This window comes from Streptococcus parasanguinis (assembly GCF_019929185.1).
Taxonomy (GTDB): Bacteria; Bacillota; Bacilli; order Lactobacillales; family Streptococcaceae; genus Streptococcus; species Streptococcus parasanguinis_O.
Map to the genome: position 1 here is coordinate 1 of NZ_JAHZPC010000004.1, position 57,671 is coordinate 57,671.

The 57,671-nt window shown below is 41.4% G+C and carries 54 protein-coding genes and 2 pseudogenes (1 of these 56 running past the window's edge); 47 read left to right on the forward strand and 9 right to left on the reverse strand.

The window, feature by feature from the left end:
• Positions 1-94: 94 nt before the first annotated feature.
• Complete coding sequence (locus K1I56_RS03605) at positions 95-2,353, reverse strand: ATP-dependent Clp protease ATP-binding subunit (RefSeq protein ID WP_049498371.1); 2,259 nt, start codon at positions 2,351-2,353, stop codon at positions 95-97.
• A 248-nt stretch (positions 2,354-2,601) separates the two neighbouring features.
• Here K1I56_RS03605 and K1I56_RS03610 point away from each other — a divergent pair, with 248 nt between their 5' ends.
• From K1I56_RS03610 to K1I56_RS03630, 5 genes are all read left to right on the forward strand, one after another.
• Positions 2,602-2,832, forward strand: coding sequence for a DUF1797 family protein (locus K1I56_RS03610; RefSeq protein ID WP_003005989.1), 231 nt, complete (start codon positions 2,602-2,604; stop codon positions 2,830-2,832).
• A gap of 165 nt (positions 2,833-2,997) precedes the next feature.
• Complete coding sequence (locus K1I56_RS03615; RefSeq protein ID WP_049522594.1) at positions 2,998-3,852, forward strand: bifunctional methylenetetrahydrofolate dehydrogenase/methenyltetrahydrofolate cyclohydrolase; 855 nt, start codon at positions 2,998-3,000, stop codon at positions 3,850-3,852.
• A 13-nt stretch (positions 3,853-3,865) separates the two neighbouring features.
• Positions 3,866-4,639, forward strand: coding sequence for an HAD-IIB family hydrolase (locus K1I56_RS03620; protein WP_223325282.1), 774 nt, complete (start codon positions 3,866-3,868; stop codon positions 4,637-4,639).
• Between the two features lie 52 nt (positions 4,640-4,691).
• The gene (locus tag K1I56_RS03625) at positions 4,692-5,567 is read left to right on the forward strand and encodes an NAD(P)H-hydrate dehydratase (protein ID WP_223325283.1); all 876 of its coding nucleotides are present in this window, start codon (positions 4,692-4,694) and stop codon (positions 5,565-5,567) included.
• Positions 5,568-5,576: 9 nt separating this feature from the next.
• Complete coding sequence (locus K1I56_RS03630; protein ID WP_223325284.1) at positions 5,577-7,031, forward strand: glycoside hydrolase family 32 protein; 1,455 nt, start codon at positions 5,577-5,579, stop codon at positions 7,029-7,031.
• A 57-nt stretch (positions 7,032-7,088) separates the two neighbouring features.
• On the opposite strand, the gene K1I56_RS03635 is transcribed toward K1I56_RS03630, so the two are convergent.
• Positions 7,089-8,363 carry a 2-hydroxycarboxylate transporter family protein gene (locus K1I56_RS03635; RefSeq protein WP_223325285.1) on the reverse strand — a complete coding sequence of 425 codons (1,275 nt, stop codon included), beginning with the start codon at positions 8,361-8,363 and terminating at the stop codon, positions 7,089-7,091.
• Between the two features lie 21 nt (positions 8,364-8,384).
• Positions 8,385-10,007, reverse strand: coding sequence for a malolactic enzyme (locus tag K1I56_RS03640; protein ID WP_223325286.1), 1,623 nt, complete (start codon positions 10,005-10,007; stop codon positions 8,385-8,387).
• A 172-nt stretch (positions 10,008-10,179) separates the two neighbouring features.
• On the opposite strand from K1I56_RS03640, the gene K1I56_RS03645 reads away from it, so the two are divergent.
• From K1I56_RS03645 to metG, 21 genes are all read left to right on the forward strand, one after another.
• Entirely contained in the window at positions 10,180-11,064 is an 885-nt protein-coding gene (locus K1I56_RS03645; protein ID WP_223325287.1) for a LysR family transcriptional regulator, read from the forward strand.
• Positions 11,065-11,216: 152 nt separating this feature from the next.
• Complete coding sequence (gene xseA / locus K1I56_RS03650) at positions 11,217-12,557, forward strand: exodeoxyribonuclease VII large subunit (protein ID WP_223325288.1); 1,341 nt, start codon at positions 11,217-11,219, stop codon at positions 12,555-12,557.
• Positions 12,535-12,747, forward strand: a complete 213-nt coding sequence (locus tag K1I56_RS03655) for an exodeoxyribonuclease VII small subunit (RefSeq protein WP_003006013.1) — start codon at positions 12,535-12,537, stop codon at positions 12,745-12,747. The genes xseA and K1I56_RS03655 overlap by 23 nt, the downstream gene beginning before the upstream one ends.
• Positions 12,744-13,619, forward strand: coding sequence for a polyprenyl synthetase family protein (locus tag K1I56_RS03660; protein WP_223325289.1), 876 nt, complete (start codon positions 12,744-12,746; stop codon positions 13,617-13,619). Before K1I56_RS03655 ends, K1I56_RS03660 begins: the two co-directional genes overlap by 4 nt.
• Positions 13,612-14,430 (forward strand): TlyA family RNA methyltransferase, encoded by an 819-nt coding sequence (locus K1I56_RS03665; RefSeq protein ID WP_223325290.1) that lies wholly within the window; start codon positions 13,612-13,614, stop codon positions 14,428-14,430. The genes K1I56_RS03660 and K1I56_RS03665 overlap by 8 nt, the downstream gene beginning before the upstream one ends.
• The gene (locus tag K1I56_RS03670) at positions 14,420-14,854 is read left to right on the forward strand and encodes an arginine repressor (RefSeq protein WP_003006022.1); all 435 of its coding nucleotides are present in this window, start codon (positions 14,420-14,422) and stop codon (positions 14,852-14,854) included. Before K1I56_RS03665 ends, K1I56_RS03670 begins: the two co-directional genes overlap by 11 nt.
• A gap of 6 nt (positions 14,855-14,860) precedes the next feature.
• Positions 14,861-16,519: a DNA repair protein RecN gene (gene recN / locus K1I56_RS03675; RefSeq protein WP_201089307.1), complete on the forward strand. Its 1,659-nt coding sequence runs from the start codon at positions 14,861-14,863 to the stop codon at positions 16,517-16,519.
• Between the two features lie 20 nt (positions 16,520-16,539).
• Positions 16,540-17,268 (forward strand): metallophosphoesterase, encoded by a 729-nt coding sequence (locus K1I56_RS03680; protein ID WP_223325291.1) that lies wholly within the window; start codon positions 16,540-16,542, stop codon positions 17,266-17,268.
• An 89-nt stretch (positions 17,269-17,357) separates the two neighbouring features.
• Positions 17,358-18,191, forward strand: coding sequence for a DegV family protein (locus K1I56_RS03685; RefSeq protein WP_223325292.1), 834 nt, complete (start codon positions 17,358-17,360; stop codon positions 18,189-18,191).
• Between the two features lie 110 nt (positions 18,192-18,301).
• Positions 18,302-18,577 carry an HU family DNA-binding protein gene (locus K1I56_RS03690; RefSeq protein ID WP_003006038.1) on the forward strand — a complete coding sequence of 92 codons (276 nt, stop codon included), beginning with the start codon at positions 18,302-18,304 and terminating at the stop codon, positions 18,575-18,577.
• Positions 18,578-18,680: 103 nt separating this feature from the next.
• Positions 18,681-18,836: a hypothetical protein gene (locus tag K1I56_RS03695; RefSeq protein WP_004219735.1), complete on the forward strand. Its 156-nt coding sequence runs from the start codon at positions 18,681-18,683 to the stop codon at positions 18,834-18,836.
• Positions 18,837-19,176: 340 nt separating this feature from the next.
• Positions 19,177-19,530: a hypothetical protein gene (locus K1I56_RS03700; RefSeq protein WP_049487504.1), complete on the forward strand. Its 354-nt coding sequence runs from the start codon at positions 19,177-19,179 to the stop codon at positions 19,528-19,530.
• Positions 19,531-19,741: 211 nt separating this feature from the next.
• Positions 19,742-20,188, forward strand: coding sequence for a Fur family transcriptional regulator (locus tag K1I56_RS03705; RefSeq protein WP_201089309.1), 447 nt, complete (start codon positions 19,742-19,744; stop codon positions 20,186-20,188).
• A gap of 128 nt (positions 20,189-20,316) precedes the next feature.
• On the forward strand, positions 20,317-21,321 hold the full coding sequence (locus K1I56_RS03710; RefSeq protein ID WP_049474235.1) for a hypothetical protein: 1,005 nt from the start codon (positions 20,317-20,319) through the stop codon (positions 21,319-21,321).
• Positions 21,311-22,105, forward strand: coding sequence for a hypothetical protein (locus K1I56_RS03715; RefSeq protein WP_152903619.1), 795 nt, complete (start codon positions 21,311-21,313; stop codon positions 22,103-22,105). The genes K1I56_RS03710 and K1I56_RS03715 overlap by 11 nt, the downstream gene beginning before the upstream one ends.
• 2 nt (positions 22,106-22,107) lie before the next feature.
• Positions 22,108-22,632 carry a hypothetical protein gene (locus K1I56_RS03720; protein WP_049474237.1) on the forward strand — a complete coding sequence of 175 codons (525 nt, stop codon included), beginning with the start codon at positions 22,108-22,110 and terminating at the stop codon, positions 22,630-22,632.
• Positions 22,633-22,796: 164 nt separating this feature from the next.
• Positions 22,797-23,837, forward strand: a complete 1,041-nt coding sequence (locus K1I56_RS03725) for a hypothetical protein (protein ID WP_223325293.1) — start codon at positions 22,797-22,799, stop codon at positions 23,835-23,837.
• Complete coding sequence (locus K1I56_RS03730; protein WP_223325294.1) at positions 23,794-24,609, forward strand: hypothetical protein; 816 nt, start codon at positions 23,794-23,796, stop codon at positions 24,607-24,609. The genes K1I56_RS03725 and K1I56_RS03730 overlap by 44 nt, the downstream gene beginning before the upstream one ends.
• Positions 24,610-24,617: 8 nt before the next feature.
• Positions 24,618-25,145, forward strand: a complete 528-nt coding sequence (locus K1I56_RS03735; protein ID WP_223325295.1) for a hypothetical protein — start codon at positions 24,618-24,620, stop codon at positions 25,143-25,145.
• A gap of 186 nt (positions 25,146-25,331) precedes the next feature.
• The gene (locus K1I56_RS03740) at positions 25,332-26,024 is read left to right on the forward strand and encodes a phosphoglycerate mutase (protein ID WP_003012031.1); all 693 of its coding nucleotides are present in this window, start codon (positions 25,332-25,334) and stop codon (positions 26,022-26,024) included.
• Positions 26,025-26,180: 156 nt separating this feature from the next.
• Complete coding sequence (gene metG / locus K1I56_RS03745) at positions 26,181-28,172, forward strand: methionine--tRNA ligase (RefSeq protein WP_223325296.1); 1,992 nt, start codon at positions 26,181-26,183, stop codon at positions 28,170-28,172.
• 61 nt (positions 28,173-28,233) lie between these two features.
• Here the strand turns inward: metG and K1I56_RS03750 are convergent, their stop codons facing one another.
• Positions 28,234-28,440, reverse strand: coding sequence for a helix-turn-helix domain-containing protein (locus tag K1I56_RS03750; protein ID WP_003006064.1), 207 nt, complete (start codon positions 28,438-28,440; stop codon positions 28,234-28,236).
• 10 nt (positions 28,441-28,450) lie between these two features.
• Positions 28,451-28,972, reverse strand: coding sequence for a DUF2975 domain-containing protein (locus tag K1I56_RS03755; RefSeq protein WP_223325297.1), 522 nt, complete (start codon positions 28,970-28,972; stop codon positions 28,451-28,453).
• A 248-nt stretch (positions 28,973-29,220) separates the two neighbouring features.
• On the opposite strand from K1I56_RS03755, the gene K1I56_RS03760 reads away from it, so the two are divergent.
• From K1I56_RS03760 to K1I56_RS03770, 3 genes are all read left to right on the forward strand, one after another.
• On the forward strand, positions 29,221-30,483 hold the full coding sequence (locus tag K1I56_RS03760) for a DUF6287 domain-containing protein (RefSeq protein WP_223325298.1): 1,263 nt from the start codon (positions 29,221-29,223) through the stop codon (positions 30,481-30,483).
• 345 nt (positions 30,484-30,828) lie between these two features.
• Positions 30,829-31,764, forward strand: coding sequence for a metal ABC transporter solute-binding protein, Zn/Mn family (locus K1I56_RS03765; RefSeq protein WP_223325299.1), 936 nt, complete (start codon positions 30,829-30,831; stop codon positions 31,762-31,764).
• Positions 31,765-31,771: 7 nt separating this feature from the next.
• A complete protein-coding gene (locus K1I56_RS03770; RefSeq protein WP_223325300.1) occupies positions 31,772-35,002 on the forward strand; it encodes a pneumococcal-type histidine triad protein in 3,231 nt (1,076 codons plus the stop codon).
• Between the two features lie 88 nt (positions 35,003-35,090).
• Here the strand turns inward: K1I56_RS03770 and K1I56_RS03775 are convergent, their stop codons facing one another.
• The gene (locus K1I56_RS03775) at positions 35,091-36,275 is read right to left on the reverse strand and encodes a DUF2974 domain-containing protein (protein ID WP_223325301.1); all 1,185 of its coding nucleotides are present in this window, start codon (positions 36,273-36,275) and stop codon (positions 35,091-35,093) included.
• 169 nt (positions 36,276-36,444) lie between these two features.
• On the opposite strand from K1I56_RS03775, the gene K1I56_RS03780 reads away from it, so the two are divergent.
• The 5 genes from K1I56_RS03780 to K1I56_RS03795 all read left to right on the forward strand — a co-directional run bounded on the left by K1I56_RS03780 (position 36,445) and on the right by K1I56_RS03795 (position 41,093).
• Positions 36,445-37,122, forward strand: a complete 678-nt coding sequence (locus K1I56_RS03780) for a response regulator transcription factor (RefSeq protein ID WP_024056182.1) — start codon at positions 36,445-36,447, stop codon at positions 37,120-37,122.
• On the forward strand, positions 37,115-38,089 hold the full coding sequence (locus tag K1I56_RS03785; RefSeq protein ID WP_223325302.1) for a sensor histidine kinase: 975 nt from the start codon (positions 37,115-37,117) through the stop codon (positions 38,087-38,089). Before K1I56_RS03780 ends, K1I56_RS03785 begins: the two co-directional genes overlap by 8 nt.
• A 115-nt stretch (positions 38,090-38,204) precedes the next feature.
• Complete coding sequence (locus tag K1I56_RS09955; protein WP_004219855.1) at positions 38,205-38,333, forward strand: hypothetical protein; 129 nt, start codon at positions 38,205-38,207, stop codon at positions 38,331-38,333.
• Between the two features lie 15 nt (positions 38,334-38,348).
• Entirely contained in the window at positions 38,349-39,107 is a 759-nt protein-coding gene (locus tag K1I56_RS03790) for an ABC transporter ATP-binding protein (protein WP_223325303.1), read from the forward strand.
• Positions 39,108-41,093 (forward strand): ABC transporter permease, encoded by a 1,986-nt coding sequence (locus K1I56_RS03795; protein ID WP_223325304.1) that lies wholly within the window; start codon positions 39,108-39,110, stop codon positions 41,091-41,093.
• Positions 41,094-41,460: 367 nt separating this feature from the next.
• Here the strand turns inward: K1I56_RS03795 and K1I56_RS03800 are convergent, their stop codons facing one another.
• The gene (locus K1I56_RS03800) at positions 41,461-41,724 is read right to left on the reverse strand and encodes a SemiSWEET family transporter (RefSeq protein ID WP_006596747.1); all 264 of its coding nucleotides are present in this window, start codon (positions 41,722-41,724) and stop codon (positions 41,461-41,463) included.
• A 288-nt stretch (positions 41,725-42,012) separates the two neighbouring features.
• On the opposite strand from K1I56_RS03800, the gene K1I56_RS03805 reads away from it, so the two are divergent.
• From K1I56_RS03805 to K1I56_RS03865, 13 genes and pseudogenes are all read left to right on the forward strand, one after another.
• Positions 42,013-42,270: a SemiSWEET family transporter gene (locus tag K1I56_RS03805; protein ID WP_223325305.1), complete on the forward strand. Its 258-nt coding sequence runs from the start codon at positions 42,013-42,015 to the stop codon at positions 42,268-42,270.
• A gap of 107 nt (positions 42,271-42,377) precedes the next feature.
• A complete protein-coding gene (locus K1I56_RS03810) occupies positions 42,378-42,755 on the forward strand; it encodes a YbgA family protein (RefSeq protein ID WP_223325306.1) in 378 nt (125 codons plus the stop codon).
• Positions 42,756-43,121, forward strand: coding sequence for a TIGR02328 family protein (locus tag K1I56_RS03815; RefSeq protein ID WP_223325307.1), 366 nt, complete (start codon positions 42,756-42,758; stop codon positions 43,119-43,121).
• A gap of 117 nt (positions 43,122-43,238) precedes the next feature.
• Positions 43,239-43,913, forward strand: a complete 675-nt coding sequence (locus K1I56_RS03820) for a DNA methyltransferase family protein (protein ID WP_223325308.1) — start codon at positions 43,239-43,241, stop codon at positions 43,911-43,913.
• 6 nt (positions 43,914-43,919) lie between these two features.
• Positions 43,920-48,290 carry an Eco57I restriction-modification methylase domain-containing protein gene (locus K1I56_RS03825; RefSeq protein ID WP_223325309.1) on the forward strand — a complete coding sequence of 1,457 codons (4,371 nt, stop codon included), beginning with the start codon at positions 43,920-43,922 and terminating at the stop codon, positions 48,288-48,290.
• Between the two features lie 16 nt (positions 48,291-48,306).
• A complete protein-coding gene (locus tag K1I56_RS03830) occupies positions 48,307-50,088 on the forward strand; it encodes an NACHT domain-containing protein (RefSeq protein WP_223325310.1) in 1,782 nt (593 codons plus the stop codon).
• Positions 50,089-50,184: 96 nt separating this feature from the next.
• On the forward strand, positions 50,185-51,606 hold the full coding sequence (locus K1I56_RS03835; protein ID WP_223325311.1) for a hypothetical protein: 1,422 nt from the start codon (positions 50,185-50,187) through the stop codon (positions 51,604-51,606).
• 131 nt (positions 51,607-51,737) lie between these two features.
• On the forward strand, positions 51,738-52,799 hold the full coding sequence (locus K1I56_RS03840; protein WP_223325312.1) for a hypothetical protein: 1,062 nt from the start codon (positions 51,738-51,740) through the stop codon (positions 52,797-52,799).
• Positions 52,780-53,040: pseudogene (locus K1I56_RS03845) on the forward strand (HigA family addiction module antitoxin); the annotation flags it as partial. The gene K1I56_RS03840 and the pseudogene K1I56_RS03845, both read left to right, overlap by 20 nt.
• A gap of 138 nt (positions 53,041-53,178) precedes the next feature.
• A complete protein-coding gene (locus K1I56_RS03850; protein ID WP_223325314.1) occupies positions 53,179-54,090 on the forward strand; it encodes an Rpn family recombination-promoting nuclease/putative transposase in 912 nt (303 codons plus the stop codon).
• 2 nt (positions 54,091-54,092) lie between these two features.
• A pseudogene (locus K1I56_RS03855) lies at positions 54,093-54,317 on the forward strand (hypothetical protein); the annotation flags it as partial.
• A 153-nt stretch (positions 54,318-54,470) separates the two neighbouring features.
• Complete coding sequence (locus K1I56_RS03860; protein WP_223325315.1) at positions 54,471-55,394, forward strand: L-lactate dehydrogenase; 924 nt, start codon at positions 54,471-54,473, stop codon at positions 55,392-55,394.
• A 168-nt stretch (positions 55,395-55,562) separates the two neighbouring features.
• The gene (locus K1I56_RS03865; protein ID WP_049514846.1) at positions 55,563-56,102 is read left to right on the forward strand and encodes an NADPH-dependent FMN reductase; all 540 of its coding nucleotides are present in this window, start codon (positions 55,563-55,565) and stop codon (positions 56,100-56,102) included.
• A 41-nt stretch (positions 56,103-56,143) separates the two neighbouring features.
• Here K1I56_RS03865 and K1I56_RS03870 read toward each other — a convergent pair whose 3' ends face one another.
• On the reverse strand, positions 56,144-56,839 hold the full coding sequence (locus K1I56_RS03870) for a VIT1/CCC1 transporter family protein (RefSeq protein WP_223325316.1): 696 nt from the start codon (positions 56,837-56,839) through the stop codon (positions 56,144-56,146).
• Between the two features lie 275 nt (positions 56,840-57,114).
• Positions 57,115-57,671: the 3' portion of an MFS transporter gene (locus tag K1I56_RS03875; RefSeq protein ID WP_223325317.1), read on the reverse strand. The gene runs 838 nt beyond the window's last position; the window shows 557 of its 1,395 coding nt (coding positions 839-1,395); its start codon lies off the right edge, out of view; the stop codon is at positions 57,115-57,117.

The following is a 57,671-nucleotide window of genomic DNA, read 5'->3' on the forward strand; positions in this document are numbered from 1 at the left end:
ACAGCCCTACTCAACTGTGCGGAGGTGGGACGACGAAATCGAATTCTAACGAATTACCGATTTCTGTCCCACTCTCTGAATGTACATTTACTGATTATGCTTCTGACTTCTTTTCAGCCGTCTTGTGAACAGCTTTGATACTAATATTCCCATTACTGGTCATGACTGCTTTGAGTTGTTTCTCACTTGGATGTTCCAGGTAATAATCGGTAATAGCATCTTCGATATGGTCTTGGATGGTACGACGGAGTGGGCGGGCCCCCATTTTTGGATCGTAACCCAGATCGACCAATTTTTCTTTGACCTTCTCTGTCACATCCAGATGAATCTCATTTTGTGCGAGACGTTGATTGACCTCATCGAGCATGAGGGTAACGATTTGAAGAAGGTTTTCTTTTGATAGAGGTTGGAATTCAATGATGCCATCAAAACGGTTCATGAATTCAGGGCTAAAGAAGTTACCGAGTTCTCCAAGTACAGAGTTGGTTCGACCTTCGCGAGCAGCTCCAAAACCAACATTGGCCTCAGCTTTGCCGGTTCCAGCATTAGAGGTCATGATGATAATAGTATCTTTAAAGCTGACGGTACGACCTTGACCATCTGTCAAACGGCCATCATCCAAGACTTGCAAGAACATGTGCATGACATCTGGATGGGCTTTTTCCACTTCATCCAATAACACGAGGGAGTAAGGATTGCGACGTACCTTTTCTGTTAGTTGTCCGGCTTCATCGTAGCCAACATAGCCCGGAGGAGCTCCGACTAGTTTCGCTACGCTATGTTTTTCCATGTATTCGCTCATATCAAAGCGGATCATATTGTCTGCAGAGCCAAAGAGCTCGATCGCCAATTGTTTAGACAATTCGGTCTTTCCGACACCGGTTGGTCCGACAAAGAGGAAGCTTCCGATTGGTCGATTTGGAGATCCTAGGCCGACACGATTGCGTCGAATGGCTTTCGCGATTTTATCTACTGCATCATCTTGACCGATCACATGAGCTTTCAAATCAGAAGCCAGATTGATCAATTGAGACTGTTCTTTTTCTTTCAAATCACCAACAGGAATATTGGTCTTTTGTTCAACGATGTGTTCAATAGTTTTTTCACTGATGACAGGGGTTTCCTGATCGGTGACATGTTGACCTTGCATTTCCTTGTATTTCGCGATTTGGTCGCGGAAGTAGGCTGCTTTTTCAAAGTCTTCTTCGCGCGTCGCTTGAGCTTTGAGGTTTTCCGCTTCAATCAAGCGCTGGTCGATCACTTTGGGATCCACGAAGTTTAGGGTCAGGTTCATCTTAGATCCCGCTTCATCCAACAAATCAATGGCCTTGTCTGGCAGGAAGCGATCTTGGATATAGCGGTTTGAAAGAATAGCTGCCGCTTCGATGGCCCCGTCTGTATAGTGGACGTGGTGGTAGTCTTCGTATTTTTTCTGGATACCCTTGAGGATGGTGATGGTTTCTTCAACCGTTGGTTCATCGACCTTAACGGGCTGCATCCGACGTTCCAAGGCCGCATCTTTTTCAATGATACGGTATTCATTGAGGGTAGTAGCCCCAACTAATTGGAGTTCTCCACGCGCCAAGGCTGGTTTGAGGATATTTCCAGCGTCCATATTGCCCTCACCAGCAGATCCTGCGCCAACAATTTCATGGATTTCGTCGATGAACAGAATAACATCTTCACGTTGACGAATTTCATCCATTAATTTTTGCATGCGTTCTTCGAATTGACCACGGATGCCTGTGCCCTGAACGAGGCTGACGACGTCTAGTCGGATGACTTCTTTTCCTTGCAATTTATGTGGAACGTCGCCATCGACGATTTTTTGAGCCAGGCCTTCCACTACGGCAGTTTTTCCGACCCCAGGCTCTCCAATCAGAACCGGATTGTTCTTGGTTCGACGGTTGAGGATTTCGATGACACGGATAATCTCCTCATCACGGCCAATGACAGGGTCAATATCCCCTTTGCGGGCAATCTCTGTGACATTGATGCCGAACTCTTCTAAAAGACCTTTTGGCTTTTGAGGGCGTGCTTGACGAGGGTCTTGACCACCACCACGGTTATTGTTTTGGCCGTAGCCGCCACCTCCATAACTGCCTCCGGATTGAGTTGGAGGGGTTTGAGGTTCTTGCGGACTTTGGAAGTTTCCAAGGTTATTGAAGAAATCTTCAAAAGGATCTCCAGTCAGTTGGCTCCGTTGGGTCATGCCTTTCAAGAAGCTGTTATTTGGGTCTGTTTTCATAATTTTATAGCAATTTTGACAGAGGTCTACTTGCTGCTGACGTCCATTTACATTTGTATATAAATGGATGGTTGATTCATTTATTTTACAATTTTGACAAAGCATATACATACCTCACAGTAGGTTTTTGATGGTTTCCCATCAAGAGACGAGCCTATTTTTAAAAGGTCAAAAATAGTCAAAGATTTATAGTTTCATTATATCAGTATTCTAGAAGTTTGCAAGAATTTACTACGGAATGTCGCTAAGGATTAAAGAAGAGAGCAAATCAATGGAAAAATGTGAATTTTTATTGGAAGAGCTTTCTCTTTTATGATAAAATAGGAGAGTAGAAAGTAAAGAGGAGAAATAAAATGGAATCACATTTAGTACGGATTATCAACCGTTTGGAGACGATGACAAAAGACGGTGGAAACTTGAAACGTAATTTTGAACGTGACGGTGTTGTTGTCGCTGAAGTAGCATACAACCACAATGAAGAAGAAGGTTCAACCTTTACACTTCGTGATGTTGAAGCGCGTGAAACCTATACATTTGATAGCATTGATTTAATTGCAATGGAAATTTATGAATTGCTTTACTAAGCAGCTGTGTGGATGAGTTTGGGGTGGTCTCAAGCTCATTTTTTGTCCATCTGGCTATAGTTTTCGTCTATAAGAAATTCTAATTAGGAACAGTTAGGTTTGAGAGTGGAAATCTGCTATAATAGAGAGGACTATTTTCATTACTTGACTAGAAAGAGAATTGATATGACGACACTCATTGATGGGAAGGCGCTCGCTACAAAATTACAGGGTGAGATTGCGAAGAAAACAGCACGATTAAAAGAAGAGACAGGGGTTGTGCCTGGTCTCGTTGTCATCGTGGTAGGAGATAATCCAGCCAGCAAAATCTATGTAAGAAATAAAGAGCGTTCTGCTATTGCGGCAGGCTTTCGGAGTGAAGTGAGACGACTTCCTGAAAGCATCAGCCAAGCTGAATTATTAGAAGTGATCGAACACTACAATCAAGATCCCCTTTGGCATGGGATTTTAGTGCAGTTGCCACTGCCTAAGCATATCGATGCGGATGCAGTCCTTTTAGCCATTGATCCGACAAAAGATGTGGATGGCTTTCATCCATTGAATATGGGACGCTTGTGGGCTGGAAATCCGATTATGGTGCCATCGACTCCCGCTGGTATCATGGAGATGTTCAAAGAGTACGGGATTGATCTAGAAGGGAAGCGAGCAGTCGTGATTGGTCGTTCCAATATCGTTGGAAAACCAATGGCGCAGTTGCTCCTCGCCAAAAATGCGACGGTAACCTTGACCCATTCCCGGACCCATCATCTGCCTAAAATTGCTAGAAGAGCAGATATCTTGGTTGTTGCGATCGGTCGTGCGAAATTTGTAACAGCAGACTTCGTGAAAGAAGGCGCCGTTGTTATTGACGTCGGAATGAATCGCGATGAGAATGGCAAATTGTGTGGGGATGTCGATTTTGACTCTGTTGCACCTTTGGCCAGTCATATTACCCCGGTACCAGGAGGGGTTGGGCCTATGACTGTCACCATGCTGATGGAGCAGACCTACGAAGCAGCTGTTCGTGCCTTAAAAAAATGAAAGAGTGAACAAGATGAAGTTTGTATTTGATTTAGATGGAACCCTGTCATTCGATGGTGTCACAATCGATGATGAAATCAAACAGGTCTTATTGAGGGCAGAAGAATTTGGCCATGAAGTTGCCTTTGCTTCTGCACGTTCTTATCGGGATTGCTTGGGGCTTTTAGGGGACCCATTGAGTCAGCAACTCGTGATTGGCTTAAATGGTGGATTGGCCTATCGTCAGGGACAATTAGTGTATGAGGAACAATTGGACAAGGATGTGTATCGAGAAGTCCTTGGCTTTTGTCGCCATTACAATCTACCATTTTTTGTGGATGATACCTTTGATTATAGCGGACAGATTTTGGAAAAGATTCCTTTTGTTGCTAATGTAGATCCCCTCAAGAAAGCCCAGTATCGTTCGTTAGAGGAGCTGACAGATCCGATTAAGGTCGTGATCTATATGGGTGGCCATGAGGAGCTCGTGGATGAGATCATCGAGCGGATCGAAAAGACAGATAAGGCCCATATCCGCTATCATGCGCATGAAAAATGCATCTATCTCAATCCAGCAAACACTCATAAAGCGACAACAGTCGAAGAACTCTGTGGAGAAAATTTCGTGGCTTTTGGTAATGATCAAAACGATATTGAGCTCTTTGAAAAAGCTATTTATGCAGTTCAAATTGGCGATTTTCCATCCCTTCGGCCTTACGCTGATGATCAATTAGTGGCCAAGCAAAATCATCCACAAGCTGTTGCTGCTAAGATCTTGCAAGTCTTTGCAGAATTTAGAGGAAAATAAAAGAAGGAGGGGGAGTCGTGGCTTCTCCTTTTTCGCTAGAAATGAGGAAGGTATGAAAAGAGTTCAGAAAGAAGAGATCCAGCGCGTCATTGTAAAGCGCCCAATGACGTCATATAAGGGAGATTTTGGTCGTCTGCTCCTGATTGGAGGAACCTATCCCTATGGGGGAGCTATCATTATGGCAGCGATCGCTGCGGTTCACAGTGGAGCGGGCTTGGTCACTGTTGCAACAGATCCTGACAATCTGACGGCCCTTCATAGCCATCTTCCTGAAGCCATGGGCTTTGATCTAGCGGATCATGAACTCCTTTGTGAGCAAGTGCAAAAAGCTAGCGTGATTTTAGTAGGGCCGGGCTTAAAGGAATCTAATGAAAACCAAGGAGTCTTACAAATGATTTTTGAGCAGGTCTCTAGGCATCAGGTTCTGATTTTAGATGGAGGTGCTATTAGTCTTTTTGCAACCTCTCAATTTGACTTGCCAGAAGCTCAGTTGGTCTTTACCCCTCATCAAAAAGAATGGGAAAAACTATCGGGACTTGATCTAGCAAGCCAGACAGAAGAGAGGAGCCAAAGAGCAGTACAGAACTTTCCTGAAGGGACTGTCATAGTAGAAAAGGGGCCTCACACGCGCATATGGTCAAGTGGGAAGGAAGAGGGCTATCAGCTAGATGTTGGTGGTCCCTACCAAGCAACAGGTGGCATGGGAGATACCTTGGCAGGGATGATCGCGGGGTTTGCAGGTCAATTTCCACAGGTTGGACTCTATGAGCGCGTGGCAGTCGCGACCTACCTTCATTCAGCGATTGCTGAAGACTTGAGCAAGGAGGCTTATGTGGTTCTACCGACAACCATCAGCCAAGAAATCCCAAAATGGATGAAGAAATGGAGTGACCAAGACCAGGTTGCCAGCACTGAAAATAGAAAATAGGTAAAAAAGATGAAGGAAAGCATTCGGAAAGCAAATCAGTATATCGATGAAAACAGGGAGAAGGTCAACCAGCAATATCGAGGAGCATTTCATTTGTTACCTCCAATCGGCTGGATGAACGATCCAAATGGCTTTGTTTATTTCCGTGGGGAATACCATTTGTTTTACCAATTCTATCCCTATGATAGTGTTTGGGGTCCCATGCATTGGGGGCATGCCAAATCAAAAGATCTTCTCCATTGGGAAGAACTGCCAGTAGCTTTAGCACCAAGTGAAAGCTATGATAAGGATGGTTGTTTCTCGGGTAGTGCTATCGTGGAAGATGACAAGCTCTATTTGCTGTATACGGGTCATGTAGACGATGAGGAAAAGCGCGAGGAGACTCAGTGTCTTGCGGTGTCGACAGACGGCATTACCTTTGAAAAGTTGCCTACTAATCCAGTGATCCATGCTCAACATATTGAGGGGATCGCAGATATTGCAGATTTTCGTGATCCTAAAGTATTTGAATACCAAGGAAGCTATTACGCTGTCGTTGCTTCTAAGACACCGGATGACAGAGGTCAAATTCTCCTATTTGCATCAAGTAATCTAGTAGATTGGACTTTTACATCAGTTCTTTTAAAAGGTGAAAAAGGGCAAGGAATTATGTGGGAGTGTCCTGATTTCTTCCCTTTAGATGGCAAATGGGTCTTGATCCTGTCTCCCATTGAAATGGAAAGGCAGCAAGAAAAATACTGGAACTTAAATTCGACGGTTGCCTTTATCGGTGACATGAATTGGGAAACGGGGGACTTTCGTGTCGATTCCTATGATGAAATGGATGGCGGTTTGGATTTCTATGCCCCTCAAACTTGTCAAGGACCAAATGGCGAACGATACATGGTTGCCTGGATGCAAATGTGGCACCGGTCTATCCCCAGTCATGATTTAGCTCATGGGTGGGCAGGTAGTATGACTCTTCCAAGAAAATTGTCCTTGAAAGACGGACGATTGGTTCAGGAGTTACCTGAGTCAGTGAAAGAACACTTTCTTGTAGAGCATGCGTCAGAAACCATTGTTCAGGGCAATCAAATCATTATCTCAGCTAGAGGGAAACAAACCTTGTTTGAGCTAGATACCAAACCGGGTCGCTCCTTTATCCTTGGTTATGGCGATGAAACTGATCCTGATAGTGTCTTGCAATTGGTTTATGACGCCTCTCAAAAACGATTTAGCTTAAGTCGAGACCAATTTGGGCACCCCATTTCTGGAAAAGAAAATCCAGCATTTCAATCGAGATGGATTCAGTTGGACGCTGAAAAAGATCATCATTTTTCGATCATTCGCGATACCAACTCAATTGAAGTATTCGTGGATGGTAAAACTCTCTCGATGACCTTTTATGAAACGACTGAGAATCCCGTCTATATTCTCACGGCAGATGAAGGGGTCGATTGGGTCGTAAAAACCTATCAAAAATAGGAAATCAATAGCCTCCTAAAGAATAAAAGACAAGTCTTGTGACTTGTCTTTTATTCTTTAAGAGAGGACAGAAGCGAGGAGCCCTCCGAGAATGAGGATGATAGCTCCGCTCAGTCGGTTGGCCATTTGGGCAAAAGCGATCATTTCCATACGATCAGATGCGGACAGAACAGCGATATTTCCGGTTCCTCCCATGGAGTTATTGATCATACCAGATCCGATAGCAGTCTCGACTGGATACAATCCAACCAGTTTTCCGATCAAAGCAGAAGCAAGCCCCATAGCTAGAACAGAGGTCAAGCTTAGGAGAATGAATTGCCAGGTCATCGCCTTAGCTAGAGTTGAAAGGTCAATCAAGGAAAGACCGATCCCAGCTAGGACTGCATGGGTGAGGTTGGTCATAATGACTTGGTTGAACATGACCACACAGTTTTCCAAAGGTTTTGGGACAGTATTGAAAGCTTTCAGGATAAAGACGATGATAATCATGAAGGCATAACTGTGGATTTTTGGAACAAAGGCATTGCAGATGACCCCGAGAAGAAAAATACTAAAGGCAAACATCATCCCAACTCCGATTTGGGTCGGATCAAGTGTGAGTTTTTCTTTCTTCAATTCATCTTTATTGATCGGAATCAAGACACCGTGACCATTGTAAGGACTATCTGCAAAGATTTTGACGATCAAAACAGCTCCAATGATGGCAAGGATATTACCAAGTGTGGTAGCGGGTGCCAATTGAGAGAAGATGGCTGCTTGGCTTCCATGGAGATTAGCAGCGTATATCTTTGAAAGAGGCAGGATTCCAGCTCCCATTCCTCCGACCATTTGTGGGAATGAAACATAGAGAATCGAATGTCCAAATCCTTGTCCCAAAAGGCTTCCAATGATCCCAACAGAGAGAGCCCCAATGACCATGGTGACCAAGGAAACAGGAATAAAGCGAGCGGAAGCTTTTACCAAGAGATTGCGATTCATCCCTAGAATAGCCCCACAAATCAAGGCTGCGATATAAAAATCCAGAAAGCCAAAGGAATCTCCCAAAAAGCCCTTGGTGGCTGTGATAATATTTGCTGGAATAACATGGAAGGTCGCTAGAAGAGTAGCTCCTAGTAAGGTGAAGACGGATCCTCCACCTAGGTAAGAATTCATGATTGGAAGTTTCTCACCGATAAAGTAGAGAAGGTGCCCCATGACGACCAAAAGGAGGGTTAGTCCAAGCATATTGAGTGGGAGTTTCCCCATAGCAATCGTCACCGCGAGAACGATGACGATGAATGCATATAGAGGGAGACTGACACCGGAAATGTTGATTTCATTCAATTTTTTCATGGTTGTTCAGTCAGCTCCTTATTAGTATTTTGGATACCATTTAAGGTCACGTACAGCTTTTGCCATATCTGTTTCTTTGGCTTGTGCAAGCCCTTGTTCTTGAGCTTTCTTGGCAACAGCTTCAGCCACCTTGATAGACACGTCAGCTACATATTGGAATGGTGGAAGGACTGGCGCACCTGGTTGACCTGGATTGACAATACCTGACAATGAGTGAGCTGCTGCCCCAATCATTTCATCTGTCAACAATTTGGCTTCAGATGCTAACATACCAAGACCAAGACCTGGGTAGATCAAAGCGTTATTGGCTTGACCGATTTCATAGTCCACACCTTTGTAGCTGATGGTTCCTGAAGGAACACCGGTAGCGACAAAGGCTTTACCGTCTGACCATTCGATGACTTGTTGGGCTGTTGCTTCCAATTTCTTGGTTGGGTTAGAAATTGGGAAGATAACTGGGCGTTCAGTGTTTTCACACATGGCTTCAACCACTTCTTTGGTGAAGGCACCTGGGTTTGTAGAAGTTCCGACCAAGATCGTTGGTTTTACTGTTTTGATCACTTCAAGAAGATTGGTCATATCGCCTTTACCTTCGAAGTCAGAACGTTTTTTAGCAAATGGTTTTTGAGCTGGCGTCAAATCTTCCATATCGTCAAACAAAAGACCTTGTTTATCGATCATGAAGAAACGTTTGTAAGCTTCTTCTGGAGAGAGTCCTTCGGCCACCATTTCAGCGTGAACACGGTCTGCAATACCAGCACCAGCAGAACCACCACCATAGCAAAGGTAAACTTGGTCTGTCAATTTTTCACCAGTGATATCCATCGCTCCAAAGATACCACCCAAGACAACGATCCCAGTTCCTTGAATATCATCGTTGAAAGTTGGGATTTCTTTCTTGTAACGGTTCAAGATATCAGCCGCATTTGAACGACCGAAGTCTTCCCAGTGAAGGTACAATTTAGGGAAAAGTTTTCCAGCTGTTTGAACGAATTGATCGATAAAGGCATCGTATTTTTCACCACGAACACGTTCATGACGGTTCCCCAGATACATTGGATTGTTCAACAATTCTTCACGGTTGGTACCAGCATCGATGACAAGAGGCATAACGCAAGCTGGATCAATTCCGGCTGCTGCAGTGTAGACCATGAGTTTTCCGACAGAGATATCAACCCCTTGGACACCCCAGTCACCGATACCAAGGATTCCTTCTGCGTCAGTTGCAACGATCAAGCGGATATCGCGATCGCCAGCTGCATTTTTCAATGTTTCTTCGATATTTTCTGGGTGGTTAATATCAAGGTAAGCGGCATATTGTGGGTTTACAAAGAGTTCAGAATATTGTTCAATGGTGTCTGCGATCACTGGATCATAGACGATTGGGTTGAACTCAACGATGTGTTGGTTGAAGAGGTAGTAGAAAAGAGTACGGTTTGTATTGAAAATTTCCATCAAGAAAAGACGTTTTTCAAGGTCTGATGGTTTGCGCAAGAAATGTTGGTAAGCTTGTTCAGCTTGTTCTTCGATGGTTTGAACATATGGAGGAAGAAGACCGATCAGGCCAAGTTCTTTACGTTCTTCCATTGTGAAAGCAGTTCCTTTATTTAAGAAAGGATTGTTTAAAATTTCATGTGATTTCATTGCGAAATACTCCTCATAAATAATTTATCTGTAAGATTTTTTCTCACGTAAGCCATTATAGTCTTCGGTAATTCTTATAGTCAACTTCCCTTGTCCTTATAAAAAAATTTTATAAGTAAGAGTTTTGTGTTAGAATGAAGGAAATGGAAATTGTAGAAATAGAGGGATAGAGATGAATATCCGAGACTTGGAATATTTTTATCAACTGTCGAAATTAAAGTCTTATACAGACGTGGCGCATTATTTTCAAGTGAGTCAACCGACTGTGACCTATGCCATCAAGCGTTTAGAGGACCACTATGCTTGTCAGTTGGTAGAAAAATCGTCTTCTAATCGTGTCTTGCACCTAACTCAGCCAGGGAAGGTTTTAGCCAATCACGCGCGAGAGGTTTTAATCGAAATCGAAAAGACGGAAAAAGCTGTTGAACGAAGTAAAAAGAATCTGTTGCGCATTGGACTACCGCCTTTGATCACTAGCGATATCATGAAAAAATTTGGGACGCATGATGAAGAACTTGAGATTTTTCGTCAATCGCAATTGGTGCAACTAGGTTCCAGGGATTTGATGCGATTATTGGTGCGTGGAGATTTAGATTTTAGTCTATTGGGAAGCTTAGAGCCCATTTCGCACGCGCATTTGACCAGTCAGCTTCTGTATAAAAAAGAATTTTTTGTGATTGTTTCAAAGGATCATCCACTAGCAGATCGCAAGGAAATTTCTTTTAAAGAGGTGTTAGAGGAGACCTTCATTCTGTTAGATGAGCATCATGTCCACATGACGGCTTTTAAACGCTTGAATGCTCGCTTTGATGATTTGGCCAAGTCTACTGTTGTCTTGACCGATTCCAACTTGGTCTTGAGTTTCATCGAAGAAAATTTGGGAATTGGTCTAATGACCGATCTGACTCTCTTTCCAGAATATCCAAATCTTGTCAAAATTCCGCTGGTTGAAGAGGAAAAAACAGTCTTCTATATTAGCTATGCCTATCCAAATGAAGGGGAACCCCAAGCACTTCTTAGCTCCTTTATTGAACGGTTAGAGAAGTGTGAAAAATAAGGAAGCTGGTGTCGAACAGACAAATAGAAAGTGTCTTGAATAAAATGAGGCTTGTAGAGAAAGGAAATTCATGATTTCGCTTTGTCTGCCAGCCTTTTTTGGTGTTTTTTGGTATAATTAAACTTGATCATATTCTGCAGAAAGGAGTTCCTATGTCCAACTATTTATCCGTATCAAGTTTGACCAAATATTTGAAATTAAAATTTGATAAGGATCCCTATTTGGAAAGGGTTTATCTGACAGGGCAGGTCTCCAATTTCCGAAAACGCCCCAACCACCAGTATTTTTCATTAAAGGATGAAAAAGCGGTTATTCAGGCGACGGTCTGGGCTGGGATTTATCGAAGCTTTGGTTTTGAGCTAGAAGAAGGCATGAAGATCAACGTCATCGGTCGTATTCAGCTCTATGAGCCAAGTGGGAGTTATTCCATTGTTATCGAAAAGGCTGAGCCAGATGGGGTAGGGGCCTTGGCCATCCAATTTGAGCAACTCAAGAAAAAGTTGACTGAAGAAGGGCTCTTTCAGGACCGGTGGAAGCAAGCTCTGCCACAATTTCCAAGAAAGATCGGGGTTATCACCAGTCAAAGTGGGGCCGTGATTCGCGATATTATCACAACGGTGAGCCGACGCTTCCCTGGTGTTGAGATTGTGCTCTACCCGACCAAGGTTCAGGGTGACGGCGCATCTAGTGAGGTGGTTGCTAATATTCAAAGGGCTAACCAACGGGATGATTTGGATGTCTTGATTATCGGTCGTGGGGGTGGTTCAATTGAAGATCTCTGGGCCTTTAATGAAGAAGCAGTGGTGCGAGCCATTTTTGAATCGCGGATTCCGATTATCTCCAGTGTTGGACATGAGACAGATACGACTCTAGCCGATTTTGTAGCAGACCGTCGAGCCGCTACTCCGACAGCCGCCGCTGAATTGGCCACTCCAGTAACGAAGTTGGATCTCTTGTCCCATTTACAAAAGCAGGAAAATCGTATGGCAACAGCTATGTACAATCGCTTGGCCTATAATCGTGAACGCTTGGCCAAATTAAGTCAATCGGTTATTTTTAGACAGCCTGAAAGACTCTATGATGGCTACCTGCAAAAGATTGACCAGTTGCAATTGCGCTTGAAACAAGGAATACGTGATGCTTATGGACAAGGGGCCAATCAGCTGCAAGGCCTGCGTCATCGCCTAGAGGCCATGTCTCCTTTGCATCGCATCGAGCGCTACCAAGACCGCCTGCTCCAAGATAAGAGAATCTTAACCAACCGAATGGAACAAGTCCTAAAAGAGCAAAAGATCAAGGTACAAGGCTTATCAGAAGCCCTCTTGATGCTCGATACCAGTCGGATTATTGCGCGTGGCTATGCCATGGTTAAGGAAGGGGATCAGGTACTAGATTCGGTTGCAAAAGTAACAGAAGGGGACCCGCTATCACTCATCATGAGAGATGGCCAGTTAGAAGTAGAGGTAAAACATGTCGAAAGAAAAGAAATTTGAAGAAAACTTAGCAGATTTGGAAGCTATCGTCCAAAAATTGGAGAGTGGTGATGTGGCTCTAGAAGAAGCCATCACAGAATTCCAAAAAGGAATGAAGTTGTCAAAAGAATTGCAAGATACCTTGGATCAAGCAGAGAAAACCTTGGTCAAGGTCATGCAAGCAGATGGTACTGAAGCGGATCTAGCATGAGACAAGAAGAAAAACGAAATAGAGTAGAGCAAGCAGTTCGCTCTTTTTATGAGGAAAAATCCGTTGCTCTCCATTTAGTGGAGTCGGTCCTTTATTCGATCCAGGCAGGTGGAAAACGACTGCGCCCCTTGCTCCTTCTAGAATTGTTAGAGGCCTTTGGGCAGGAATTGACAGAGGCTCACTTTCAAGTGGCAGGGGCTTTGGAGATGATCCATACAGGAAGCCTTATTCACGATGATCTGCCTGCCATGGACAATGATGATTACCGTCGGGGGCAATTGACCAATCATAAGAAATTCGGAGAAGACCTGGCGATTTTAGCGGGGGATGCGCTTTTTCTCGATCCTTTTGGGATGATAGCTGCGAGTGCCCTTCCTAATGCGGTCAAGGTCGCTTTGATTCTTGAATTGTCAGATGCTTCCGGTAGTCGTGGAATGGTAGCTGGCCAAGTCCTTGATATGGAAGGGGAGCACAAACAGCTCACACTAGCAGAGTTGCAGACCATCCATGCCAATAAGACAGGACGCCTCCTTGCCTATCCTTTCATCGCAGCAGGTTTGATTTTAGACTTGCAAGCAGACATTGGTTGGCTCTTAGAACAAATCGGGAAAAAATTAGGCCTGGCTTTTCAAGTGAGGGATGATATTTTGGATTTGGTCGCTGATTTTGAGGCTCTGGGCAAGACCCCTCAAAAGGACCTAGTAGCAGAAAAATCGACCTATCCAGCCCTGTTGGGATTGGAAGAATCAAAAGCTTTGCTGACAAGCGAATTAGATGCTTGCGAGGACTTGTTGGATCAGATTACAGCTGCTTGCGACTTTGATCCGCAAGCGATCAAGAAATTAATAGAAGGATTACGAATAGATGGCTAAGGAAAGAGTGGATGTATTAGCCTATAAACAAGGCCTATTTGATACCCGCGAACAAGCCAAAAGAGGGGTGATGGCAGGTCTTGTCGTTGCCGTTATCAATGGTGAGCGCTTCGATAAACCGGGTGAAAAAATCGATGAAGCAACCGAGTTGAAATTAAAGGGCGAAAAGCTCAAATATGTCAGCCGGGGCGGTCTTAAATTAGAAAAAGCCCTGAACCAATTTGGTTTGTCTGTAGAGGGTAAAATTGCGATTGATATTGGGGCTTCTACAGGTGGCTTTACCGATGTCATGCTGCAAAATGGAGCCAGCCAGGTCTTTTCAGTGGATGTCGGGACCAATCAGTTGGCCTGGAAATTGCGCAATGATCCTCGAGTGGTCTCGATGGAACAGTTCAATTTCCGCTATGCCGAGCCAGATGATTTTGAAGCGACACCGAGCTTTGCGAGTATCGACGTCAGCTTTATTTCCTTGGACTTGATTCTGCCAGCCCTTCACCGGATTTTGGCAGATAATGGACAAGTCGTGGCCTTGGTGAAACCTCAGTTTGAGGCAGGACGCGAACAGATCGGGAAAAATGGGATCATTAAGGATCCTAAGATTCATTTAGCCGTTCTTGAAAAGGTCGCTACATTTGCAGGGACACATGGCTTTGCGGTAATGGGAGTGGATTATTCCCCTATCCAAGGAGGCCATGGCAACATCGAATTTTTGATGTATCTAGAAAAAAAAGAAGAGAAAACAAAGCCAACTACAGAGCAGCTGGAGGCTGTTGTGGAGCTGGCACACAAGGAATTTAAACATGAAGAGTAAGAATATCAGATTAGAAAAAATTCGCCGCTTCATTCGCGATCATGAAGTGGGGACGCAAGAAGAGATCGTCGAACATTTGAAAGAAGAAGGCATCTCAGCAACCCAAGCGACAGTGTCACGGGATATCAAAGAATTGGGCATCGTAAAACGCCCTCTGAAAGACATGACATATGTCTATGAATTGCCACGTAAGCATCACCAAGGGATCGGGATGATCGAAAGCAATATTTTATCTCATCGTCGCATGGGAGAATATGTCAATTTTACCATGGTTCCAGGGACTGCTCCTTTAGTCAAACGTCGCTTGCGGGAGATTTATAAGGAGCATATCTTTAGTATTGTTGCAGATGATGATACGATCTTGTTGATTGCTTATTCCGCACCAGAAGCAGAGAATATCCTCAAATCAATCTTTGGGTGGTAAGAGCCTATGCTATTAGAAATTTCGATTAAGAACTTTGCCATTATCGAAGAGATTTCCTTAAATTTTGAAAAGGGAATGACGGTACTGACAGGGGAAACAGGTGCAGGGAAATCCATCATTATCGATGCCATGAACATGATGCTGGGAAGCCGCGCAACGACCGATGTCATTCGACACGGAGCCCCAAAAGCAGAAATCGAAGGGCTCTTCACCGTTGAGAGCAATCGCCACTTGACGACTCTCTTTGAAGAGCAAGGGCTAGAGTGGACTGATGAATTGATCATTCGCCGAGAGATCTTGCAAAATGGACGAAGTGTCAGCCGGATCAATGGTCAGATGGTGAATTTGTCTGTCTTAAAGGCAGTCGGCCAACACTTGGTGGATATCCATGGCCAGCATGATCAGGAAGAACTGATGCGGCCCCAATTGCATATCGCTATGCTGGATGAATTTGGGGATGCAGCCTTTTTCCAAACTAAAGATGCTTATCGTCAGACCTTCGAAGACTACAAACGCCTGCGCAAACAAGTGGTGGAACTCCAGCGCAACCAGCAGGAAAACAAGGCTCGTATCGAGATGTTGGAGTTTCAAATCGCAGAGATTGAGGCAGCTGCCTTGGAAGTGGATGAGGACCTGCGTCTGGAGCAAGAACGCCAACGCCTGCTTAATCACAAGATGATTGCTGATACCCTAACCAATGCCTATACCATGCTGGATGCAGAAGAGTTTTCGAGCCTCTCCAATGTGCGCTCAGCCATGAATGATCTGGAAAGCATCGAAGAATATGATCCCAGCTACAAAGAGCTCTCAAGCCAGTTATCAGAAACCTTTTATGCCCTTGAGGATATTACCAAGCGCTTAGAAGATGTGGTCGATGGTCTAGAGTTTGATGGCAATCGCCTCATGCAGGTGGAATCACGTTTAGATTTGATCCACTCCATCACGCGCAAGTATGGTGGCCAAGTCAAGGACGTCTTAGAATACCTGGCGCAAATCACCAAAGAATATAGCCTCCTCACTGGAAGTGACCTCTCGTCTGAGGACTTGGAAAAAGAACTCAAACGTTTGGAAAAAAGTTTGGTCACCTTGGCTCAAGATTTGAGTGATCAGCGGCATGCCCTGGCCCAAGCTTTGGAAAATGAAATCCAGCAAGAATTGGCAGATCTCTACATGGACAAGGCGCGTTTTCAAGTACGTTTTAGCAAGGCTAAGTTTAATCGTGAGGGAAATGAAGCTGTCGAATTTTACATTTCGACCAACCCAGGTGAGGATTTTAAACCCCTTGTCAAGGTAGCATCCGGCGGAGAATTGTCACGCTTGATGTTGGCCATTAAGTCTGCTTTTTCTCGAAAAGAAGGAAAAACCAGTATCGTCTTTGACGAGGTGGATACAGGGGTCTCTGGGCGCGTGGCCCAAGCGATTGCAGCGAAAATTCATAAGATTGGTCAAAATGGCCAAGTGCTTGCCATTTCTCACCTGCCTCAAGTCATCGCTGCAGCAGATTATCAATTCTATATTGAGAAAATCAGTGATGAACACTCAACTGTCTCTACTGTGCGTTTGCTCAATAGAGAAGAACGAATCGAAGAAATTGCCAAGATGCTGGCAGGAGAGGATCTAACGGAAGCTGCCCGTCAACAAGCAGAGCAACTTCTCAAGCGTTAAGAGAAAGAAGGTTTGAAATAATGTCAAGATACTTTGTAGTCGGAGATATTCACGGAAAAGCACAAATGCTAGAAGAGCTCATGACAGAGTGGGATGGAAAAGCCCAATTGGTCTTTTTAGGGGATTTGATAGATCGAGGCGAAAACAGCAAACGATCGATTGAAATCGTAAAAGACTACGTAGACCATCACGGAGCTGTTTGCCTTTCCGGGAATCACGAGTACATGTTTTTAGCCTGGTTGGACAATCCAGAAGAGCGTTATGACCACTACCGAAGAAATGGTGGCGATACGACCATCAACTCTCTGTTAGGCCGGCCACTCGATGCTCCTGTAGATGGGATTGCGGATGCGCAAGCAGTAGAAAACGCCGTTCCTGACTTGGTGGCTTTCATCCGTAGTTTGCCTTTTGACTACGAGACAGAGACCTATTATTTTGTCCACGCTGGTGTGGATCTAACCCTTGAAAATTGGCGAGAAACCAGTGATTACCAAAAGGTCTGGATCCGAAAACCATTCCATGAAGCGGAGAATCATACAGGCAAATGGATCGTCTTTGGCCATACACCGGTCTATGGACTGCTCAATGAGCCAGTCGGCACCGAAAATCTTTGGATTTCAGATCAGAAGATGGGTGTCGATGGGGGTGCTGTCTTTGGTGGAGTCCTCCATGGATTGCTCTTGGATGATCAAGGCATTGTCCATGACCATGTCCTTCACAATACAGGTTTTTCTGCCGCAGACGATTGAGGAGGCAGGAATGGATATCTTTCACTGCAAAACCCTGTGTTTTTTGATATAATGAAAGCAGAACATTCTTAGGAAGAGTATAGAAATATATGGCAAATATTAAAATAGTTACAGACTCATCTATTACAATTGAGCCTGAAGTGGTTGAAGAATATGGCATCACCATTGTGCCACTTTCTGTTATGGTGGATGGAGTCCTTTATTCCGACAGTGAGTTGGGCGAAGGGGACTTCTTGCGCTTAATGCAGTCTAGCAAAAATCTTCCAAAGACCAGCCAACCACCCGTTGGAGTCTTTGCGGAGGTGTATGAAAAGTTAGCAGCAGACGGAGCTCATATCGTTTCGATTCATATGTCTCATGCCTTGTCAGGAACCGTAGAGGCAGCTCGCCAAGGGGCAACCTTGTCAGGGGCAGAAGTAACTGTGATTGATAGTGGCTTTACAGACCAAGCCATGAAGTTCCAAGTGGTTGAAGCAGCTAAGTTGGCTAAAGAAGGAGCAGATCTAGACACCGTTTTAGCTCGTATTGAAGAAGTCAAAGAAAAGACAGAGTTGTATATCGGCGTATCTACCTTGGAAAATCTAGTTAAAGGTGGTCGGATTGGCCGTGTTACCGGACTTTTGAGCTCGCTTCTTAACATCCGTGTGGTGATGCAAATGAAGGACCATCAGTTGGAACCAATCGTCAAGGGACGTGGAAACAAGACCTTTAAGAAATGGTTGGATGAATTGGTAGAGAAACTTTCCCATAGTAAGGTGGCTGAGATCGGGATTTCTTACGCAGGGGCACCAGAGTGGGCCAATGAAATGAAGGCTCAGTTGCAATCGTTCGTTGAAAATGCTATCCCAGTTCTCGAAACTGGATCGATTATTCAAACCCATACAGGTGAGAATGCATTTGCAGTTTTGGTGCGCTACGAATAAGCTGAATAAATGTTTGAAAAAACAGGTTTAGTACTTGACCTAAAGGCTTTTTTTAGATATTATAGTACTGTTAAGGCGTAAAGCCTAAAAAAATTTGGAGGATTTGTTAAATGGCTAACAAACAAGATTTGATCGCAAAAGTGGCAGAAGCTACAGAATTGACTAAAAAAGATTCAGCAGCAGCTGTTGATGCTGTATTCGCAGCAGTTTCAGAATACCTTTCAAAAGGTGAAAAAGTTCAATTGATCGGTTTCGGTAACTTCGAAGTTCGTGAACGTGCAGCTCGTAAAGGTCGCAACCCACAAACTGGTAAAGAAATCAAAATCGCAGCTTCTAAAGTTCCAGCATTCAAAGCTGGTAAAGCTCTTAAAGAAGCAGTTAAATAATTGCATTTTGAAAAGCCATCCTAGATTTCTAGGATGGTTTTTTTGTTGGACAGCTCTATAGGATAAGGGTATAATAGGAAAAAAGAAGGAGAGAGAAAAGACCATGCGATTCATTTTAGGCCTCTTTGCCTTGTTGTTTATCCGACCTATTTTGTATCTATTGAAAGGGCTGTGGTTCGTACTGGAATTTTGCTTTATGATCCTCGTGGTTAAGATGATCCTAGGAACCGTACGCTGGATGACCAGTTGGATCGGCTGAGAGTAGTGAGAGAGATTTATTAAATTTTACCTTGCATAGTAGAATTAAGTTTGATGCTTAATTCTTTTTTTATAAAAAATTTCACTAAATAATAATTAATTTCAAAAAATACTTTTTTTTTTTAGCAACCATAGTATAATACTGTGGAGCATGAAATTAAATTAGGAAAGGGAGCAATTAAGAAAAGTTTATAGTGGTTGTCTGTATTACTATATGTAATTTGGAAAAGTTCAAATTAATACTTGTATATGTAGGATATTCTGGTAACCATGTAGGACATATATTATATAATCAATAGAATTTTGTTAGTTCTAAATGTATAAAATAGGAGAAAAGTAAGATGAAAACAAAAACTTTGGCACTTTTTAGCGGAATTGTAGGTTTAGTTGGTGGTATTTTACTATTAGTTGGGCCATTCTTTATTCTTGGTACTGCAGCTGCTACAGCTAGTTCAGATGCAACTGCTGGATCAATTCTTTTATTAAATGCTTTGAAAATTGCAAATCTAGTATTAGGAATTATTGCAATTGTTTATTACAAGGGTGATGAGCGAGTGGGTGTTGCTCCTTCAGTGCTACTGATTGTAGGTGGATCTGTTGCGATTATCCCATTCTTAGGATGGATTGGTGGTATCATCGTATTGATTGGTGGTTCATTATTCCTCGGTTCTCTTAAAAAATTTAAAACTAATTAATTAGTTTCATTTTTAAGATAAAAAGTCGTATTTAGATACGTGAATCAATGTCCACTGGACATAACCTCGCTTTTCCGTTTTCAAGCTCGTGAAAAAAATGTCCACTGGACATTTTTTTTAATTAAAAGCATTCTAAATAGTGATTTATTTTGAAACATGCTATAATAGGGGTAACGAATCGATTAAATCAAATTGGAAAGGGGGGATCATAGTGAACACATTGCATCGTCATGAAGAAGAGCGCGTGGAAGAAGTTTTGCAAAGTTTGCGTGCTAAGGGCATTCGGATTACCGATACTCGCAGAGCAGTTCTTTCCTATTTAGTGGCGAGTCATGAACATCCAAGCGCTGAGAAGATCTATCGCGATTTATTGCCTCAGTTTCCAAGCATGAGTCTAGCAACTGTCTACAACAATATCAAGGTTTTAATTGATGAGGGGGTTGTCTCTGAGATCAAGGTTCGCAATGATACCACGACCTATTTTGATTTCATGGGGCATGACCATTTGAATGTGGTGTGTGAAAAATGTGGTCGTATCGCAGATGTGGATATCGAAGTCCCAGATCTTCGTGAAGAAGCAGCCAGTCAAAGTGGCTACCAGATCACCAAAACCCAGATGACGGTCTATGGCATTTGCCCCGACTGTCAGAAAAATTAATGTGAGAGAAACCAGAGCCGTCAGGCTCTTTTTTGATGCAATGAGAATATACCTATATTTTAACTAGGAGAAAAATAGGGAAAATCATGATATAATATACTTTCACGATCAAACAAAAGGAGAACGAGATGAAAAAGCTAGAGAATTTTTCTTGGAAAATGTGGCACGTTTATACCTTGATTGCTGTGGCTGTATTTTTTATTGGTAGCCTTTGTTCATTCTTTTACGTAAAAGATGCAGACTATATTGTTCATGAGCGAAATTATATTTATGTTGGAAAAGGGCAACGGTTGACGAACTATGAAAAAGTAAAGGGACTAGATACAGGATTCCCAATTTTAGCTCTTTCATTAAAAAATACAGATGAAGATGGTTATGATGATCAAATTGCTGTCGGACATAACTATATAGCCTTTCAAGATTCTAAGCTGGGTAATGTTAATCAAAATGAAAAAGATTCGGAAGAATATTTTAAAATTCGTTATTATCTGATTGGAGAAGAAAAAGGAGAGGGGCATACCATTGATGTCTTTAAAATTATTCAGAAACTGGGTTATAAAACGATTTATGGAAACATGGAGTCAACCATGTACTCTGATGGGAAGGACGAGTATGTCAGGGTGAAAGTGACAGATAAGGAATCCATCTATTTTAATCTTAGGACGCAAAAGGAGAGTAAAAAACGTCCGAAGAAAACGATACAATATGGTTATAAAGGCATCTATAGGGCCCTGTCTAATCCAGATTTCATTACGAAGAACTTCGATGAAGAGGAAAGCAACACGAAAATTTCTTGGCCATGGGTTCACTATAAACAGCCAAAGAAGAAAATGACTACCACAAACGATAGTAGTTATTCAACTTCAGACAGTAGTGAAGAAAAACCTGAAGATAGCAAACTTCTTTCAATATTAAAAAAATATGGATTTCTCCTTGTTTTAGAAGAAGACAGAAATTTATCTAGTAGCCAGTCATTAGTGTCGAAGCTATTTCCGGATGCAACTCACTTTGTTTGGTTTATTGATGATGACTATACAAGGGATGGTCATAACGAATATATCCACAATATTGAGGAATTAATCCAAGTAGTTGATGAAGAGAAAGTTGAGAAAGTATATGGAAATGAAGAATGAAAAACTAAAAAGCTGTCTCGTTCTAGTTGGCTTTTTGGCTCTTATCAGTATTTGTTTTTATAGAAATTTGGAAACAAACATCAAAGGACTCTATAAAAGCAATCATTATCCAGGTGAGATAAAGATCACCAGTCTTTCCCTATCTACTCAAGATAAATTGGGAATAGATGTCAATTATGTTTATTCTGAGAAGGTCAATGGAAAAGTCATTTCTATTCCATTAAAGAGACGAATGAAGGTTGAACAATTTGTTATTCCATATTATCCTTATTTGGGTAAAGAAGGTCGTTATGGAATGACTGGGGATTCGATTGGAATGTATGCTGAGGAGTATAGTGTATATGGTCCAATTCTTGAAAAAGCACTCGAGCTCAATCCTGACAGTAAGAAATTGGAACAGGAAATTCAAAATAAAATCAATCAAAACTCTACGTTAAAAGGCTCTAAAATCACTTTGAAATTTACAACTTTCAGTCAATTATCAAATTATTATAGAGTTAGATGGCTCGGTGAATATGAGAAAGAATCAATGAAGAAGAATCGTACCGTACTTGGAGGCTGGTATCAATTTCCAGTAGAGGATGCATTAGAATATAATGCCTTGTATGTTCAAATTTCGCTACCAAAAGGTGTCGATAAAGAAAGTATACATCTGAAGGATGAGTTGAATACACTTTTACAAAAAACGAGCTTACCAAATGGGATTTATGCTCTTGATACCTCAACTGAACTACCCACAGCTCGAGCTATGATTTTTAATGGAAAGGTTAAAGAAAGGGATTAAACATGTCAGAAATACAAAAGGATACTGGACTTAGTCTAGCTTGGGAACTTGGATTGTATATTTTCCTAATTTTTTCATTTCTAGCTTTGCCATTTTACAATGATCTAGCTATTTCAAATCCAAATAATTCACAAATTTTTCTCTTTCTGGACAATAACCCTGTGTTTGGGGGTGAAGCGTTTGAGGATCTTGTAAATTTTTATTTTATCATTTTACTTTTACTATTAGTAACCTTACCTATCCTTGCTTTTTTCATTCATAATTTCTTTGAAAAAAAGGGATACCCATTTTTAGCTAGTTTACAGTCTTTGTTGATTCATGTATCTTGTGTAGTAATGTTCGTTTATGCGGTGTTTTCTTTGTCAGTTCAGAAAGATCACTATAGCTTTAGCTCAGGTTTCTATGTCTGCTTACTCATTTATTTGTTTCATATTTATAGCAACTTACGTGATATAAAAAAGATGATTGAATATCGAAATTCTGCTACCAAAACAGCTAATGAGGCAGAAATCTTATCAAAAGAATAGTTCTATATTGTGAATGTTTGTTGAAGACAAAAAGAAGCAAGCTATTTTCAAACCAGAGCCGTCAGGCTCTTTTTTGTATGGTAAAACCACACTAGGATAGTGAAGGAAAAATAGGAGAAATCATGATATAATATACTTTTGAAATCAAACAATAGGAGAACGAGATGAAGAAGCTGGAGAATTTTTCTTGGAAAATATGGCATATTCTTTCCCTAGTTGCCGTGACCGTTCTAATGGTTGGCGGTATTTGGAGCTTCCTTTACCTAAAAGAAGCAGTACATGTTGTGAGTGATAGAAATTATGATTATGTTGGTAGAGGACAACGGTTATTGGAAAATCGAATCATTAGTGAAGAGGCCACCGGAATTCCAATATTGGCTTATAGTTTTAAGAAAGAAGATAGAAAAAACAACCCATATATTTATGCTGTCGGATCCCAATATATAGCCCTTCAAGATTCTAAACTATTCAGTGGCGAAGATAAGAAAAAAGATGCAAATGAATATTTTAGAATTCGGTATTATGAATTGGGCCAAGAGAAAGGAGAAGGTCATACCATTGATGTTTTAAAACTCGTTCAAAAAATGGGTTACGACTCGATTGAAGGAAACATGAGAGGTAGCATGTTTACAGATGGAAAAGATGAGTACGTAGCTTTCAATGTTACAAAAAATGATCTCCTATTTGTGAATCTGAACAAGGGAGAAATAGCAAAGACAGATCCAAAAATGATTGTTGATTATGGTTATAGTGGATTTTATCAAATATTGCCTGCACCCAAATTTGAGACAAAAAAATACAGTCTGGATAGAAATAAAATAGATGTAGGAGGATGTTGGATAGGTTATGAATATGATGATGAAGATGAAAAAGTAGAAACTTCTTCAAGTTCTACGGAGAGATTAGATCGCAATGGTGTGAAGGTGAAGGATAGTAAACTCTTAACCCAACTAAAAAAATATCGCCGTCTCCTGATTCTAAAAAATAACCTCACTATGGAGGAGGATAAAACTATCATCAAGAGTTTGTTTCCTGATGCAGATCATTTTCGTTGGTCTATTGACGCTTCTTATACAAAGAGTGGGCAGAAAGAAATCGTTCGGAATGCTGAAGAATTTAAAAAGGTTATAAAGGAGGAAAGAGTTGAAGAAGAGTTGGAACGTGAATTTGAAGAAACATTTCAAGAAGGGCCAGACGACGATTAGTGATCGGTCAAAAGCCGTTCTAGTGGTTGTCTGCTTCCTACTATTTCTAGGATTCTATTTTTATAGAAATTTAGAATCTAACCTAAAAGGTTTCTATGATAGTAGAAGTTTCCGAGGAGATATACAGATTACAGGTTTCTCTTGGACTCGTCCCAATGCCGGTCCGGATGTGAATTTTATCTATTCTGAAACGATTGAAGGGAAAAAAGTTTCCATTCCTTTGAAAAAATCAGTCAGATTTAAACACTTGGTGATGCCTTATTCTAATAAGATTGATTTAGCTGAAAACCTAGGAATAGAAAATACCTATGATGATTTTGATAGAGCCTATTTGCCTATTATAGAGAAGGGATTTGAATTCAGTACTGAGCGAATCGAGCTTGAAGCAGAATTAGATAAAAAAATTAACGAGTATAGTGCTTTTAGCGGCTCTTGGATTGAAATAAGCTTATCCCCCGTTAAGAAACGAGGTAACAATTATTTCAGTTTGATGGAGCAATATGAGAATGGCATTCCTAATTCTGAGATAAAAATTCTAGGAGGATGGTATGATGTCTCGTATAGTAGTTTTATCGAATCAGGAGACATCTATGTTAAAATTATCTCTCCTGAAAATATAAGTCGATTTAAAGAATCAGGTAATGATTTTAAATCAGTTTTGAAGCATTACTTGGCAATTAGGTCTCTACCAGATGGGTGGTATGGCCTGTTCGATGATGGTAAACAAGTATCTGAGACTGTTGAAATTCGCAATGGAAAGGTTAGGGGGTGAAAGGAGACATGGTAAAAGGAAAAATAAAATTTAATCATCAGTTATTGCATCAGCTTGGCTTATTTACGGCCTATGTATTGACCCTATTGATGTCACCGTTTTATACATATCAAAAAATAGGGGAAAATGATTCGGCACAGTTTACGATTTTCCTAGGTGAACGTTCTCTATACAATGCCAAAGAGTTCGAAGGCCTCATCCATTCTTATTTCACGACGTCACTTATTATTCTTTTTGTCCTACCAGTACTTGCTATTTTTGTAAAATATCTCCTAAATAAAATAGGCTATTCTTTGTTAGCCCACCTTCAATCACTGTTAATTTTTGTAGCCTGTAGCATCATTTTAATCTTTACCATGTTTTCTATGACTGTTCAAATAGACCTCCTGCGGTTGGATTGGGGATTTTACTTGTGTCAGTCCTTCTATTGGATTTTTATCCTAAGAGAGTGGTGGAATATCAGTGGAATCGTTTATAGACGAAATCATCCTTCAGATGATGAAAGAGCAAAAGAGAAGGAGCAACCGGCAGAATAAAAAGGTCTCTACTGGCGAATCTTTTAGTCTAAGTAATGCAATCTATTTTTAAACTAGAGCCGTTAGGCTCTTTTTTGTGAGAAATTGCACTTTTCTATGGTCGCCACTAGATTTTTTACTGAAAATCTAGTAGAATAAAATAGATAAACGGGGGAAACCTCGGAGAATAAAAAGGAGATCCATCTAATGGTAAAATTGGTTTTTGCTCGCCACGGTGAGTCTGAATGGAACAAAGCTAACCTTTTCACTGGTTGGGCTGATGTTGATTTGTCTGAAAAAGGTACACAACAAGCGATCGACGCTGGTAAATTGATCAAAGAAGCTGGTATCGAATTTGACCAAGCATACACTTCAGTATTGAAACGTGCGATCAAAACAACAAACCTTGCGCTTGAAGCTTCTGACCAATTGTGGGTTCCAGTTGAAAAATCATGGCGCTTGAACGAACGTCACTACGGTGGTTTGACTGGTAAAAACAAAGCAGAAGCTGCTGAACAATTTGGTGATGAACAAGTTCACATCTGGCGTCGTTCATACGATGTATTGCCTCCTGCAATGGACCGTGATGATGAACACTCAGCACACACTGACCGTCGTTACGCTTCACTTGATGACTCAGTAATTCCAGATGCTGAAAACTTGAAAGTTACTTTGGAACGTGCCCTTCCATTCTGGGAAGATAAAATCGCTCCAGCTCTTAAAGATGGTAAAAACGTATTCGTAGGAGCACACGGTAACTCAATCCGTGCTCTTGTTAAACACATCAAACAATTGTCAGACGACGAAATCATGGATGTGGAAATCCCTAACTTCCCACCATTGGTATTCGAATTTGACGAAAAATTGAACGTTGTAAAAGAATACTATCTTGGAAAGTAAGATAGCGTGATTCGTTATCAATCATAGAAAGCTGACTTCGGTCAGCTTTTTTGTTCATCGCAAACCTAGCCGCTTTTGGGTTTTCAGGGTCTCCTAAAAATGTTATAATAGAGTGTTACTAAATTGGGTTCCATTAGCCCTGAAAGGAAAAGAAACATGACAAAATCATTCTACATCACAACCCCTATCTATTACCCATCTGGTAAATTGCATATTGGTTCAGCATACACAACGATCGCCTGTGACGTCTTGGCGCGTTACAAACGTATGATGAACTACGATGTTTTCTACCTGACTGGTCTTGATGAGCACGGTCAAAAGATCCAGCAGAAAGCAGAAGAAGCTGGGATAACGCCGCAAGCTTATGTAGATGGGATGGCTGTTGGAGTGAAAGAACTCTGGCAATTACTCGATATCTCATATGATAAATTCATCCGTACGACAGACGATTACCATGAAAAAGTGGTGGCCCAGGTCTTTGAACGCTTGCTGGCTCAAGACGACATCTACCTTGGTGAATACTCTGGTTGGTATTCAGTATCTGATGAAGAGTTCTTTACAGAAAGCCAATTGGCTGAGGTCTACCGTGATGAGAATGGCAAGGTCATCGGTGGGGTAGCCCCATCAGGCCACGAAGTAGAATGGGTTTCTGAAGAATCTTATTTCCTTCGTCTCAGCAAATACCAAGACCGTTTGGTTGAGTTTTTCAAATCCCAACCAGACTTCATCACGCCAGATGGTCGTCTTAATGAAATGTTGAAAAACTTCATCGAGCCAGGTTTGGAAGACTTGGCGGTATCTCGGACCACCTTTACCTGGGGTGTGCCAGTCCCATCTAATCCAAAACACGTGGTCTATGTATGGATCGATGCCCTTCTTAACTATGTGACCGCTCTTGGTTACGGTCAAGAAGATCATGAAAACTTTGACAAATTCTGGAACGGAACCGTCTTCCACATGGTTGGAAAAGACATCCTTCGTTTCCACTCCATCTACTGGCCAATCCTTCTCATGATGTTGGATGTTAAATTGCCAGAACGTTTGATTGCCCATGGTTGGTTTGTCATGAAAGACGGCAAGATGTCTAAGTCTAAAGGAAATGTCATCTACCCAGAAATGTTGGTGGAACGCTTCGGCTTGGATCCACTCCGTTACTACCTCATGCGTAGTCTTCCAGTTGGTTCTGATGGTACCTTTACCCCAGAAGACTACGTAGCCCGCATCAACTATGAATTGGCTAATGACCTTGGAAACCTCCTTAACCGGACGGTAGCCATGATCAATAAATACTTTGGTGGTCAAATTCCAGCTTATGTCGAAAATGTCACAGCATTTGATGCAGATTTGGCCAAGGTGGTTGAAGAAAACATCGCTGAATACCACAAGCAAATGAACGCGGTTGATTACCCACGCGCTTTAGAAGCCGTATGGAACATCATCTCTCGTACCAACAAGTACATCGATGAGACTGCTCCTTGGGTCCTCGCTAAAGAAGATGGTGACAAGGAACAATTGGCAGCAGTGATGGCTCACTTGGCAGCTAGCCTTCGTGTTGTGGCTCACTTGATCCAACCATTCATGATGAACACCTCAAATGCCATCATGGAACAACTTGGCTTGGACTTGGACTTCGATCTTGAAAACTTGACCTTAGCAGGATTCCCTGAAAATATCACAGTAGTTGCCAAAGGAACTCCAATCTTCCCACGTCTCGACATGGAAGAAGAAATTGCCTACATTCAATCTCAAATGACTGCTGGTAAACCACAAGAAAAAGAATGGATTCCAGAAGAAGTGGAACTCAAGTCTGAAAAAGATGAGATCAAGTTTGAAGAATTTGACAAGGTTGAAATCCGTGTAGCAGAAGTCAAAGAAGTGGAACGCGTCGAAGGCTCAGACAAATTGCTTCGCTTCCGTCTTGACGCTGGTGACGGCGAAGACCGTCAAATCCTTTCTGGTATCGCGAAATTCTATCCAAATGAACAAGAATTGGTCGGCAAGAAACTCCAAATCGTAGCCAACCTTAAACCACGTAAGATGATGAAGAAATATGTCAGCCAAGGCATGATTCTTTCCGCAGAATACGGAGATCAATTAACAGTCTTAACTGTTGATCCATCTGTACCAAATGGAAGTATCATCGGCTAAACGATAGATATAGATGAAAAGCACTCCTGCGGGAGTGCTTTTCTTATGACAATACATGTCCCTATTCATCTGGCCGGTATTCCAGGATATCTCCCGGCTGGCAGTCGAGTTCTTTGCAGATGGCTTCAAGGGTAGTGAAGCGGATAGCTTTGGCCTTGCCGGTCTTGAGGATGGAGAGGTTGGCTGTCGTAATGCCGATTTTGTCGGCTAGTTCATTGGATTTCATCTTTCGCTTGGCCAGCATGACATCTAGATTGACGATAATCATGGTCCCCTCCTTAAATAGTTAGCTCATTTTCTTCTGCGATCTCAATCCCTCTCTCTAAAATCTTGCCAAGGACCCAGACAATTGGGACGGCAAGGAGAAGTCCCGTGTTAAAGGTCAATCGGAAGGTGAAGGGAAGGAGATAAGCATTGCCACTGGTTTCAAGTGTGCCAGACATAAAGGACAAGACCAAGAGAATCTTCCAAGCTCGGTTGCAAAGATCAATGTTGGAGTGAGAAAAGATCTTTTCTTGGTAAAGATTTTGGAGGAAGGTGCGAATGGTGATCAGAAGAAAAATATAGATAGCGCTTGAGGCTAGTGGGAAGAGCAACTGCCAGAGGGGTTGCGGATGTTTGGGGAAGAGCTGGATACCATTTACATCAAAGGACAAGCGTCCAGTTTGAACGATCTCCTTAAACACTCCCATCCGGGAAAGCAGGTGGATGACCAGTGCTACCAAGGTCATAAAGCCACAGAAGTAAATGAAAGCCGTTAAGACTTCAATGACATCTTTTAAGGTTTTTGAGTTTTTCATCGCAAGCCTCCTTGAAGTTAATTTATTTTTCACTTATAGTATACTCCTTATAAAAAATAAGTCAATAAAAAAGTATCGAAAAACGATAAAAAAATAATGATAAACAAAATATTGTTTTTGCAAAACAGGTATTCTGTGCTACAACTGGTCAGTTTAAACTTAGGAAACCACTACATAGAGGGAAATTTTACTATACTTTCGATTTAGGGTATACTAGTGTAAAGATCTTATTCCATGGAGGTAGTAAAATGAATCTAAAATGGAAGAAAAAATACCTAGGGCCGATTTTGGGACTGGTCGGAGCAGCTGTTCTGATCGGTGGGGTCTATCTCTACTCTAGTTCCAACATCCAACCAGACCATCAAAAGGAATTTAACCAGACCAGCAAGAAGGTCACCAAGCCAAAAGAAAAAGCCATTGACTTGAGTGGCGATTATGTCTCCAATGAACGGGACGAAGCCAAAATCGAGAAAAAAGGCAAGGCCTGGAAGATCGATTACCAAACGGCTGATGGCAAGGTAGCTGCTGAATTTAGCACGGATTGGAAGGTCGAAGGGTCTAACAAGGTTTCGAAAGGCAAGATGAAAAAGTCCGATGGCAATACCGATTTTACAGTCACTGTTCGCGTCTTCAAATATAAGACGGATAAGAAGCCTTTGATTACGGTCACCATGTCTGATAAAAATCCCGACCACGAGATGGTCTTTGCCAACCGGGAGGATTTTTTCAAATCGACAGATCCAAATGATGTTGTCCTTGATGGCAATCTTTCACCGTTTGAAGGTGCTTATTCCAATGATACTTATGAAAAGGAAATCGCTGATTCCGGCTTTAAACTTTATGGCTATACTCCAGAAGAGTATTACCAAAACAAGACAAACGCCTTTCCAAGCATTGTAAATGGGGAGACCGGCTGGACTTTCTGGAGCGGAGGCACTCGGGCAAGTTACCTGCTCAATAAAGAAAAAGAGCCTAAGAAACGAAAAGGCTATTATGAAGTTTATTTCACTGGAGCCAATGCGACTGCGATCCAAGGGCAAGAGCAAATCTTGTACTTGATCCCAGCAGGTGTGACAGGTCCTGATGGAGTGGCTTCGCAAGAGCGTCGGATTCTCTTTGGGGATGTGGCCTTTCGTGATTACCATCTAGAGTGGTGGAAAGCTTACCCGCAACCGAAAAAAGAGAAAGACTTAGATATTGCGGCCATTAACGGAGGTGACTTCTCAAGCTTAGCTGGAACCTGGCGCAATGGCAAAGGAGCTGAGATCGTCATCCAAGCAGATGGAAAAGTCAAGGGCCAAGGTAGCCTCAAGGCCGTTGCGGACTCTGATAAGAAGAGTAAGATACCTTATGTTGAGATGAAGATGGGTGAGACTGGTGCTGCGATTGGACTTCTGAAAATCGGTTTCCAAAATCCAGATGGAGACCAGTCTGATACCAGCAAGCCACGTCTAGTGGTCACTCAATCTGCAGGCAACTACCCGGCTGATCAATATTTCTACCGTCAATAAAAGAGAGTGGGACAGAAATCGGTCATTCGTTAGAATTCGATTTCGTCGTCCCACCTCCGCACAGTTGACTAGGGCTGTAAAAGCTGATGAAATCAGCGTAGTAGAGCCCACTCAACCACTGCGTCTTGCTCGACAATCCAAAGACAATTGAGAGACTAGGACTTTTGTCCCAGCCTCTTTTTTTCTGCAGGGAAAGGTCGTGGAGGCTAGTAAAAGGTTAGTCCCTAGCATTAAAAGGAAAAAAATGTAAAAAAGGCTTGACAAAGCAAACAAATAGCAGTATTATTAACTAGTTAATTAACCGATTAATAAACTGGTTAACAAAAAATAAAAAAGAGGTGAAGGATGAAAAGGAGAAAAATGAAGGTGCTGGGACTCTTGTTCCTCGGTTTCTTTCTGCTTGCAGCTTGTGCTAGTCAAGGAAATGCAGGCAAGCCCCCTTCTAGAAAAGGTCTCAAAATTGTCACGAGTTTTTATCCCATCTATGCTCTGGTTAAGGAAATCTCTGGGGATCAAAATGACATCTGGATGGTTCAGTCCGGTGCAGGGATCCATGATTACGAGCCCTCAACCAAGGAAGTGGCCCAAATCTATGATGCGGATGTATTTGTCTATCATTCTCAGACCCTGGAATCATGGGCTGGTCGCTTAGATCCTAATCTACAAGGTTCCAAGTTACAGGTGATCGAAGGGAGTCAAGGAATGACCCTTGATAATGTGGCTGGATTAGAGGATGTTGAGGCTGGTCAGGGAAAAGAAGCCAAGCAACTGTATGACCCGCATACCTGGTTGGACCCTGCGAAAATTGCAGAGGAAGGAAAGATTATCGCCCAGCGCTTGGGAGGGATCGATCCAAAGAACAAGGAGCTCTATCAGGCCAATGCCCAAAAGCTTGAAAAGCGCTGTGAGGAACTAGTAGCTCGCTACCAGCCTGTCTTTGACAAGGCCAAGCAAAAGACTTTTGTGACCCAGCATACGGCCTTTTCTTATCTGGCCAAACGCTTTGGTCTCAAGCAGTTGGGGATTGCAGGGATTTCCCCTGAGCAAGAACCAACCGCCCGGCAATTGGCGGAGATCCAGCAGTTTGTCAAAGATTATCAGGTGAAAACGATCTTCGTAGAGAAGCACACGTCGTCAAAGGTGGCAGATAGTATCGCCAAGGCAACAGGGGCGCGTGTCAAGGTCTTGGATCCACTGGAAGCTGATCCGCAAAACGATAAGGATCTATTAGCAAATTTAGAAGAAAATATGGCGAGTTTAGCCAAGGAATTAGAGGAGTAAATCAAGGATGAAGAAAAAGGGAACGATTGGAATTGTAGCAACTTTGGGAATAGGGCTATGTGCCTATGCGCTCAGTCAGCAACCACAAGCTAAGGAAGAGAAAAAGAATCAGATTCAGTATCTACAGGCAGAAAAGAAAGCGTCATCGACTGCCTCCAGCAAAAAGGAAGACAGCATCGAAGCAGTCAATGCCAAGGAAAAGACTCAGGCGGAGCAGATTGTCATCAAAATTACGGATGAAGGCTTTGTCACTTCTCATGGGGATCATTTTCATTACTATAGTGGTAAGGTCCCATTTGATGCCATCTTTAGTGAGGAGTTGATTTTGCGAGATCCAACCTATCAGCTCCAAGAAGCTGATATTGTCAGCAAGGTCAAGGATGGCTATATCATTAAACGCGCTGGTAAATACTATCTCTACTTAAAGGATGCTCAGCATACGGTCAATGTGCGCTCGATCGAAGAGATCGCTCAACAACAAAAAGGAGGCACTAAAGAAGAAGGGGAAACGGGATCAGTACAGGCAAGCTCCTCGCACAAGGCAGGCAAGACCCGTGACTTCCGTCAACCTAGTCAAGCGTTGAAAGAAGGCAAGACCCTTGAGATGCTGACGACTAAAAACCATACAGCTGGTGGCTATCGTACGGACGATGGTTATGTCTTTAGCCCTGGAGATGTCATTTCAGATACAGGGGACGGCTTTATTGTGCCCCATGGTAGCCATTTCCATTATATTCCAAAGAGTGCCTTATCTGCTGGCGAGTTAGCAGCAGCCCTTTCGGCCTTAGGTGGTCAAGCTGGCCATCAGGCTCTAGCTGGAGCAAGCACAGAACAAGGGCAAGGAACTCCAGATCAAGCCTCTCCAAGCCTTGGGAAGCAAGCGAACAACCAGCCGTCAGCTAGTCCAACCCATACACAGACGACACCAGTGCCGTCTAATCCTGGAAACTCGAAACCGACTTCAACGCTCAGCAATCTGATGGAAGAATTGCAGAAAACACCTCTGTCTTCTCGTCATGTGGAGTCTGATGGTTCTGTCTTTGATCCAAGTAAGATTACCAAGTGGACCGATCAAGGAATTGTCTACCCTCACGGGGATCATTTCCACTTTATCCCTTACAGCTCCCTATCTCCTTTAGAGCGTGAGCTGGCACGGCAATTCCAACTGCTTCGGGCCCAAGGTGCTACTACACCTGCTGAAATAAGTCCAAACCGGCCTTCAAGTCCAAGTACAAAACCAATTGACCATGATCACGAGCATGAACATGGGGACAGACATGATCACGAGCACGAAGAGGAGCACGATCATGGTTTCCATGCAGACATGGTCATCAGTAAGGACGAGGACGGTTACATGGTCGCTCATGGCAACCACGCTCATTATTTCTATAAAAAGGACCTCTCTCCTCAAGAGATTGCAGCAGCAGAGGCAACTCTGGCAGGTAAGAAAGAAGAGGACAAGGGACAGCCACTGACAGATGATGTCGCCAGCTATTCTCGCGATGCCTCAGATGAGGAAAAGATCCAGTACATCAGCAAGACCTACGGCGTCCCTCGTGAGGCCATTAAGATTTCCAATGGTTTCTTTGTCTTTAACAATCCAGACCAAGAATACGATCCGACCCACATCCACCCTTATGCCGTTCGGAAGGAACATGTCCGGATTCCGCTTGAAACTGGAAATCCTGAACTAGACTTTATCAATGAACTCTATGCAACAGCCCTTCGCTCGGGGATTTCTCCTTATAGCCTCCAGATTGAAAATGGTCAGTTTGTCATCCCGCATGGCGATCATAACCACTACATCAAGGTGCGCTCAGCAGGTCTAGCAGACTACTTAGCCCATCGTCTTCCTACCATTCAATCGCCTTACAAAAAAGGAGACTTGGATAAAAAAGCAGTAGAGGACAGGGTCAACCAACTTTTAGCAGAAAGCCGGACTCTTTATGCTTCTGATCCATTGCAGCAACGGCGGATTGAGCTTATTTTGGGCCACTTCTTAGAAAATGTCAAGAGTTTCCCAAGCAACTCGACGGAAGGCTACCTAGCCAGTCTTAACCAGGTTGATGAGCAATACATTCATGCGACTCAAGCGATCAAACCAAAAGAAGAGACAGCCCTCGATCGTCGATACCAGGAATTGCTGGAACAAGTGCGCTTGCTAGACACAGAAGCCTTCCAACTGAAGAAGGAAGGGTTGGTCTCACAACTGCAGGAAGCCTATGCTGCCAAGGACAGCAAGCGTTTAGAGCAGGAAGGGAAGCTATTAGAAGCTGTTCAGGAGATGCAAGATCGGACGGGTGTGACATCGGTCGACTATCTCAAGTACTTCTATCAAAGCTTGAGCGATGCGCGCTTGACACCAGAACTGCGCACCAAGGCGGCAGATCTAGCTTTGAAACTCTATCGGGCCCAAGCCTTTGAAGAGGCCTGGGATGCTAAGGCTCACTTTATGGAACTCTACCAAACCAAGCAGGCAATTGACCAGCTCTTCTCTCAAGAAAAAGGCCAAACCTATCCTATTGAAAAAACAGTTTTGGATCAAAAAGGAAGTCAGGCTCCATCTTATAACTTAGCGGTCTATGATTTCCTCAAGGGCTTATATGGAGAGTTGGACAAGGCGACAGAATCCCGTCAACGAACCAGCATCCTGACAGCCCTCTCAGAGCAAATCCAGTCGCTCTTGCCACAAGTCGAAGACCAGGCCAAACGAACTGCCTTTGAAGCAAGTTTGGCTCAGCTTGGAAATGAGACGGATCCAGACAAGGCTATTGCAAGTGGACAAGCTCTGTTACGCGAAATCAGTGACACCATTGAAAAGCAAAAACAAAAGCAAACAGAAGAGCCTCAGATTGGGGATGTCGCCCTTTATCAACAACTCTATAACCAATTGATGACGCTTCACCAACAATTGCAGGAAAAGGGTGCTAGTGATGCTGTATTTGATCGCTTAGAAGCTCTCTTTGACCAATTGGCTAATCCAAAGAGTGACAAGGCAGCCTTACTACAGGTTATCCAAGCCTTTCAGGCAGAGTTAGCAGCAATGCCATCTGCAAGCGAAGCGGGGAAACCAGCTAGCACGGTCGAAACGCCTGTCACTGCAGAGACTCCAGTGGAAACAGAAGCAGCAGCTTCAGAAGGAAGCAAGCCTGCCACAACTGAGACAGAAACTGAGCCTGCAAGCCCGGCTTCCATAGAAGAAGGCACGTCAGATGCACCAGCTTCTCAGGACCAATAGAAAATAGAAAATCATCTGAAAGACATTTCAGATGATTTTTGCGTTCTAGTAAATAGAAGAGGTGGTTTCTTTTTTCAGTTGTTGAGTCTCATTCCTTGTGCTCAAGAAGCAGTTGTGAGGAGGACTCGACTGCTTTTTTTCGCTTGAAAAATGCAGTCATTTGAACCAGAATGCGGGGAACCGTCTGCCATTTTTTCCAAGCTTGGACACGGGTATCGAGGAGTTGCTTGGCTAGACGTTCCAGCATTTCCCTTTCTGTAGGATCTAGGTCTTGAGCATTTTGAAAGATCTCTTTGATCTTGGAGAAATTTTTCAAGTTCCTCAAATCATTGATTGAAGTGATACCTGCGTCCAGAAAAATGCCAAAAAAGGTATCAAAGAACTTCTTGCGCTCATCCGCCGATGTTTCGCGAACCCACTGCTTCAGGGTCTCGTCGGTTTGCTGGCTGTCAGGACTGGTTTGATCCAGGGTCACAAATTTATCCTTCTCAATCATCCAAGTAAAAGCGTCATGCTGGACAAAGCCACCAAAAGCTCGGCTTTTGACAATCGTAGCAGGCTCAGGGACTTCTAGCATCATGCCGACGATGGATCCTTGGGGGACAAAGCGAAGAATATTTGGGGACGTCCGCTGGTAGCCTTCGGTCTCGATAATGGCCCTGTTGAGGCCAGGAGCATCGTAGCTGTAGATGGCATCGACTCGTTCAAATAAGGAATCCGGCAGGTAAGTGCAGGCATAGGTTGCGAGATTGCCCCCTTTGGAGTGACCCGCTACTAAGAAGCGCCCTTTAGGAAATTCCTTCATGATGTTTTGCAGGTAGCTGGCTGCGCGTCTCTGAGCTGGGACATGGTCCATATAGGTCATGTGGAAGTCTTCCTTCCAGCCGATCAAGGTATCATCCGTCCCTCTGAAGACGACTAAATAAACATCCATGGTAAGACGATAGGTCATAGCCGCAAACTGCTTCTGAACATCGGGGTCATATTCGTTGACATAGTTGAGGAGTTTGATGTTTTTAAAACGCTTTGAACTAGCTAAGTCATCGACTAATTGCAGGTGTTGGTCTGTCACGATGAAATCGGTGGTCCGGTCGATAAGTTCTGCTGCATCAGATAAGCGGACTTCAATATTGGTCGTATCCCCTTGGGGCACGATCCGATCAAAAGGAAGATAGGTCAGCTCTGTCAGTGCCAGGACATCCAGTTCATTGAAAGGACGGTCGTATATGGAATCGTAGGTCACTTCTTTTAGGTAATCAAAAATAGTTGACATCTGTGCCTCCCGTGTCTTATTTCTTTCAGTATAGCACAAAAATGGATGGAGAAAAAGCGCCCTCCATCAAGAAAGTAGGTGTGAGATCTTCTATCCCTCTGAAACAGCCTTTTTCTCTGCTTCTTAATCTGTTATAATAGGAAGAAGAAAAAAAGAAGGAAAGAAAGCCATGCATAAAATTCTCTTAGTCGAAGATGATAATATTATCCGCCAACAGGTCAAACAATTATTGGAACAATGGGGCTATGAAGTGGTCGCAGTCGAGGATTTTATGGATGTCCTCGGGATCTTTGTCGAAACCGACCCCCACTTGATCCTTATGGATATTGGACTGCCTCTCTACAATGGGTACCACTGGTGCCAGGAGATTCGCAAGGTTTCAAAGGTTCCGATCATGTTTCTTTCCTCACGGGATCAAGCCATGGATATTGTCATGGCCATCAATATGGGTGGAGACGATTTTGTCACCAAGCCTTTTGATCAAAATGTGCTCCTTGCCAAAGTCCAAGGGCTCTTGCGCCGCTCCTACGAATTTGGCACAGATCAAAATCTGCTGGAGCATCGGGGAGCCATCCTCAATCTCAAGTCCACGGACTTGGTGTATGAAGGGGAAGTCATCAAGTTGACCAAGAATGAATTTCAGATCCTGCGCGTCCTGTTTGAGCATGCGGGCAGTATCGTGGCGCGCGATGATATGATGAAAGAGCTCTGGAATAGCGACTTCTTTATTGATGATAATACCTTGTCTGTCAATGTGGCCCGCCTTCGCAAGAAATTAGAAGAGGCTGGCTTGTCAAACTTCATCGAAACCAAGAAAGGCATCGGTTACGGGTTGGTCCATGAATAAATTTGGAAACATCTTTTGGCAGTATGTGGTATCCCGCAGGCGCCTGCTCTATCTAGTGGTCATCTTTTTGATGGTCGATTTGGTCTTTGCCTTTCTCTTTCCAGAGACGGGGACGGTTTTTATCTATGCGACTCTGATGCTAGGATTTTTTACCATCTGTATCTTGATCTGGGATTTCGCTATGACCTTTCAGGAGTACCGCAAAGCTCTGCTGTATGAGGAAATAGAGCTTGCCTCACCACTGGAACATCTCCTTTATGAAAAATATACAGAAGAACAGCAGGCGCGCCTGGAGCAAGGCAAAGTAGCCCAGGCCAAGTTCAATGACCTGATGGATTACTACACCCTCTGGGTTCACCAGATTAAGACGCCCATTGCAGCTAGCCACCTCTTGGTCCAAGATGTCGAGACACCTATTGTCAAGCAGCAGATGGAGCAGGAGCTTTTCAAGATTGACTCCTATGCCAATCTGGTTCTGCAGTACCTGCGACTGGAGAGTTTTCATGACGATCTGGTCTTAAAGCGCGTGTCGCTAGAGGACTTGGTCAAAGAAGTGGTCCGCAAATATGCCCTCTTTTTTATCCAAAAGAACTTGACAGTGAACCTGCATGATTTGGATGTCGCCGTCATTACCGATCGCAAGTGGCTTTTGGTCATCATCGAGCAACTCTTGTCCAATAGCCTCAAGTACACCAGTACAGGTGGAATTGAGATCTATTTCAAAGACCAGACCCTCTATATAAAAGACAGCGGGATTGGAATCAAAAATAGCGATGTCCTCCGCGTATTTGAGCGGGGCTTCTCTGGTTACAATGGCCACATGACCCAGCAATCCTCAGGGCTGGGGCTCTATCTGTCTAAGAAAATTGCAGAGCAATTGGGCCACAAGATTAGTCTCCACTCAGAGGTTGGCCAAGGCACAACCGTCGCTATTCGCTTTGAAGAGAAGAAGTTGGTCATGGATTAGTTTTTTTCCATCTTACAAAAATGTAAGAAATAAACGGTAAAATGAAAGGTTAGGTTATGGTAGCCGCCTTTTATTTTTTATACAATAGTCTCATCAAATGAAGGAGGTCAAGAAAATGAAACTCTTGAAATGGATGAAACAACCCAAAAAGATTAAGAAACCAAATGAGCAAACCGATCTGGAAAAGACGGAATTTGGTCTCCAAGTCCTGCAACAAACCCAAGAATTTTTCTTGATCTACTAGAAAAAGGAGAAAAGTATGTCATTGCTAGACGTTCAACACATCAAAAAAATCTACAAAACCCGCTTTCAAGGGACGCAGGTCGAAGCCCTAAAGGATATTCACTTCACTGTTGAAAAAGGGGAGTACGTTGCCATCATGGGGGAATCAGGATCCGGGAAATCGACCCTTCTCAATATCCTAGCTATGCTGGACCAGCCGACGGAAGGCCGGGTCTACCTCAATAGCACCGACACCTCGACCATCAAAAACAAGGATGCCTCCAGTTTCCGTCGGGAAAAACTAGGCTTTGTCTTTCAAGACTTCAACCTGCTGGATACCTTGTCCGTCAAGGACAATATCCTCCTGCCTCTAGTCCTCTCACGCAGACCGGTCAAGGAAATGATGAGCAAGGTCGATAGCGTGAGTCGGGAGTTGGGCATTCACCAACTCCTTGAGAAATATCCCTACGAAATTTCTGGTGGGCAAAAGCAACGGGTGGCTGTAGCACGGGCCATCATCACATCTCCAGAAATTCTCCTTGCTGATGAGCCAACAGGGGCGCTGGATTCCAAGTCTTCGGCTGCTCTTCTAGATGTCTTTGAAGATATCAATAGCATGGGACAAACCATCCTCATGGTGACCCACTCAACCGCAGCGGCAGCTCGGGCCAAGCGCGTGCTCTTTATCAAGGACGGGATTCTCTACAATCAGATCTTCCGTGGGGAAAAGACAGAGCGCCAGATGTTCCAAGAAATCTCGGATACCCTGACAGTCATGGCAAGTGAGGTGGAGTAGATGTTTCGATTAACCACTAAACTAGCTTGCTCTAATCTCATCAAGAACCGCAAGCTCTATTATCCCTTTGCGATTGCGGTCATTCTCGCAGTGACCATCGCCTACCTCTTTGACTCCCTGACCTTTAATCCTCACATTCATGAGCTTCGAGGGGGAGATCCCATGATATTTACCCTGGTCTTGGGACTGTTCGTGGTCAATGCTGCGGGAGCTATCATCGTGCTCTATGCCAATAGCTTCGTCATGAAAAATCGCTCCAAGGAGCTGGGGATCTACAGCATGCTAGGCCTTGAAAAACGCCATCTCATCAGCATGATCTTCAAGGAACTCTTGCTTTTTGGCTTTCTAACCATCTCAGCCGGTGTCTTGATTGGAGCCCTTTTTGACAAGCTGATCTTTGCCTTTCTCTTGAAACTCATGAAGATGAAGGTCCAGCTAGTGTCCACCTTCCAACCTGGGATTGTGGTCTTAGTTTTTGTCACCTTTGGTCTCATCTTTGCCCTTTTGGTTCTTCTCAACGCTTGGCGGATTCTTCGTTTGAATGCTCTGCAACTGACACGTGAGAAAGCGAGTGGTGAAAAGAAAGCTCGCTTCTTGTGGCCCCAAACCATCCTGGGCTTAGCCTCTCTCGGTTTTGGCTACTACCTGGCTTTGTCTGTCAAAGACCCCATGTCTGCGATTTTGATCTTCTTTCTAGCCGTTATCCTGGTCATGATCGGGACCTACCTGCTCTTTAATGCGGGGATCACCGTCTTCTTGCACCTGCTTAAGAAAAAGAAGGGGTATTATTACCAACCTAACAACATGATCTCGGTCTCTAACCTCATCTATCGTATGAAGAAAAATGCAGTGGGGCTTGCGACTATTGCCATCCTCTCGACCATGGTGCTGGTGACCATCTCTGCAGCCACTAACATCTATGTCGGTAGCGAAATGGTCAAGAAAATCATGGCGCCTCATGATTTCTCTGTCCAAGGAAAAGGGGTAGACCTGGAGCTAATCAATCAGAAATTTGATGAATTTGCGTCTGAACATCATCTTGAGATCAAAAATCGTGACCTGATGACCTATGCCAACTTTGGGGTCAAATCACAAAAGGGCACGGATTTCACCGTCTATCAAGCTGATGAACGCAAGGTCATTCCTAAAACCGTCTTTCTGGTCTTTGATGCAGCTAGTTATGAACAAATGACAGGAGAAAAGGTTGATCTGACCGGCAACCAAGTCATCCTCTTTGCTCATAACAAGGCTCTTAAGGGGCAAAAGCAGTTCACTATCAATGGCCAAGACTTCCAAGTCAAGGAAGAAGTGACCAAGGATTTTATCACCGATCACGTGCCCAATCAGTTTAACATGCTGACGGAGGATTTCAACTACCTAATCGTACCTGACCTCTCAGCCTTTATCGCCCAGTTTCCAAATCTGGCCATCTATACCAATATCTATGGTGGTTTCAATGTCAATGTCGATGAAGATCAGCAACTCAAGCTAGCAGCTAGCTATGACAAGATGATCGATGAATTGAGCAGCCAACAGGCCCAAGGAACATTTGTCTATGGGGGGAACCGTGCCAATGATGTGGCAGGGTTGAATAGCCTCTTTGGTGGTATCTTCTTTATCGGTATTTTCTTGTCATTGATCTTTATGGTCGGAACGGTCATCGTCATCTACTACAAGCAAATCTCAGAAGGCTATGAAGACCGTGATCGCTTCGTCATCCTCCAACAGGTGGGGCTTGATGAACACGAGGTCAAACGGACCATCAACCGTCAAGTGCGGACCGTCTTCTTCCTCCCTCTCATCTTTGCCTTTATCCACCTGGCCTTTGCCTACCATATGATCCGCCTCATTCTCAAAGTCCTCGGTGTCATCAATAGTGGCCAAGTCCTCGTCGTAACCCTCAGCGTTTGTGGTGTCTTTCTCGTCACCTACCTGATCGTCTTTTGGATCACCTCTCGGAGCTACCGTAAGATTGTGCAGATTTAAGAAAAGAAACTCAAATTAAATTAGAAACTTTCCTTAGGTGAGTACGGACGTCAGCGAACTTCGAAGAAGTTCCATGACTAATTATTGAGCCTAAGGTCTCAATAATTCCGAGTGCCTGAAACATAATTATTTCAGGCACTTTTCTCACAGCGGAAAGTTTCAATATACTCTAATAATAATCAGATATTATTTGGATATTTTTGCACAATAATCCAGCATAGGTTATTCAAAGAAAAGAATTGTCAATTTTTTTAGCTTGCTCATAGCGGGCTTTTTTGTACGAAAACCGAATGCGATTGTTTTTGTTTTTCAAAGGGATACACAAAAAAGACTGAACCCGTAGAGTTCAGTCTTTGTTCACTTTCTATTAAAGTGATGTAAGGAAAGTCAATCCCCCTAGGATGACACCTGCCGAATTCGGAATGATCAAAATCCAGTCTTTTTTAGGTTCCTTTGTCCAACCATAAATGACCCAGATCAAGCAAGAAATAGCAGCTGACAAGGGTTGGAAAGGTTGGGCCTTATTTCCCTGTAAATTAGCAATAATTTGTGGGATGTAGGCAATGAAAACGATAATCCCAATAAAGGCACCGATCGAGCCAACGATTTTGTTGATTTTTTGTTTATTCATAAAATTTTACCTCTGTGTATCAGAATAGCATAAGTAGGAAGAAAATGCAAATAATTTGCATGCTATGCAAGATGAAAATGATTACATTCGCACAAAATTAGACAATGTGTCAAAAAAATGGCAACTAGAGAGAAGACTCTCTCGAAAAGAAATCCATCTTCCTGCAAAATCACAAGATTGTGACACTTTACAGTTCGGTAACATTTGAAAAAAAGACTTGAATTTGTAAAGGACAAAAGGTAGAATAGTGCATACTTTAAAAAAAGAAAAGGAAATGGTAGTTTCAAAATGAATGAAAAACAAATGAAAATTCTTGGTTGGGTTGCGACCTTTATGTCTGTTATGATGTATGTGTCTTACTTCCCACAAATCATGGATAACCTCGCAGGTCACAAAGGGAACTTTATTCAACCGCTTGTCGCAGCCATCAATTGTAGTCTTTGGGTCTATTATGGACTCTTTAAAAAAGAACGCGATATCCCACTTGCTGCAGCTAATGCACCAGGGATCATCTTTGGTTTGATCACAGCCGTCACAGCCTTGTAATTAATTAAAAAAGCTGGACAAAAGTCTGGCTTCTTTTTTTATGACTTCACTCATTTCCATGGTATAATGGGAGGACTATTCATAGAGAAGATCAAAAGGAGACACGAGTGGATCAAAAACATCACTGTCAAGTCCTATGGGCGAAAAATAAATACCTGGTACTCAGTCGTTCCAGTAATCTCTACAAGGAAATCCGGGAGTACCTCAAGCAAGACCAGGTAGAGGTCAGCCACGTCGAGGGCCTGATCCAGCAAGCGCTGGCCTTGCCAGAAAATCGTGGCCAGGTCTCCAATGCCTTTCAGCATATCTGGGGCTATTTCAAAAAGCAGGCGACTGCAGAGGAAAAGGCGGACTTTATGCTGCTACTTGAGAAATACCAGCATGGCCAAGCCCAGCAAGAAGATCTGATCAAGGGAATCCAGACGCTATTGGAGCGCTACCCCAATCGCTACTTACAAGACTCGACGCTACTAGGAGCTCAATAGATGAGACTCTGGCACCAAGACTTGATTCCCAAACTCCCTCGTCCCCAGCTCCTAGGCCAACACCGGGAATGCTGCGCCCTTCGAGGCAATGGCTGGGGCAAGAAGCACGCGACGGTCAACTATGTCTTTGACTACTCGCCCTATCGCCTCTACGCCTATCACCGCCTGATCATGGAGGAGATGACCGCTCGTGGCTACAAGGTTAGCCCAGAGTGGTGGGAGCCAACCTACCGAGGCAAGACCTGCCCAGCTTATTCAGAACTGGAAGAGGAAGGCTTGCCCACCCCTATCTATCCTGAACACCAGGCTACTTACCTACAAGAATGCTTAGATAACCTAGCAGAAAAAGGGATTTATATAGATTAAGAAAGAACGGACCAGACCAGGTTCGTTTTTTTGCGCGAAAAACCAACAAAATGCTTTGAAAGCGTTAATTTCTTTCTCAAACATGCTATAATAATAGGAGATATCACGGAGGAAATTATGACTGAAGCACTTATAAAGTCTAAACATCGTGTTCAAAAACATGGTGAAGTTTTTACGCCAGCATGGATGGTTCAGAAAATGCTAGATACTCCTGGTGTAAAAGAGGCGTGTGAAAATATTTATTCTACCTTTTTAGAACCTTCAGCTGGGGATGGGAATTTTCTGGAAGCTATTCTAGAGAGAAAACTTTCAGCTGTGACTATTTATTATAATAAGCGGAATTGGAAAACAAAGTCCCTATTTGCCTTATCTTCAATATATGGTATCGAGTTTCTAGAAGATAACCTGGAAGTAGCTCGCTCTCGAATGTTTTTGCATTATTTGGATTGGTATGAAGACTCTTTTGGTGAGAGATTGGGTAGCAATACTGATGTCTATAAATCTGCTCATTACCTAATCAAAAAGAATATTGTAAGAGGAAATACTTTGACAAAGCGACACCCTGATTCAAATGAACTTATTATGTTTAGTGAGTGGAAGCGAGTAAAAGGATATCCTAGTCTTGTTGAAGAAAAACGATTTGCTTTTGCTGAACTTTTTGGTGAGAATATTGATGGTGAGGATAGGGTTGTTGAGGGGCAATTAAGCCTCTTTGAAGAGTTAGATGAAGACTTGAGGGTTGGCAATACGAAGAAAGTAGTTATTCAAAAAGTATATACATTGGGAGATTAAAGAATTATGGCATCGAATTTTGATTTTTTAAAAGTGAACACAGAAACAGCAGTACTTTTTTCAACTGTCAATGAGGCTGAGAATAACTACTCACAAAAAGATTATGAAGGGGTGTTGATAAGAGTTCGTAAAGTTGCAGAAAATACAGCAATCCTATTTGCTAATTATTCAGATATTGAATTACCATCATATTCAACTTTTCATGAGAAGTTACAAAAAATCAAAGATAATATTAAAAATAAGGAAATTGTGGATGCTTTCTTTGAGATTAAACGGTATGGAAATAATTCAGCTCATGAACTTAATCCTAAAGAGGCAACTCGAGAGAATGCATTAAAATCATTGGAACAGATTTATATGATTTTAGTTTGGTTTGTGACTAAGTGTGTTAATGATCAAATTAAAATTTCTTTGTATGACAATTACTTAGAACCTAAAGCTCAAGAACGTTATACAACAGCTGAACGTAAGTTTATCTATGTTCAGACTGTAAATAACGAGAATGGGCAACTTGCTGCTTATGAAGGTGCTCAAAAGGTCGGGGAAGGAACAGTATCCTCAGACGATATTGAAGCTGATTGGACTGCAAATAGTGAGTTTTTACGTAAAATAGCACCAAAAAGGATTAAGCAATATATGACAACCGCTGGTCTTCATTTTGATCTTGGTTGGGTTGAACTAGCTTATAAAAAATCTACAAAAACTTGGTTTCGTGATCATGACGTCCATGAAGTTTTAAAGCGGTCAGGAATTAAACACCCTAAAGAATTAGCAGGTAATGAGTGGTTTAAGACTGATTTAGAGACAGCTAAGGAAGCTATTAAGGCTGTCAAAGATGGACGGTCATTTATTAGTGATGTACCGGCTGAATATATAGCAGATAAATCGGAGATTATTCTTAGACCCGAACAAAATGCTGCCGTGGAACAAACTCAAAAAACTTTTAAGAAAAAAGACCGTATGCTTTGGAATGCCAAAATGCGTTTTGGTAAAACCTTAACCTCATTGGAGCTTATAAAACAAGAAGGCTTTAAACGTGTTCTAATCATGACACATAGACCAGTAGTCCGTGATTCATGGTTTGAGGACTACAAAAAAATGGAAATGGCAGAAGCGGGGTATTTGTATGGATCAGTTGATAAAGGGGAGAAACTGACAACCCTGAAATCTGGTGATAAACCATTTATATATTTTGCATCCATTCAGTATCTTCGTTATAATGGCGCTCAAGCCAATCTCCCTTTATTTTCGGATGTAGACTGGGATTTAATCATCATTGACGAAGCACATGAGGGAACACAGACTGAACTTAGCGATACTGTTATGAAATCTTTGGTAAAAGAAGGTCATACCAAGATTCTAGAATTATCTGGTACACCTTTTAATCTTCTTGATCAATTTGCACCTGAACAAGTCTATACTTGGGACTATGTCATGGAACAACAAGCTAAACTGAAATGGGATTTGGAAAATCCTGAACTTCCTAACCCTTATGAGCAGCTTCCAGAGGTAAAAATGTATATCTTTGAGATGAAGCATAAGGAAAAATTTACCGATGAAAATAAAGCCTTCAATTTTCGTGAATTTTTCAGAGTGGATGATAAGGGTGAATTAGTTTATAAAGCCGATGTCCGACGTTTTTTGGATAATATCACTAACCCAAATAGTGACACTAACTATCCATTTTCAACAAGAGAATATCGTGATGAACTCCGTCATACTCTTTGGATCATGCCGGGAGTTAGGGAAGCTAATGCTTTTGAAGAGCTTTTAAAGGAACACCCAGTGTTTGGGATGGACTACAATATTGTTAATGTTGTACGAAACGATAAGAGTGATAATATCTTAGATACTTCAGGAGATGATCTTTCGAAGGTACGTCAAGCGATTACAGACGATCCTTCACAAACAAAAACAATCACTTTGACAGTCCGTAGGTTGACAACAGGGGTCAATGTTCCTGAATGGACAGCAGTGATGTTCCTTTCTAATACTAGCAGCTCTACGAATTACCTACAGGCTGCATTTCGTGCACAAACACCATTCTCTCATGAAAAGATTGGGATGAAGAAACGTTGTTATATTTTTGATTTTGCTCCAGATCGTGCTTTAACAGTAATGGCTGAAACAGCTCAAATAAACTCTGGTGTTGGGAAGAAAAATACAAATCAGCAAAAACAGGCGATGGCAAATTTGCTTAACTTTTTGCCTATTTTAGGTAAAGGTGATAATGGCATGGAACCATTTAATGTTGACCGTATGTTGACGAAAATCAAAAAGGTTTATGCTGAAAAAGCAGTACGCTCAGGTTTTGAAGATGACAGTCTCTACAATGATAATCTCTTAACACTAACTGCTGATGATGCAGAACGTTTCAATAAACTAAATGCTATCGTTGGTAAAACGCAAAAACAAAAAACTCCTACTAAAGTAACAATTAACGATAGTGGTTTGACTGATGAAGAATATGATCAGGCAGAAAAAGCTAAGAAAAAGAAACTTCGTGAGCGTAGTCAAGAGGAAAAAGAAGCGATAAAGAAACTCAAAGAGGCTCGTAAACAACAAAAAACGATGATTTCTATCTTACGAGGAGTTTCTATTCGTATTCCAATGATGATCTACGGAATGGATGTCGATTTAAGTAAAGATATTACTATCGAAGACTTTATCAAAGAAGTTGATGACGAATCTTGGAAAGAATTTATGCCTGCTGGATTCACAAAGGGGATGTTCAAAGATATAACCAAGTATTATGATGCAGAGGTCTTTATTGAAGCAGGTCGAATCATTCGTCAACGAGCTAAATCTTTTGATAGTCTTGATTTTATTGAACGTGCCGAAGAAATTGCGACCTTATTTGGTAGCTTCAAGAATCCCGATAAAGAAACTGTTTTGACACCATGGCGAGTGGTAAATATGCAAATTGCAAAAGGTATTGGTGGACTTAATTTCTATGACGATAACTTTGAGTCAATGACTGATGGTGCTACACCAAATCTACATTGGGTAGACACAGATGTTACTGATAGTGTCTATCATCCAGAGACTAAAATCATTGATATCAATGCTAAGACAGGGCTTTATCCTTTACATGCTGCCATGAGTCTCTATTATCAATATGTACAAAATAATGATGATAATCGATTTGATGCCGACAGTGTCTATCGTGGAATCTTAGAAAACAATATCTATGCCATTGCAAAAACACCAATGGCTAAGACTATTACAGTGAGAACTTTAACAGGCTATAAAAAATATAAGACCAATATAGCCTATATTGAAAACTTCTCAGATATATTAAAATCAAGTATTGACGAAGGTAAAAAACAAGTAGAGGAGGCCTTTGATAAAGTGAAATTTGATGTTGTGATTGGAAATCCGCCGTATCAGGAAACTTTAGAGGGAACGAGTGATCGTCCTATTTATAATTATTTCATGGATTTATCTTATGAGATAGCAGGTAAATCTATTCTTATTACGCCTGCTCGATTCCTATTTAATGCAGGAAAAACACCTAAAGCATGGAATAGAAAAATGTTATCAGATGATCATTTGAAAGTAGTTTACTATGAACAAGATTCTTCGCAAGTATTTCCTAATACAGATATAAAAGGTGGTATAGTAATAACTTATTATGACTGTAAGGAATATTTTGGTGCTATAGAGGTATTTACTGCTCATGAAGAATTAAATCAAATACTTCAGAAAGTTGTAATAAAACCAGATTTTGAAAGTCTTAGTAAAATAATTTATTCTTCAGATAGTTATAGACTGACTGAAAAGATGCATAAAGATGTTCCAACTGCAAAAGGTCGTTTGAGCAATGGACACGAATTTGATGTTACAACTAATATTTTTGAGAAATTGCCTGATGTTTTTATTAATAACAATGACAGTCAGGTAGGAGACTTTGTTAAAATTATTGGACGAGAAAATAATGATAGAGTTTATAAATGGGTTGATAGAAGATATATAAATGGTCCTTTAAACTTTAAAAAGTATAAAGTTATTTTGCCTAAGTCTAACGGTAGTGGGATTTTAGGAGAGGTTTTGTCATCACCAATAATTGGCGATCCTTTAACTGGCCATACTCAGACTTTCTTATCTATAGGTTCTTTTGGCGCTAAGTCAGAGGCAAAAGCATGCATTAAGTATATAAAGACTAAGTTTGCGAGGACCTTACTTGGTATCTTAAAAATTACTCAGCACAATCCGGCTGAAAAATGGAATTATGTACCACTTCAGAATTTTTCGGATAATTCAGACATTGATTGGTCGAAATCTATATCTGAGATAGATCAGCAATTGTATAAAAAGTATGGGTTGAGTGATGAAGAAATTACTTTTATTGAAGAAAAAGTGAAAGAAATGATTTAGGGCTTAGGATTAAGAGATGATAGAGGAAACTGCTAAGAAAACTATTGGGAAAATGCTTTCTAAATTTGTTCCGAAAATTTTTGAAGGTATTAATGAAAAATATAAAATATCCAAATTACAGCAAGATATTGACTTGAGAGTTATTTTTCAAGAATATCTTGAATATTCATATACAAAATACATTACTGTAAAAACGTTACTTTATAAAAATGAGGGGAAAAATCTTTATGACTTTTATGAGCCCCAAGTTGTAAAATCATCTGATGCTAGTATTGATTTAACAAATACAGATTTTCTTTTTAATAAGTGTAAAAGGATAATTATAACTGGAACTGGTGGGATAGGGAAATCAATGCTCATGAAACATATCTTTATTAATCAAATCAGTAATGAAAGTAGTATACCAATTTTTATTGAACTTAAATCAATGAATAATATTAACATTGAAGATTTTGAAATTAAAGATTTTATTTATGGTGAAATGAATCGACATCACTTCAAACTAAGTAGGGACCTCTTTTATAGAAGCTTAGAGTTTGGGATTTATACCATTATATTTGATGGCGTAGATGAGATAAATTTATTATTTAGAGAAACTATAATTGGTTCTCTGAAAAAATTTATAGACATTTACAATAATAATCGTTACGTACTTAGTTCAAGACCTTCAGAGGAGTATATCGGTTGGAATGATTTTATCGAATATAGTGTTCAGCCACTGAATAAAAAACAAGCCTTATCTTTAATTGGCCGTTTGGATTATGATTCTATTACAAAAAAACAATTTTCTAAAGAGTTAAATGATAGGCTATATGATAATCACGAATCTTTTGCATCTATCCCTTTACTCTTAACTATTATGTTGATGACTTATGAGTCAGGTGCTTCGATTCCAAATAATCTTACAGACTTTTATACCCAAGCGTTTTATACACTTTATCATAAACACGATGCTTCAAAGTCTGGGTATAAGCGCGAGCTAAGAGCGGACTTATCTCCTGAAACTTTCAAAGAAATATTATCTTATTTAGCTATGAAGACTTTTATGAAAAAACAAGTTAATTTCTCATCTGAGAATGTTTATAAAATTTTTGAGTCATATAAGAATAAATATTTCAAGAAATTTGAAGATGATGCATTTATTTTTGATGCTATTTCTAATATTTGTATGCTTGTTCAAGATGGAGAATTTAGGTTTACTCATCGTTCGTTCCAAGAGTATTTTGCTGGAATTGGAGTAAGTAAATTAGACGATAATAAACAGAAAATGATATTACAAGCTTGGCTTGATAATGATTATAATAATATTAATTATAACAGGACCTTTATTATGACATTATTGACAGTGCAACAAGAAAGAACCTATCTTAATTTATTTGTTCCTATAATTGAAAATCTGAAAAATAACTTTCAAGAATTAAATACTTTAGATGATAAGATAAACTTTTGTTTCAAAACTTTTAATTTAAATCCGAAACTAGGAATCACGTTTAGTTTAAAAGAAAAGTTTGAACCATTCTTTCAGATGTTTTTCATATTGTTAGAAAACATAGGAATTCCTTTGACTGACATTGACGATAGAACTTTTGATGATGATATTATAAAGGGGATGATTGAATATCCAGCTATTGAGGCTAAGTTTGAAGATTTAGCTGATTCAGAAAAAGAGTTATTGAGAAGTTGGTTAGATTCGTGGTTAATAAGACGTTATGATTATGCTATAAAATGGGCAGATGAAGTGCTTAAACAATCTATAACTAATAAAACTACGATTGATTCTTTAATAGATGAACTGTAAAAATTGTTTTTGATTGTTCATAGACTAGGTTGGAAATATTTGAATATCAGATATTAATCTGAGTGTTGTACAGACTATATCCTGAAAGGAAAAGAAATGTTACTTTTTTCTACAATTTTAAAGATAGATAAGTCGTTGACTAAAGATGATTTTTTGAATTTAGTGATTGAATGGAATCAAGGAAGTCCACATGAAAATAATGTTATACCCAATTTGAATTGGGATGGATCCTACAATCAAAAATTTGGTGATGAAACAATCTCTCTCGAATTTAAAGAATACAGAAATGAGGAAATCATAGCTGTAAGATACGTAAAAGAATTAGATGATGGAATCATTTGGAAAACAGATTATATCATGAACTTTAGAGACAATAAAATGTCAATCATGCTGGATCGTAGTTTTACTGAAGATGCTATTGGTGTTGACCCTTCATTTACAACTCCATTATTTATTAAATTATTGATTGAAAAAGGTTATGTTGTAAATGACAATGACCTTCCTGTAGTTAGGGATCCTCATATGATTGACTGTGAAAATCTCAATGTTTTGACTGCAGTCATAAATGAAACAAAGACTTATGATTTGCCTATAGTTTATGTATCAAAAACATTTTCAAATAAGATTCCTATTGACATCAATAAATTGGCTTATGCTCTTAAAGGAGTAGCGCATATCTTTGTACAAAGTGATCTTAGAACAAACACATTAATTCGTGAGCAATGTGATAATGCTAATGAATACAATGGTGCAATTGGTATATATTACCAATCTGATTTAATGAAACACAAGAGGTTTCTAAATTACGAATATTTTGATCCAACTATAACTAGACAAAACATTGTAAAAGACATTATTAATTTTACAAATCAGCAAAGCATTGATCCGCTGTATACATGGAATGGAGTACTAACTTCGTTACTTCGAGATCGTTTTGAAAGTCAAAAATCTAAACGTACGAAAGCTGAGAGAACCAAAGAGGAGACCGAAGAACTCTTAGATAGTTTTAGTAATGATTTTGATGTGTTAACGGAAGAAAATGGCCGTTTGCGTAGTAGTATTTCTGATTTGGAACAAGAGCTAGCTTATTATAGAGATATTTTCAATAATAAAGAAGTTAGTGATAGTAGTTTTATATCAAGTGGATCTGAGAAGGAATTCTTTCAAGGTGAGAAAAAGGAATTTGTTTTGTCAGTTTTGAGTGATTCCTTACAGAATATCCAAGATGGAACTCGTAAAAAACATATCATTCAAGATATTATCCAACAGAATGACAGTGAAGATATTCTTAATCACAAGAGAGATAAGATTAAACGTCTATTGACAAACTATAGCGGATTGAATAAAAAGTTGAATCAAGAATTGAAACAACTGGGATTCACCATTACAGAGGATGGAAAACATTATAAATTAACGTATTTTGATGATAATCGCTATACTATTACTATGGCAAAGACACCAAGTGATGGGCGAGCTGGAAAAAATAATGTTTCAGAAATCAACAAAAAGTTGTTTTGATAACAAACAATATACAAAGTTTATATCATAATAAATATGCTTCAGAATATTTTATCAAATATATTAAACCATAAAAATTAGGATTAATTTTTTATCACAAGATAAGTTTCTTAGATAAATAAGGAGAAATAATGAAAAATATTTTATGGCCTAATATTTTTATGACGGTTATTGCGACATTAATCTCAACATTTTTGATTTCATTTATTCTAACTCCTATTCGAAAAAAATTTTTTCAATTAATTAAGACTACAAAAATTGAGAATATTCAAATTCGCAATGCAGTAAGTAGAGGAGTAAATAGTTCGGATAATTCAATTATTAGGGATTATTTTGAAGTATCTACTCTGTTTTCAACTGATAAGGATCTAAATATCAATCAGATTAAATTAAAAAATGTAGAAGTAATATTTGATTATTTTGTTGATGAGTTAAGCTTTCAACATGGCTTAAATCCCGACAGACAAATATTTAGTATTTTTGCGATAAATAATGGGAATAAAAGCATTGAAATAGATGGGTTTATGTTGAAATATGTTAAAGGATGGTGGTTTGAAAATCGATACGAAGAGATATCTTCAGAAGAAATACCGTATATAAAAATTAAACCTAGAGAAATTAAACGTATTATAATGGTAAAAGTTTCTAAAGAGCAAATTTTAAAACATTTTGATCTTGTCAGTGAAAATCAGGCTTTATTACTTCAATTGTTTGACAAAAATAGTAAGAAGTTGATTTCTTATCCCGCACCTTTCGATAAAGAAAATAAGAAGTTTCTTACTAGGCCGATGGGAGCAGCAGGCGTCGATAGTAATAATGAAAAGAATGTATTTAATATTTCAGAGCCCTATCAAAAAATGTACACTTTACAAACCAAAAATCATATTAGTAAAGAAAATCCAATATTGAGTTTTTTCATCTCGCTTGATCAGACTGCTAGTTTAAAATTTGACCTTGAAATTTATCAGAATAATAAGCTGGTGAAGTTTAAGAGGAAAGATCAGAGGACTCAATATGTTCATGTTTTTAGACCAAATTATCATTTATATGCGCTTGACCCAACAGGGCTTCATGGAAATGTCTATAAGTTATTAGATGAAAAATCAATCGAAGTTCTTGAGTATGAAGAGGTTGAACAGTATTATCCCAATATTTTGTATAAAGGAAAATGTGATGAGAAAGACAATAGTTGAAAATATTGATCTGATTGCTTTCCATCCAGGTCAATATATTGGAGAGCTAATTGAAGATTATCAGATGATCCAGAATGAATTTGCAGAGAAATTGGGAGAATCTCCAAAAATGATCAGTAAATTAGTGAATGGTGAGGAGTCGATTAGTAATGATCTTGCTCAGAAGTTAGAGAAGCTTACTAATATTTCGATGAAAACTTGGCTTAATTTACAAGCTTCCTTTGATAGGAAAGTGGCAGAGGGTGCAGTACCTTGAGATTGATTATTATAGAGAGCTATTACTTCGTTTCGTAATGGTCTTGTAGTCACTTTCCCAATTTTTTTCGAATTATAGAAGTAGAGGGACCTTCCCTCTATTTTTTATCGAAAAGGAGCAGGGATGCAAAAGAGACACGCGCATGTATCGCCGACCTTGGACATCATGGCCAAGAAGATTTTTAGTTTACCAGAGGTGACGACAGCATTTATTCGAGATATTTTAGAGCTGGATGTGGCGGACGCTCAGATTGTGGAGGGAAGCCAGCCCCACAGCATGGCCTATGAGGAGGATGACTTGTTCTCCACTGCGGTGGATGTGAGAGCCAAGCTCCATGATGGAACCGAGGTGATCATCGAGATCCAGATTCGCAAGCAGCAGTATTTCTTGAATCGGTTCCATTACTATTTGGCCAATCAGCTGGTGGAGAATGTGCAAAAACTGCGCCAGCAAGGCCAGACTCATAAGATGTACGAGCAGATGGAGCCCGTCTATGGAATTGCCATTTTGGAGAAGTCGCTCTTACTAGACGAAGAGGCCGCCATCAACAAATACTGGCTGACCAATAGCCGGTCCGGGAAGCAACTCAAGGCCTATTATAAAAATGGCAAGCACCAAAATCTTCTGCAGGTTGCCTTTTTAGAGCTAGACAAGTATAATAAAGATGAGAACCTGACAGATGCAGGCAGACAATGGTTGGAGTTTTTTGGGAATCTTCCCTTTACAAAAGCTCCCAGTCAGGCTGTGGCTCATGCAGATTCATTACTAGATTCATCTAGCTGGACCAAGGAGGAGAAGACCATGATAGACGAGCGTATTCGGATTCAAGAAAATTATGATATGACCCTGGAGACAGCGATTGATGAAGCGCGAGAAGAAGGTTTAGTACAAGGGCTGGAACAAGGCTTAGAAAAAGGCTTGGAACAAGGTCGTAAACAGTTGGTATGCGAGATGGTCTCACGAGGGATGACGGCTGAGCTTATCTCGGAGATGACGGGTTTGTCCATTGAAGAGATCAAATCTATGTTAGCGTAAAATCTAGCTGGACCAAGGAGGAGAGGACCATGATAGACGAGCGGATTCGTATTCAAGAAAATTATGATATGACCCTGGAGACGGCGATTGATGAAGCGCGTGAAGAAGGTCTGGAACAAGGTCGTAAACAGTTGGTATGCGAGATGGTCTCACGAGGAATGTCGCCTGATCTTATATCGGAGATGACGGGCTTAACCATTGAAGAAATTGAGACTCTTCTTTCCTGAGTCGTTAACGGAGGCATCGCCTCTTTTCTTTTTTGAAAAAACTTGAAAATTTTCCCATTTTTTCAATCCGCCTTTCTAGAATTGTGGTAGAATAGAGTCAACAAAGAGCTATCCTCACCAACAGTGTGATCGATACTAGAAAAGAGGATTCTGATGACAAGAAAAATTGGTATTATTGGTTTGGGGCATGTGGGTGCGACCTTGGCCCACAGCATGATTTTGAAACACACCTGTGATCACTTGGTCTTGATTGATACCAATGAGAAAAAGGTCAAGGCAGATGCCTTGGATTTCTGTGATACAGTTGCCAATACGGGGTATCCGGTTCATATCACGGTCAATGACTACGCGGCTTTAAAAGATGCGGATGTTGTGGTATCGACTCTTGGAAATATCGAGTTGCAGGCTAATAACACAGATGACCGTTTTGCGGAGCTTCCTTTTACTAGCAAGCAAGTAGTGCAAGTAGCGCGTGATTTGAAGGCTTCTGGCTTTAGTGGGGTCTTATTGGTAGTGACCAATCCGGTCGATGCAGTCACTCAACTCTATCAACAATATACCGACCTTCCAAAAGAGCAGGTGATTGGGACAGGAACCTTGCTGGATACAGCTCGGATGAAGCGCGCAGTCGCCGATCGTTTGCAGGTTTCTCCTGCTAGTGTATCAGGCTATAACCTTGGTGAGCATGGAAATTCCCAATTTGTTGCTTGGAGCCAGGTCCGTGTCAAAGGACACGCCATTACCGATCTCTTCTCTCAAGAAGAGCTGGACGCCATTAACTACGAGTCCTTGCGTGGTGGTCACACGGTTTTCTTTGGTAAATTCTATACCAACTTTGGGATTGCAGCAGCAGCCCAACGCTTAGTAGAAGCTGTGATCAATGATAGCCACGAGGAAATGCCGGTCTCTAACTATCGTCCAGAATATGGAACCTATCTTGGCTATCCAGCGATTGTAGGTCGAAAAGGAATTATTGAACGATTGGACTTGCATTTGACAGAAGAAGAAAAAGAAAAATTACTCCATTCAGCCGAAACCATCAAGGAAAACACAAAAAAAGGACTGGAGCATGCATAAAAGAGAGGAGGCTGGGACAAAAGTCCTAGCCTCTCAATTGTCTTAGCCCTTGCTTAGTGAATGTAATAAAGCTTAGTAAATTCCAAGTTGTAATTCTTGACATTACATCTAAGGTATGTATAATATTACTTGTAATAAATAATCTTACAACAGAAAGAGGAAACAGCTATGAAAAACATTTTATTTATCGTCGGATCCCTTCGTCAAGGATCTTTCAACCATCAAATGGCCCAGAAAGCAGAAAGCCTTCTTGAAGGAAAAGCAACGGTGACTTACTTGGACTACAAGGACATCCCAATGATGAACCAAGATTTGGAAACGCCAACCTTGCCAGCTGTGCAAGCAGCACGTGATGCGGTCCTTGCTGCGGATGCCATCTGGATCTTCTCACCAGTCTACAACTTTGCCATTCCAGGTGTAGTGAAAAACCTGATCGACTGGCTTAGCCGTGCCCTTGACCTGTCAGAAACTCGTGGTCCATCTGCCCTCCAAGACAAGATCGTAACCGTCTCTTCAGTCGCTAATGCAGGACACGAGCCAATGTTTGCGGCTTACCAAGCCCTCTTACCATTCGTTCGTACTCAAGTAGTGGGAGACTTCACAGGAACAACTGTTAACCCAGAAGCCTGGGCAACAGGTGAATTAGTCTTGACAGATGAAGCAATCGCAGGATTAGAAAAACAAGCACAAGCCTTATTAGAAGCATAAGAAAAGCATAAAAAAAGTTGAGACAGAAGTCTCAGCTTTTTTTAAATACTAAACAATTGTCCGAAGAAGTAAGTCACACCCATGGTGAGAAGGCCAATGATCAGGTTGCGAAGCATGGCTGGCTTGGTTGGTGCTTTTCCTAGTTTCGCACTGGTATAGCCAGTGAAGATCAAGGATAGTCCAACAACGAAGACTGTCACTGGAATGCGATAGTTAACTGGAAAGAGAATGATAGAGAGCATTGGAGGAAGGGAACCAATAGAAAAAGCAAGGAAGCTAGATGCAGCTGCATGCCAAGGATTGGTAAATTCTTCGTATTCAATGCCGTATTTCTCTTCGACCAAGGCTTTGAGGGGGTGTTTCAGAAAGGCCCGCTCTGTCAGAATTTTTGCTGAAGTTTCACATTCTCCATTTTCAAGATAAGCATGGTAGAGAGAGTCTCTAGCTAACTTTGGATCACGATCTAATAAGGCTTGTTCGCGGTTCACAGCAGCTTCTTCCGTGTCTTTTTGTGTGGAAACAGAAACATACTCACCACCCGCCATCGAAAAGGCACCTGCCAGAATCGCCGACAAGCCAGATAGGAAAATGATCCAGATGTTTGGTGTGGCACTGGCCACCCCAATCACCACCCCAGCAATAGAAATAATCCCATCATTGGCCCCGAGAACCGCGGCTCTCAAGATATTCAATCGATCGCTAAATGATTCATCTACTCCATGTTTCATTTCAGTCATACAATGTCTCCTTTATCTTATTTAGAATGATTATAAATAAAATACAAAAAGAAAGCAAGGATTTTAACTCAAATGATAAAAGTTCGACAATTTAATGAAATTTAAGTTATAATCTTTGGCATTGCAAGCAAAAAGAAAGAATAGGTCATACGCCTATTCTAGCAAGATTTATTTAGCAGAAGTGATTTTACCTTTGAGGATCCTGATGGTATTCTAACGCGAGTGCGGAAAGGATAACAAAAAAACAGCAAATTGCTGTTTTCTGATGAGAAAAATTAATTCGTATCTTGTTCTTTCCCCACAACCCAAAATAAGAGAAGCAGTTGGAAGATGCCTAAGGCAAATAAGACCATAAAACCGTTGCGGCTTCCTTTAGCAGTGGCTTGGGTGAAGTCCATCTTTTGATTAGCTTGGCTCATGGCAACGATCAGCGAAGCTAGGGTTGTTCCGACAGCGCCTGCAAATTGTTGCAAGGTGTTAAAAATCGCGTTCGCATCAGGTTGCTCTTCCAGAGAGAGTTGTTTTTGTCCGTTGGTCATGATATTGCCAAAGGCAAGCCCCATACCGGTCATGAAGATCATGTAAAAGACAAGAATCAAGACATTTGATAACTTCAAGCCAAAGAGTGTGAAGAAGAAATGAGCCAGAAGGATCAAAACAGCTCCAAGGAGAATTGGTCTGCGGGCGCCTAGTTTATCTAGAATGAGACCGGAGAAAGGAGCAAAGCCAGCTCCGATGATGGCTCCTGGAAGCAGCATCAAAGCTGCAAGTGTGGTGTTAGAGTGGTTGACCAACTGGATATAATTGGGCAAGAGGAAACTCATGGCCAGAG

Excerpts from the sequence above, each read along its gene's own strand:
- K1I56_RS03605 (WP_049498371.1), bottom strand. The coding sequence starts at position 2,353 with ATGCTTTGTCAAAATTGTAAAATAAATGAATCAACCATCCATTTATAT.
- K1I56_RS03610 (WP_003005989.1), top strand. The coding sequence starts at position 2,602 with ATGGAATCACATTTAGTACGGATTATCAACCGTTTGGAGACGATGACA.
- K1I56_RS03615 (WP_049522594.1), top strand. The coding sequence starts at position 2,998 with ATGACGACACTCATTGATGGGAAGGCGCTCGCTACAAAATTACAGGGT.
- K1I56_RS03620 (WP_223325282.1), top strand. The coding sequence starts at position 3,866 with ATGAAGTTTGTATTTGATTTAGATGGAACCCTGTCATTCGATGGTGTC.
- K1I56_RS03625 (WP_223325283.1), top strand. The coding sequence starts at position 4,692 with ATGAAAAGAGTTCAGAAAGAAGAGATCCAGCGCGTCATTGTAAAGCGC.
- K1I56_RS03630 (WP_223325284.1), top strand. The coding sequence starts at position 5,577 with ATGAAGGAAAGCATTCGGAAAGCAAATCAGTATATCGATGAAAACAGG.
- K1I56_RS03635 (WP_223325285.1), bottom strand. The coding sequence starts at position 8,363 with ATGAAAAAATTGAATGAAATCAACATTTCCGGTGTCAGTCTCCCTCTA.
- K1I56_RS03640 (WP_223325286.1), bottom strand. The coding sequence starts at position 10,007 with ATGAAATCACATGAAATTTTAAACAATCCTTTCTTAAATAAAGGAACT.
- K1I56_RS03645 (WP_223325287.1), top strand. The coding sequence starts at position 10,180 with ATGAATATCCGAGACTTGGAATATTTTTATCAACTGTCGAAATTAAAG.
- xseA (WP_223325288.1), top strand. The coding sequence starts at position 11,217 with ATGTCCAACTATTTATCCGTATCAAGTTTGACCAAATATTTGAAATTA.
- K1I56_RS03655 (WP_003006013.1), top strand. The coding sequence starts at position 12,535 with ATGTCGAAAGAAAAGAAATTTGAAGAAAACTTAGCAGATTTGGAAGCT.
- K1I56_RS03660 (WP_223325289.1), top strand. The coding sequence starts at position 12,744 with ATGAGACAAGAAGAAAAACGAAATAGAGTAGAGCAAGCAGTTCGCTCT.
- K1I56_RS03665 (WP_223325290.1), top strand. The coding sequence starts at position 13,612 with ATGGCTAAGGAAAGAGTGGATGTATTAGCCTATAAACAAGGCCTATTT.
- K1I56_RS03670 (WP_003006022.1), top strand. The coding sequence starts at position 14,420 with ATGAAGAGTAAGAATATCAGATTAGAAAAAATTCGCCGCTTCATTCGC.
- recN (WP_201089307.1), top strand. The coding sequence starts at position 14,861 with ATGCTATTAGAAATTTCGATTAAGAACTTTGCCATTATCGAAGAGATT.
- K1I56_RS03680 (WP_223325291.1), top strand. The coding sequence starts at position 16,540 with ATGTCAAGATACTTTGTAGTCGGAGATATTCACGGAAAAGCACAAATG.
- K1I56_RS03685 (WP_223325292.1), top strand. The coding sequence starts at position 17,358 with ATGGCAAATATTAAAATAGTTACAGACTCATCTATTACAATTGAGCCT.
- K1I56_RS03690 (WP_003006038.1), top strand. The coding sequence starts at position 18,302 with ATGGCTAACAAACAAGATTTGATCGCAAAAGTGGCAGAAGCTACAGAA.
- K1I56_RS03695 (WP_004219735.1), top strand. The coding sequence starts at position 18,681 with ATGCGATTCATTTTAGGCCTCTTTGCCTTGTTGTTTATCCGACCTATT.
- K1I56_RS03700 (WP_049487504.1), top strand. The coding sequence starts at position 19,177 with ATGAAAACAAAAACTTTGGCACTTTTTAGCGGAATTGTAGGTTTAGTT.
- K1I56_RS03710 (WP_049474235.1), top strand. The coding sequence starts at position 20,317 with ATGAAAAAGCTAGAGAATTTTTCTTGGAAAATGTGGCACGTTTATACC.
- K1I56_RS03715 (WP_152903619.1), top strand. The coding sequence starts at position 21,311 with ATGAAGAATGAAAAACTAAAAAGCTGTCTCGTTCTAGTTGGCTTTTTG.
- K1I56_RS03720 (WP_049474237.1), top strand. The coding sequence starts at position 22,108 with ATGTCAGAAATACAAAAGGATACTGGACTTAGTCTAGCTTGGGAACTT.
- K1I56_RS03725 (WP_223325293.1), top strand. The coding sequence starts at position 22,797 with ATGAAGAAGCTGGAGAATTTTTCTTGGAAAATATGGCATATTCTTTCC.
- K1I56_RS03735 (WP_223325295.1), top strand. The coding sequence starts at position 24,618 with ATGGTAAAAGGAAAAATAAAATTTAATCATCAGTTATTGCATCAGCTT.
- K1I56_RS03740 (WP_003012031.1), top strand. The coding sequence starts at position 25,332 with ATGGTAAAATTGGTTTTTGCTCGCCACGGTGAGTCTGAATGGAACAAA.
- metG (WP_223325296.1), top strand. The coding sequence starts at position 26,181 with ATGACAAAATCATTCTACATCACAACCCCTATCTATTACCCATCTGGT.
- K1I56_RS03750 (WP_003006064.1), bottom strand. The coding sequence starts at position 28,440 with ATGATTATCGTCAATCTAGATGTCATGCTGGCCAAGCGAAAGATGAAA.
- K1I56_RS03755 (WP_223325297.1), bottom strand. The coding sequence starts at position 28,972 with ATGAAAAACTCAAAAACCTTAAAAGATGTCATTGAAGTCTTAACGGCT.
- K1I56_RS03760 (WP_223325298.1), top strand. The coding sequence starts at position 29,221 with ATGAATCTAAAATGGAAGAAAAAATACCTAGGGCCGATTTTGGGACTG.
- K1I56_RS03765 (WP_223325299.1), top strand. The coding sequence starts at position 30,829 with ATGAAAAGGAGAAAAATGAAGGTGCTGGGACTCTTGTTCCTCGGTTTC.
- K1I56_RS03770 (WP_223325300.1), top strand. The coding sequence starts at position 31,772 with ATGAAGAAAAAGGGAACGATTGGAATTGTAGCAACTTTGGGAATAGGG.
- K1I56_RS03775 (WP_223325301.1), bottom strand. The coding sequence starts at position 36,275 with ATGTCAACTATTTTTGATTACCTAAAAGAAGTGACCTACGATTCCATA.
- K1I56_RS03780 (WP_024056182.1), top strand. The coding sequence starts at position 36,445 with ATGCATAAAATTCTCTTAGTCGAAGATGATAATATTATCCGCCAACAG.
- K1I56_RS03785 (WP_223325302.1), top strand. The coding sequence starts at position 37,115 with ATGAATAAATTTGGAAACATCTTTTGGCAGTATGTGGTATCCCGCAGG.
- K1I56_RS09955 (WP_004219855.1), top strand. The coding sequence starts at position 38,205 with ATGAAACTCTTGAAATGGATGAAACAACCCAAAAAGATTAAGAAACCA.
- K1I56_RS03790 (WP_223325303.1), top strand. The coding sequence starts at position 38,349 with ATGTCATTGCTAGACGTTCAACACATCAAAAAAATCTACAAAACCCGC.
- K1I56_RS03795 (WP_223325304.1), top strand. The coding sequence starts at position 39,108 with ATGTTTCGATTAACCACTAAACTAGCTTGCTCTAATCTCATCAAGAAC.
- K1I56_RS03800 (WP_006596747.1), bottom strand. The coding sequence starts at position 41,724 with ATGAATAAACAAAAAATCAACAAAATCGTTGGCTCGATCGGTGCCTTT.
- K1I56_RS03805 (WP_223325305.1), top strand. The coding sequence starts at position 42,013 with ATGAATGAAAAACAAATGAAAATTCTTGGTTGGGTTGCGACCTTTATG.
- K1I56_RS03815 (WP_223325307.1), top strand. The coding sequence starts at position 42,756 with ATGAGACTCTGGCACCAAGACTTGATTCCCAAACTCCCTCGTCCCCAG.
- K1I56_RS03820 (WP_223325308.1), top strand. The coding sequence starts at position 43,239 with ATGACTGAAGCACTTATAAAGTCTAAACATCGTGTTCAAAAACATGGT.
- K1I56_RS03825 (WP_223325309.1), top strand. The coding sequence starts at position 43,920 with ATGGCATCGAATTTTGATTTTTTAAAAGTGAACACAGAAACAGCAGTA.
- K1I56_RS03830 (WP_223325310.1), top strand. The coding sequence starts at position 48,307 with ATGATAGAGGAAACTGCTAAGAAAACTATTGGGAAAATGCTTTCTAAA.
- K1I56_RS03835 (WP_223325311.1), top strand. The coding sequence starts at position 50,185 with ATGTTACTTTTTTCTACAATTTTAAAGATAGATAAGTCGTTGACTAAA.
- K1I56_RS03840 (WP_223325312.1), top strand. The coding sequence starts at position 51,738 with ATGAAAAATATTTTATGGCCTAATATTTTTATGACGGTTATTGCGACA.
- K1I56_RS03850 (WP_223325314.1), top strand. The coding sequence starts at position 53,179 with ATGCAAAAGAGACACGCGCATGTATCGCCGACCTTGGACATCATGGCC.
- K1I56_RS03860 (WP_223325315.1), top strand. The coding sequence starts at position 54,471 with ATGACAAGAAAAATTGGTATTATTGGTTTGGGGCATGTGGGTGCGACC.
- K1I56_RS03865 (WP_049514846.1), top strand. The coding sequence starts at position 55,563 with ATGAAAAACATTTTATTTATCGTCGGATCCCTTCGTCAAGGATCTTTC.
- K1I56_RS03870 (WP_223325316.1), bottom strand. The coding sequence starts at position 56,839 with ATGACTGAAATGAAACATGGAGTAGATGAATCATTTAGCGATCGATTG.